The organism is Enterobacter sp. 2VL (assembly GCF_005503595.1).
Taxonomy (GTDB): Bacteria; Pseudomonadota; Gammaproteobacteria; order Enterobacterales; family Enterobacteriaceae; genus Enterobacter; species Enterobacter cancerogenus.
In genome coordinates this window covers 115,343-171,157 of record NZ_SCNE01000005.1, presented here as the reverse complement: position 1 = coordinate 171,157, position 55,815 = coordinate 115,343, and the positions used below count along the sequence as shown (strand labels likewise).

The following is a 55,815-nucleotide window of genomic DNA, read 5'->3' as shown; positions in this document are numbered from 1 at the left end:
ATCAGGCCCAGGATTACGACATGGCAGTAACTTTTTCGGACGTATGCGCCGTGGTGCCGGCCGCGGGTTTTGGCCGGCGCATGCAGACAGAATGTCCCAAGCAGTATCTCTCAATTGGCGATAAAACGATCCTTGAGCACGCCGTGGCGGCGCTGCTGGCGCACCCGCGTGTGACCCACGTCGTTATCGCAATCAGCCCGGGCGATGTGCGTTTTGCACAGCTGCCGCTGGCAAATCATCCGCAGATTACGGTTGTTGATGGCGGTGCCGAACGCGCCGATTCCGTGCTGGCTGGCATTCAGGCCGCCAGAAACGCGCAGTGGGTGCTGGTGCATGATGCTGCGCGCCCGTGTCTGCACCCGGACGACCTGGCGCGCCTGCTGACACTTAGCGAAACCAGCCGCGTCGGTGGCATTCTGGCCGCCCCGGTGCGCGACACCATGAAGCGTGCCGAACCGGGCAAGCAGGCTATCGCCCATACCGTTGAACGCGTCGATTTATGGCACGCGTTAACGCCGCAGTTTTTCCCCCGTGAATTACTCCATGACTGCCTGACGCGGGCGCTCAAAGAAGGTGCGACCATTACGGACGAAGCCTCTGCGCTGGAGTATTGCGGTTTCCACCCTGAGCTTATCGAAGGCCGCGCTGATAATATCAAAGTCACGCGCCCGGAAGATTTACGGCTCGCGGAATTTTATCTTACCCGTTCGACCCCTCAGGAGAAGGCATAATGCGAATTGGACACGGTTTTGATGTACACGCCTATGGCGGAGAAGGCCCAATTATCATTGGCGGCGTACGCATTCCTTATGAAAAAGGTCTGCTGGCGCACTCTGATGGCGACGTCGCGCTCCATGCCCTGACGGACGCGCTGCTCGGTGCCGCTGCGCTTGGCGATATCGGCAAACTGTTCCCGGACACCGATCCGGCATTTAAAGGGGCGGACAGCCGCGAGCTGCTGCGCGAAGCCTGGCGTCGCATCCAGGCCAGGGGGTTTACCCTCGGCAACGTTGACGTAACCATTATCGCCCAGGCCCCTAAAATGCTGCCGCATATTCCACAGATGCGCGTGTTTATCGCCGAAGATCTCGGCTGCCACATGGATGATGTCAACGTCAAAGCGACCACCACCGAGAAGCTCGGCTTTACCGGTCGCGGCGAAGGCATTGCCTGTGAAGCGGTGGCGCTGCTGGTGAAGGCGGCAAAATGACCGACTTCGATAACCTGACCTGGCTGCACGGAAAACCCGAGGGTCACGGCCTGCTGAAAGCCAGTCCGGAAGATTTTGTGGTGGTGGAAGACCTCGGTTTTGAGCCGGACGGCGAGGGTGAGCATATTCTGGTTCGCATCCTGAAAAACGGCTGCAACACCCGTTTCGTCGCCGATGCGCTGGCAAAATTCCTGAAAATTCACGCCCGTGAAGTGAGCTTCGCCGGGCAGAAAGACAAACATGCCGTTACTGAACAGTGGATCTGCGCCCGCGTGCCGGGCAATGCCATGCCCGATTTAAGCCAATTTGAGCTTGAAGGCTGTAAAGTGCTGGAGTACGCCCGCCACAAGCGCAAGCTGCGGCTGGGCGCGCTGAAAGGCAATGCGTTCACGGTGATTTTACGCGAAGTCACGAACCGCGATGACGTGGAAACACGGCTGAACGCCATCCGCGAGCAGGGCGTGCCGAACTACTTTGGCGCACAGCGCTTTGGCATTGGCGGCAGCAACCTGCAGGGCGCACTGCGCTGGGCGCAAAGCGATGCGCCGGTTCGCGACAGGAATAAACGCAGTTTTTGGTTGTCTGCGGCCCGCAGTGCGTTGTTTAATCAGATGGTGAGCGAGCGGTTGAAAAAACCGGACGCGAATCAAGTTGTTGTCGGCGATGCGCTACAATTAGCGGGGCGCGGGAGCTGGTTTGTGGCAACGGCTGAAGAGCTGGCCGATGTCCAGGCGCGCGTGGACGCCAAAACGCTGATGATTACCGCAGCCTTGCCCGGCAAGGGTGACTGGGGAACGCAGGAGGGCGCGCTGGCCGCAGAACAGGCTGCCGTCGCGGATGCGCCGGAATTACAATCCTTGCTGGTGCGGGAAAAGGTCGAGGCAGCACGCCGTGCGATGCTGCTCTATCCGCAACAGCTGAGCTGGAACTGGTGGGATGACGTAACCGTTGAGTTGCGCTTCTGGCTGCCGGCAGGCAGTTTTGCCACCAGTGTTGTCAGGGAACTTATCAACACGTCGGGTGATTATGCGAATATTGCTGAGTAACGATGACGGGATCCATGCGCCAGGTATTCAGACGCTGGCGAAACACCTCCGCGAGTTTGCGGATGTGCAGGTCGTGGCTCCCGATCGTAACCGCAGTGGCGCGTCTAACTCTTTAACGCTGGAATCGTCGCTTCGGACGTTTACCTTTGATAACGGCGACATTGCCGTGCAGATGGGCACGCCGACCGACTGCGTCTTTCTGGGGGTGAACGCGCTGATGCGCCCGCGTCCGGATATCGTGGTATCGGGTATCAATGCCGGGCCTAATCTCGGCGATGACGTTATCTACTCCGGTACCGTGGCGGCAGCAATGGAAGGGCGTCACCTGGGGTTCCCGGCGCTGGCGGTGTCGCTGAATGGCTATACCCATTACGACACGGCGGCGGCGGTGACCTGCTCCATTCTTCGCGCACTTGGTCGCGAACCGCTGCGCACCGGGCGCATCCTCAACATCAATGTCCCTGATTTGCCGCTCGACGAGATCAAAGGCATCCGCGTGACGCGCTGCGGCAGCCGTCATCCGGCCGATAAGGTGATCCCGCAGGAAGATCCGCGCGGGAACACGCTGTACTGGATTGGACCGCCTGGCGACAAGTGCGACGCGGGACCCGATACCGACTTCGCGGCCGTTGATGAAGGGTATGTTTCCGTTACCCCTTTGCACGTAGATTTAACCGCTTACAGCGCGCATGATGTGGTATCGGACTGGCTGGATCGGGTCGGAGTGAACGCGCAATGGTAAGCAAACGTGTACAAACTCTTCTGGAACAGTTACGCGCTCAGGGGATCGCGGACGAGCATGTGCTTGAGGCGCTTGCTCAGGTTCCCCGTGAGAAGTTTGTCGATGAGGCGTTTGAACATAAAGCCTGGGAAAACGTGGCGTTGCCTATCGGACAAGGCCAGACGATTTCACAGCCCTACATGGTGGCCCGCATGACGGAACTTCTGGAGTTGACGCCAGAATCACGTGTGCTGGAGATTGGCACCGGGTCGGGATATCAAACGGCCATTCTGGCGCACCTTGTGCACCATGTTTGCTCCGTTGAGCGCATTAAAGGGTTGCAGTGGCAGGCGCGTCGTCGCCTGAAACAACTTGATTTACATAATGTTTCGACACGACACGGTGATGGCTGGCAGGGTTGGAAGGCTCGCGCCCCGTTCGACGCCATTATCGTTACGGCAGCACCGCCTGAAATTCCCGCCGCGCTTCTGTCGCAGCTGGATGAAGGCGGCATTCTTGTCTTGCCCGTCGGGGACGAACATCAGCTTTTAAAGCGCGTTCGTCGACGCGGCGGCGAGTTTATTATCGATACCGTGGAAGCCGTGCGCTTCGTGCCTCTTGTGAAAGGGGAGCTGGCCTGAGACTCGGAAATTTCCAGGTTTATTAAGGCAAATACAGCGTATGGTGTGGCGCGAAAGGTTCGTGCCGTCACGGTTATTTTTCGTCACTAAAAGTCATTACATTCCTGGGGGATAAATGAGCGCGGGAAGCCCTAAATTCACCATCAGCCGTGTTGCGGCATTATCACTGGTTTCGCTCTGGCTGGCGGGCTGTTCAAATTCAAATAATCCACCTGCACCTGTTTCCTCCGTGGGCGGCAGCAGCGGCTCGGGCAACACGTCCAGCGGAATGTTGATCACGCCACCGCCTAAGATGGGCAATACGGCGGCGCAGCAAACACCACAAATTCAGCCTGTTCAGGCGCCTGTTACGCAGCCAACGCAGATTCAGCCAGCACAACAGCCTGTGCAGACCGAAAATGGCCGCATAGTGTATAACCGCAAGTATGGGAACATTCCGAAAGGAAGCTATACCGGTGGCAGCACCTACACCGTTAAGCGCGGCGATACGCTGTTCTATATTGCCTGGATCACCGGGAACGATTTCCGCGATCTGGCGCAGCGCAATAACGTCCAGGCCCCGTATGGACTGGAAGTGGGCCAAACGCTGCAGGTCGGCAATGCGACCGGCACGCCGCTGACGCCAGGTAATACCGTTTCGGCCGCAGACGTAACGGCGCAAAATAACAGCGTAAAACCTGCACAAAAAACCAGCACGGTAGTTGCTTCGCAACCGGTAATTACGTATTCTGAGGACTCAGGTGATCAGAGTGCTAACAAAATGTTGCCGAATAATAAAGGTACTGCGACGGTTGTCACAGCACCGGTGACGGCACCTGTGGTTAGCTCTACCGAACCGACTGCCAGCAGTATGACGTCCAGTTCGCCTATCTCAGCATGGCGCTGGCCGACTGATGGCAAGATTATTGAGAACTTTGCCACCTCTGAAGGGGGTAACAAAGGGATCGATATCGCAGGAAGTAAGGGACAGGCTATCATCGCGACCGCAGACGGACGCGTTGTGTATGCCGGTAACGCGCTGCGCGGTTACGGTAATCTTATTATCATAAAACATAACGATGATTATCTGAGTGCCTACGCCCATAACGACACTATGCTGGTCCGGGAACAACAAGAAGTTAAGGCGGGGCAAAAAATCGCTACCATGGGTAGCACCGGAACCAGTTCTACACGCTTGCATTTTGAAATTCGTTACAAGGGGAAATCCGTAAACCCGCTGCAGTATTTGCCGCAGCGATAAATTGACGAGGCAAGCCAGTCAGGGTGTCTCGTCCAGGGATCACGGGTAGGAGCCACCTTATGAGTCAGAATACGCTGAAAGTTCATGATTTAAATGAAGATGCGGAATTTGATGAGAACGGAGCAGAGGCTTTTGACGAAAAAGCCTTAGTAGAAGAGGAACCCAGTGATAACGATTTAGCTGAAGAAGAGCTGTTATCGCAGGGTGCCACACAGCGTGTGCTGGACGCGACTCAGCTTTACCTTGGGGAGATTGGTTATTCCCCTCTGTTAACGGCCGAAGAAGAAGTCTATTTCGCACGTCGTGCTTTGCGTGGTGATGTTGCCTCGCGCCGTCGCATGATTGAAAGTAACTTGCGTCTGGTCGTGAAAATTGCTCGCCGTTATGGCAATCGTGGTCTGGCTTTGCTTGACCTGATTGAAGAGGGCAACTTAGGTCTCATCCGCGCAGTTGAGAAGTTTGACCCGGAACGCGGGTTCCGTTTCTCAACCTACGCTACCTGGTGGATTCGTCAGACCATCGAACGGGCTATTATGAACCAAACCCGTACGATTCGACTGCCGATCCACATCGTCAAAGAGTTGAACGTCTATCTGCGTACTGCGCGCGAGTTGTCCCATAAACTGGACCACGAGCCGAGCGCTGAAGAGATTGCCGAACAACTGGATAAACCGGTTGATGACGTAAGCCGTATGCTGCGTCTCAACGAGCGCATTACCTCCGTTGACACCCCGCTGGGTGGCGACTCCGAGAAAGCGCTGCTGGACATCCTGGCCGATGAAAAAGACAACGGCCCGGAAGACACCACGCAGGACGATGACATGAAACAGAGCATCGTCAAATGGCTGTTCGAACTGAACGCCAAACAGCGTGAAGTACTGGCACGTCGTTTCGGTTTACTGGGGTATGAAGCTGCAACACTGGAAGACGTCGGCCGCGAAATTGGCCTGACCCGTGAACGTGTTCGTCAGATTCAGGTAGAAGGTCTGCGTCGCCTGCGTGAAATCCTGCAGGGGCAAGGTCTGAATATCGAAGCGCTGTTCCGCGAATAAGCACCCTTTCGTCAAAAAAGGCCCGTCGTGAGACGGGCCTTTTTCTTTTGCGCTACGCCTGTGCGGTTTCGTGCAGCAGCCGCCAGCTCACTGTATTTCCTTCCTGATTAAGCACCGCGGTTGACCCGCGCACGTTGACGGGGCAATCCGGGCGGGTTTGCGTCTCCCGGTAGTGCAGCACCGCGCCACCGTCCCACTGCTCAACCGTGGTGAGCCTGTCGATCCTTATTTTCAAACCGGGGCGGCTACCGCGCTGGTTTTCCAGGAAGCTGACCAGCGCCGCATGATCCAGATAAGTGCCACCCGGGGGAATCATCATAAAGTCCGGACGAAAGCGGGCGAGCAGGGCGTTAATGTCGCCTTCACCCTCTCCCAGCCACTGTTCGAGCGCCACGTGAAGATCAATAACTTCGGTTTCGTAGGGGGTCATACGTTCTCCTGTTGAAGCTGCCTCAGCACCTTCGCATTGTTAAGACGAATAACGGCCAGCAGGGGCAGTAACGTTACGCCTGCGGCAAAAAGAAAGATACCGTGCCACGCCGTAAGCGGCGGCAGGTAGCGCTGCGCCAGGCTAAGCAGCGCGGCTAACACCAGCGCCCCCAGAAAAAAGCTCAGCTGACGATTAAGGTTCCACAGCGCACTGGCGTCCGGCATCGCATCATGCGGGATTGTCAAAAACGCGCTGCTTTGCGCCGTGCTGCTGCACAGGCTACCGCCCGCGCCCATCAGGGTAAACGCCAGCACCGGCAGCGCGAACGGAGTATCTGGCCCGATACCGATAAGAAGCCCCATCCCGATAGCCTGCAAAAGACAGCCGAGCACGATGAGCGGCCGTGGGCCGGTACGGTTGAAGTAGCGCCCCGTTGCCGTGATGGCCACAAAAGAGGCCAGTGACCAGGGAAGCATCAGCGCCCCGGTTTCGGCAGGCGTCAGCCTGGCGATGCTTTGCAGGTAAAACATGCCTATCACGTTCACGCCGATGAACGTGCCGGGAACGCACAGGTAGACCAGCATGGAGAAGCGCAGCAGCGGATCCTTCAGCAGCGGGAGGTGAAGTAACCGCCTTGTCAGGGTCTGCTGCGGCTTTTCGTTGCGAAGCCACAGCCCGGCCAGGACAAAGGCGAGTGCGGCAACGGGCAGGGTAGCGAAAAAAATCCATCGCCAGCCGAGCGTCTGAACCAGCACGCCGCCCAGCGCGGGCGAGCATGCCGGTGCCAGCAGGGCCACCAGCATGACCGCCGAGGAGAGCCTGGCACGTTCGTGCGGCTTAAACTGCTGCCACGCCAGCGCCTGCCCAACCGGTATCAGCAATCCGCCGCCAAGCCCCTGAATTACACGCCAGGCGATCAGGCTGTCGAGCGTCGACGCCAGGCCCGCGGCGGCAGATGCGGCGCTAAACACAAAAAGCGAAAGCAGGATCAGGCGTTTGGGCCCCAGCAGGCGCGCCAGCATTGCGCTGAACGGGATGACCAGCGTCAGCCCGGCAATGTAGCCATTACTGACCCACGCAAGCGCGGAGGGCGTGGCGTGTAGCGCCTGGCCCATCGCCGGAAAGGCCACGCTGGCGATGAACATGTTAATCAGGTCGAGAAAAAAGCCGAGCAGAAACACAGCGGCGACCCTGGTGCGATACGTCATGGGAACTCCTCCAGTGAGGGCGTATCGTAGCGGTCGGTGCGACGCAGATAAACGCGACAAAGCGCGATATACTGTCAAAAATATTTTGACAGTGAAAAGGCTCAGCATGTTGAATTTGCAGCGCACGGCGATGTTTGTGGCGGTGGTCGAGAGCGGAAGCTTCACTGCTGCCGCTGACGCCCTGGGGCTAACGAAAGCGGTTGTCAGTTTTAATATTCGCCAGCTTGAAGATGAGCTGGCCGTCACGCTGTTGCTGCGTTCCACCCGTAGTCTGCGCCTGACCGAAGCCGGGGAGCTGTTCTATCAGCGAAGCCTGGCGTTGCTTAAAAATGCGGAGAGTCTCGCGGATGATGTGCGCGCCAACCATGCCGGGCTGACGGGGGAACTGCGCATTACCAGCACCCCGGAATATGGGGCGAAAGTGGTGGTGCCCCTGCTGGCCGAATTTAGCCTCCTGCACCCGGAGCTCCGTGTGCGGCTGGTGTCATCCTCGCTGCACAGGGATCTTATTTCAGAACGTTTTGATGTCGCCATCCGGCTCGGGACGCTAGCAGATTCGCGCTATCACGCCGCGCTGATTTCGCAATTTGCCATCCTGCCCGTGGCGTCGCCGGCGTGGCTGCACGCCCATCCCGTGGATTCGCCAGAGGCACTGGCGCAGGCCGAATGGATCATTCATGAACGTCTCGCTTCACCGCTGCGCTGGCAGCTGCGTAAAGCGGACGGTGAAAGTGTTGTGCTGGAGATAAAAAAAGCCCCGCGCTTATACGCCGACAGCGCGCAGGCGCTGATGGCCTTTGCCCTGGCCGGCAGCGGTGTGGCGCTGTTGCCCGCGTGGCTGGTACAAAACGCGCTCGATACCGGGCAACTGGTCCCGGTGTTGCCGGAATACACTTTTGCGCAGCAGGGCATCTATGCTGTCTATCCTGATGCCCAGCATGTTTCGGCGAAGGTGCGCACGTTTATTGATTTTATGCGCGCCCGGGTGAACTAGTTGTGCATCATTTTTTTGATCAGCGCCGAGAATTGCTCCCGTTCTTCCCTGCTGAGGCGGCCTAAAAACGCCTCATCCACATCATTCCCGACGGGCTGACAGCGCGCGAGCAGCGCCTCGCCTTCCGGCGTTAAAAAGACAAAGCGGCGACGCTTGTCGGCAGGATCGTGCTCGCGTTTTACCAGACCCCGGGACTCCATGCGGCTCAGCATCTCCGCCAGCGTCGCTTTGGTGCTCACGGCCACTTCGGTTAAGGCCACCTGCTCAATCCCCGGATGCTCGGCAATCGAACGCAACACCGCATACTGTGGCTTGGTCAGTTCCGGGAGGGCATGCTGCCACTGGGCGGTATGCTGCTGAAAAAGCTGACGTAACAGGTGAAACGCCTCTTGTCTTAGGTCCATGAACACTCCGACGAAAAAATTCTCCCCCTATGATAGCCCTGTTTGCCCGCGATTTTAACGCGTCATTTTTTAGCAATTAATGTGATCGTGTGCGAACGATCTTGCCAGAAAGCCAATCCGGGAGTAGCGTAAGCATTATGTTCGTATGCGAACAAATGGTTGCGAGGTGATAAATGAGACTGATTGTTGGGATGACGGGGGCGACGGGTGCTCCACTGGGCGTGGCGCTGCTCAAGGCGCTGCGTGAGATGCCGCACGTAGAGACGCATCTGGTGATGTCGAAGTGGGCGAAGACGACGATAGAGCTGGAAACCCCCTATACCGCGCAGGACGTCGCCGCACTGGCAGACGTCGTGCACAGCCCGGCGGATCAAGCCGCCACCATCTCCTCAGGCTCGTTTCGTACCGACGGCATGATCGTCATCCCGTGCAGCATGAAAACACTGGCCGGGATCCGCGCGGGCTACGCCGAAGGGCTGGTCGGACGCGCGGCAGACGTGGTGCTGAAAGAGGGGCGCAAGCTGGTGCTGGTCCCGCGCGAGACGCCGCTCAGCACTATCCACCTTGAGAACATGCTCGCGCTTTCCCGCATGGGCGTCGCAATGGTCCCGCCCATGCCGGCGTATTACAACCACCCGCAGACCGCTGATGACATCACCCAGCATATTGTGACCCGCGTGCTTGACCAGTTTGGTCTGGAGCACAAAAAGGCCCGCCGCTGGAACGGTCTGCAGGAGGCGAAACACGTTTCACAGGAGAATAAAAATGGCATTTGATGATTTGAGAAGCTTCCTGCAGGCGCTCGATGAGCAAGGGCAACTGCTGAAAATAGAGGAAGAGGTTAACGCCGAACCGGATCTGGCGGCGGCCGCCAACGCCACCGGGCGCATCGGGGACGGCGCGCCCGCGCTGTGGTTCGATAACATTCGTGGCTTTACCGATGCCCGCGTGGCGATGAACACCATCGGCTCGTGGCAGAACCACGCCATTTCGCTGGGGCTTCCCCCCAACACGCCGGTGAAAAAGCAGATCGACGAATTTATCCGTCGCTGGGATAACTTCCCGGTTGCACCGGAGCGCCGCGCCAGCCCGCCCTGGGCCGAGAACACGGTGGACGGTAAAGACATTAACCTGTTCGATATTCTGCCGCTGTTTCGTCTGAACGACGGCGACGGGGGATTCTACCTGGATAAAGCCTGCGTGGTGTCACGCGATCCCCTCGACCCGGACCACTTCGGTAAACAGAACGTCGGCATTTATCGCATGGAAGTGAAGGGCAAGCGCAAGCTGGGGCTGCAGCCGGTGCCGATGCACGATATCGCGCTGCATCTGCATAAGGCGGAGGAGCGCGGCGAAGATCTGCCGATTGCGATCACCCTCGGCAACGATCCGATCATCACCCTGATGGGCGCCACGCCGCTGAAGTACGATCAGTCCGAGTACGAAATGGCGGGCGCACTGCGCGAAAGCCCGTACCCGATCGCCACCGCACCGCTGACCGGCTTTGACGTGCCGTGGGGCTCTGAAGTGATCCTCGAAGGGGTCATTGAAGGCCGCAAGCGCGAAATCGAAGGACCGTTCGGGGAGTTCACCGGCCACTACTCCGGTGGCCGCAATATGACGGTAGTGCGCATTGATAAAGTCTCTTACCGCACCAAACCGATTTTCGAATCTCTTTACCTCGGCATGCCGTGGACAGAGATTGACTATCTGATGGGCCCGGCGACCTGTGTGCCGCTCTATCAGCAACTCAAGGCGGAGTTCCCGGAAGTGCAGGCGGTGAACGCCATGTACACCCACGGCCTGCTGGCGATTATCTCTACCAAAAAACGCTACGGCGGCTTTGCCCGCGCGGTCGGATTACGCGCCATGACCACGCCGCACGGCCTCGGCTACGTGAAGATGGTCATTATGGTCGATGAAGACGTCGATCCGTTTAACCTGCCGCAGGTGATGTGGGCGCTGTCATCCAAGGTCAATCCGGCGGGCGATCTGGTGCAACTGCCGAATATGTCGGTGCTTGAACTCGACCCTGGCTCCAGCCCGGCGGGGATCACCGACAAGCTGATTATTGATGCCACCACCCCCGTCGCGCCGGATAACCGCGGCCACTATAGCCAGCCGGTACGGGATCTGCCTGAAACCAAAGCCTGGGCTGAGAAACTGACCGCGATGCTGGCCGCGCGCCAATAAGGAGGAAATGATGATTTGTCCACGTTGTGCCGATGAGCATATCGAAGTGATGGCGACATCGCCGGTGAAAGATGTCTGGACCGTTTACCAGTGCCAGCACTGCCTGTATACCTGGCGCGATACCGAACCCCTGCGCCGCACCAGTCGCGAGCATTATCCCGAAGCGTTCCGTATGACGCAGAAGGATATTGACGACGCGCCGCAGGTGCCGACGATCCCGCCGTTGTTGTAAAAATAAGCCCGGAGGCGTAACCGCTTACCGGGCTTGTAGGTTTTGTAGGCCGGGTAAGGCGAAGCCGCCACCCGGCAATAAAAACCGAGAACTAAACCAGATTCTTCAACCGATAAATCCACTCCAGCGCCTGGCGTGGCGTCAGGGAATCCGGATCGAGGTTCTCCAGCGCTTCAACAGCCGGAGAGGTCTCTTCCGCAGGCACCAACAGCGACATCTGCGTGCCATCAATCTGCGTTGCCGCAGCATTCGGTGACAGGCTTTCCAGCTCACGCAGCTTCTGACGCGCGCGCTTAATCACCTCTTTTGGCACACCTGCCAACGCCGCAACCGCCAGACCGTAGCTCTTGCTTGCTGCGCCATCCTGCACTGAGTGCATAAACGCAATGGTGTCCCCGTGCTCCAGCGCATCAAGGTGGACGTTTGCTACGCCTTCCATCTTTTCCGGCAACTGCGTCAGCTCGAAGTAGTGGGTGGCAAACAGCGTCATCGCCTTGATTTTATTCGCCAGACTTTCGGCACACGCCCACGCCAGCGACAGTCCGTCATAGGTGGAGGTTCCGCGCCCAACTTCATCCATCAGCACCAGGCTATGTTCCGTCGCGTTATGCAGAATGTTGGCGGTTTCGGTCATCTCCACCATGAAGGTTGAACGACCGCTTGCCAGATCGTCCGCCGCGCCCACGCGGGTAAAGATGCGGTCTATTGGGCCAATCTCGACGTGCTGCGCCGGGACATAGCTGCCAATGTAGGCGAGCAGCGCAATCAGTGCCGTCTGGCGCATATAGGTGCTTTTACCGCCCATGTTCGGACCGGTAATGATCAGCATTCTTCTCTGCGGCGACAGGTTCAGCGGGTTAGCGATGAACGGTTCGTTCAGCACCTGCTCCACCACCGGGTGGCGGCCTTCGGTAATGCGAATGCCCGGTTTGTCGATGAAGGTCGGGCAGGTGTAGTTCAGCGTTTCCGCACGCTCTGCCAGGTTAACCAGTACATCCAGCTCTGCCAGCGCGCCCGCGCTGAGCTGCAGGTCGCCGAGATGCGGCATGAGCATGTCGAACAGTTCGTCATACAGCTGCTTTTCCAGCGCCAGCGCTTTGCCTTTCGAGGTGAGAACTTTATCTTCGTACTCTTTCAGCTCAGGAATAATGTAGCGCTCGGCGTTTTTCAACGTCTGGCGACGTACATAGTGGATAGGGGCCAGGTGGCTCTGCCCACGGCTGATCTGAATGAAGTAGCCGTGTACCGCGTTGTAGCCGACCTTCAGGGTATCAAGGCCCAGGCGTTCGCGCTCGCGGATCTCCAGCTTGTCGAGATAGTCCGTTGCACCGTCAGCCAGCGCGCGCCATTCGTCCAGCTCCTCGTTGTAGCCCGGCGCAATGACCCCGCCGTCGCGCACCAGAACCGGCGGCGCATCGATAATGGCGCGCTCAAGCAGCTCGCGCAGCTCGGTAAATTCGCCCATCGTTTCACGGAGTTTCTGAACGGGTGCACTGTCAATGTCGCTTAACTGAGCACGCAGTTCCGGTAACTGCTGGAAAGCATGGCGCATACGCGCAAGATCGCGGGGGCGGGCGGTACGCAATGCCAGACGGGCAAGGATACGCTCAAGATCGCCCACCTGGCGCAGGACGGGCTGAAGCTCGGTGTAGCGATCCTGCAACGCGGCAATCGTCTGCTGGCGGCAGACAAGCGTATGGGTATCGCGAATGGGCATATGCAGCCAGCGTTTCAGCATACGGCTGCCCATCGGCGTCACCGTATTGTCCAGCACCGAGGCGAGGGTGTTGTCGACGCCGCCCGCCAGGTTCTGGGTGATCTCAAGGTTACGGCGCGTTGCCGCGTCCATGATGATACTGTCCTGCTGGCGTTCCATCGTAATCGAACGGATGTGCGGCAGGGCGGTACGCTGGGTGTCTTTGACGTACTGCAGCAGACAGCCTGCGGCGCACAGGCCGCGCGGTGCATTCTCAACGCCAAAGCCAATCAGGTCGCGGGTGCCAAACTGCAGATTCAGCTGCTGGCGCGCGGTATCAATTTCGAATTCCCACAGCGGGCGGCGGCGTAAGCCGCGACGACCTTCAATCAGCGAGGTCTCTGCAAAGTCTTCGGCGTACAGCAACTCCGCAGGGTTTGTGCGCTGCAGCTCGGCCGCCATGGTTTCACGGTCGGCGGGCTCGCTCAGGCGGAAACGACCGGAACTGATGTCCAGCGTCGCGTAGCCAAACCCTTTGCCATCCTGCCAGAGGGCCGCCAGCAGGTTATCCTGGCGCTCCTGGAGCAGGGCTTCGTCACTGATGGTGCCCGGCGTGACGATGCGCACAACCTTGCGCTCAACCGGGCCTTTCGAGGTGGCCGGATCGCCAATTTGCTCGCAGATCGCGACGGATTCACCCTGGTTCACCAGCTTCGCAAGGTAGTTTTCCACGGCATGGTGCGGGATACCCGCCATCGGAATCGGCTCGCCTGCCGATGCGCCACGTTTGGTCAGCGAAATGTCGAGCAACTGCGATGCACGTTTGGCATCGTCATAAAACAGCTCGTAGAAATCGCCCATACGGTAAAACAGCAGGATTTCCGGATGCTGCGCTTTCAGCTTCAGATACTGCTGCATCATCGGCGTATGTGCGTCGAAATTGTCGATTGTGCTCATGGAGTTATGATATCCATTTCTTTGATAATAATGGTCTTTACGCGGCTCGTTGGCCGTAGGTTTCCTCTATTGTCGCATGAAAAAATGGCGCGGCGCAGAAAAAAGTCGCGACTTTACGAGGCGCCTTCCTGCATCAGTTCGATGATGATTTTCCCGTGCGCCACGCCCACCCGAACCTGCGAATGGGTGGTAAATCCGGCTTTTTCCAGCCAGTCGCCTTTAAGGCTGAGGGCGGCATGGACGCTATAGCGCGTCGGGATTTTAGTTCGGCGATCCTCGTGGCGCTTTCTGAAATAGCCCACTTTTAAATGGCGATAGGGTTGGGTGATGACGATCTCTGGCATACGGCCTCCGAAAAAGTTGGGCAACGGGCGTTCTCATTGCCTGTATAAAATACCAGTGTTTGACCCGTCTGGCCGCTTTAATACTGGAAGGCGTCTTCAGAAAATAAAATGCAACGACTGAAAAACGACGCGCAAAGAGGTATTATGGATGCACTTTATATGAGGTCATTGTCCATGTCCGGTAAACGTATCGCACGAGAGAAAGAGACGATCGCCAAAATGATCGCGTTGTTTGAGAAGCAGTGCCCGCAGGCTTCTCAGGAAGAGGGGCACTATCAGGCGCTCAGGGCGTATGCCGATAAGCGTCTGGACAAGTGTGTTTTTGGGGAAGACAAGCCCGCCTGTAAACAGTGTCCGGTACACTGCTACCAGCCTGCAAAGCGTGAAGAGATGAAGCAGATAATGCGCTGGGCCGGCCCGCGCATGTTATGGCGTCACCCCATCCTGACCGTTCGTCATCTGATTGATGATCGTCGTCCGGTGCCGGAATTACCGGAAAAGTATCGCCCGAAAAAGTGAGTCGTTCAGCGTCTTAGCGGCCGGCAAATCACGTTCAGGGCCAGTGCGCTGCATAACGGGAAGAGGGCCAGCAGCAGCCAGGGGTAAATCGCCTGGGGTGAGGGCACCAGCGCGCGATCCAGCAGACTGCCAAACAACAAATTTCCTGCCAGTACCGCAATGCCTCCGGCAGTGGAGAGTGCGCCGTAGTGCGCCCCCAACGTGGACTCCTCAGCAAACCGCGGAATGAGATCTTTAGCCGAGGGTACCAGCAGCATCTGTCCCAGCGTCAGCAGCGTAACCAGTGAGACTGACGGCAGTAGCCGCCACCAGCCCTCCGGCGGTTCAGTCGCCGCAAACATCGCCACGCTCGCAAAGGCGGCAGACAGCAGCAAAAAGCCTACCGGCAGGATCCTCACCGCGCCCACGCGGCGGGCGAAGCGTGCCAGCGGCAGCTGTAGAGTAATGATCAACACGGAGGCGAGCATAAAAAGCGGGCCGAGATCTTTCTCGTTACCGCCAGACCGCTGGATTTCCACCGGCAGCGCCAGATAAAGCTGGTTGTAGCTTAACAGCCACGAGCTATAGGCAATGATAAAGGCGACGAAACGAGGCTGGCGGAACGTTGTCCACCAGGGCTGTATTTTCAGCGTTTGTGAACGGTGATCAGAAGCAGGGAGGCAGAAGTAGAGCACCACTAACGCAACAATAAACACCCCGGCACCTGCCAGCGCCACCTGGCGGAAGCCAAGCCCCGTCAGCAGGGCACCAGCAACCGGGCCCAGTACCGCGCCGAGTTCCCCGCATACCGCAAACAGCGCAAACCACTCCGCCCGGCTCCGTTTCCCTTTCGCCTCACTGTGCGTGCCCGCTTTTGCCAGCAACGCCTCAATAGAAGGGGAGAATAATGCGCCGCCGACGCCCGTCAGGCAGGCTCCCAGAATGATTGGCCACAGAGTTCCCCCGAAGGCCAGCAGCAGATAACCCGAAACACGCACAATACAGCCGCTCAGGATGACCACTTTCGCGCCAAACCGGTCTGAGAGTGCGCCCCCAACGATAAACATCCCCTGCTGTGAGAAGGTGCGCAGACCCAGAATCAGCCCGATAAGCCCGCCGGAAAGCAGCATGTCGTCGCGCAGGAATATCGCAAGGAAGGGAACAACGGCGTAAAAGCCAATGTTAAAAACAAACTGGCTACCCAGTAAAACGGGCGGCCAGAGCGTGGTGACAGGGCGAAGGGGCATTGTGGTTTACTCGCCCCTACACGATAAAGTGAATGTGCTTTTTGCCATGGAACGGCGATATCTCAATTTTGGTTTTGACTCTGAAGACATCCCAGAGCAACGACTCGGATAAAATGTCCTGCGGGGTTCCCGTCGCCACAATTTGCCCTTTCTGCATCACAATCAGCGAGTCACAGAACATTGAGGCGTGGTTGAGATCGTGGATGGCGACAATACTGGTCACGGGTAATTCGCTGATTAAATGCATCAGCTGTATCTGATGATGAATGTCCAGGTGGTTGGTGGGTTCATCCAGCAGGATTTCCGTCGGGGTCTGGGCCAGCGCACGGGCGATGTGAACGCGCTGACGCTCTCCGCCGGACAGGCTCAGCCAGCCCTGGTCGCTTTTGTCCAGCATATCCACACGTTGCAGGGCCGCGGTGACGGTGTCGTCATCCTGCTTGCTCCAGTTAGAAAAAGGGGAGTGGTGCGGAATACGCCCGAGCTTTACCACGTCGCACACGCGCATGTTGGCGTCGGTCATCCCGTGCTGCTCAACGAATGCGACCCGGCGGGCGAGTTGCTTTTTGGCGATGCGGGAAATGTCCTGTCCGTCCAGGGTCACGCTGCCCGCATCCGGGCGACGCAGTCCCGCCAGAATACGCAACAGAGACGACTTTCCGCAGCCGTTTGGGCCCAGCAGCCCAACGGTTTCCCCCCGGGAAACCTTCAGTGACACGTCATTGACGATAGCTTTTTTACCGACCTTCCAGGTGATATTTTCAGCGCAGATACTCATCACTTATTCCTTGAACGGTAGATAATCACGGCAAAGAAAGGCACACCGACCAGGGCGGTCACTACGCCGACGGGCAGGCTTTGCGGCGCAATCAGCATGCGCGAGGCAATGTCTGCCAGCACCATCAGGATCGCCCCGGCCAGCGCGCTGGCAATCAGCAGGGTGCGATGCAGCGGCCCGAACAGGAAACGCATGACGTGCGGAACCACCAGCCCTACAAAGCCGATAGAGCCCGCCATGCTGACGATCGTCGCGGTGATCAGTGCGGTCGTGATAAATAACGCCAGGCGCACCCAGGGAACGGCAATACCCAGCGATGCGGCTGCGTCGTCACCGAACGTAAAGGCATCCAGCGCCCGGGAATAGTAGAGGCAAACGGCTAACCCTGTCAGGACGACAACCAGCACCAGCTGGAATTCAGGCCAGCGTACGCCGCTGAAACTGCCCAGCAGCCAGAACATCACATCCCGCGCCTGCTGTGCGCTGGCAGACGTACTGATGGTGTAGGCGGTAATGGCGTTGAACAGCTGAGAGGCTGCCACGCCTGCCAAAATGGTGCGTTCATTGCCGCCGCGCGCGCCGTTCGTCAGAAAGGCGACAAATGCAAACGCGGCGAATGCCCCCGCGAAGGCGCCCGCTGAGAGCGAAACGGCCCCGGTCCCCACTCCCAGCACCACGACGGAAACCGCGCCCGTTGACGCGCCGGCAGAGATGCCCAGCACGTAGGGCTCCGCCAGGGCGTTCTTCAGCAGGCTCTGCAATACGGCACCGCAAATGGCTAACCCCGCACCACAGCAGGCTGCGACCAGCGCACGGCTCAGGCGGAAGTCCCAGATTACGCTCTCATAGATGCGGTTGAGCGGAACCTCGGTGAGCCCCATTCTGTTGCTGATGGCGTAAAACACGTTATTCAGCGGGATGGACAGCTCACCGACGCTGACGCCGAGGGCGATCACCAGAAACAACACTACAACGGCAAGCAGAGCAGACGTGGTCAGGAACAGGCCCTGGCGGGCCTGAAGTACAGCGGCTGTCATCAGTTCAGCCCCAGTTTTCTGAGCTGCTCACCCACCTGTTCAGCACCGTAAATCGTACGGATCGTCGGGTTCATCGCCTGGCCGTCCATCACCACGATATGGCCTTTTTTGACGGCATCAAGCTGGCTGACGGCAGGATCGGTTTTCAGGAATTTGATTTTTTCTTCCGCGTTATCCAGCGCCCAGCGGTTGCGATCCAGGCTGGAAACCACAATCACATCCGGATTAGCGGCAATAATGCTTTCCCAGCCCACGGTGGGCCATTCGGTTTCAGAGGTGATGGCGTTGTGCCCGCCCAGCACGTTAGCAATAAAACCGGAGGCGCTGTTTTTACCGCCGACATAGGCATCAGCCGAAGGAGAGGAGCTTGAGAACCAGAAAACAAAGGAGAGGTCTTTTTTGTTTTTACCAAACTCCTGGCGCAGGTCAGCTTCACGTTTTTTGAAATCGGCAATCACCGCCTGGCCGCGATCTTCCACGTTAAAGATTTTGGCAAAATCCTCAATCTCTTTATAGAGATAGGTCATGTCCCACAGCTTCTGGCGGCTGCCGTACATATCACCTGCGGCTTTTTTGGTGGCGCACATGCCCGGTGACACGTAGCTGTTCACACCGACCGTGGCCAAATCTTCACGTTTCGCCACCTTACTTTCAGGCCCAAGTAACAGGGGAAGCTGCGCAGGCACAAAATCAGGGTTTTGCGAAAGGATGGATTCAAGGGTCGGGATTTCTACCGTCAGGGTTTTGATTTTTGCGTTCTGTTTAGCCAGCTGCGGCAACACTTTGGTTGGCCAGAAGGCGCTGGCCTTCACCTTATCTTCCAGGCCGAGCAGGAGCAAAATTTCGACGGTATTCTGACCCAGGGCCACCACGCGTTCCGGCGCTTTGGTGAAGGTCTCTTTATAACCACAGTTTTCAATGGTCAGAGGATATGTGGTTGCCAGAGCAGAACTGACCGACGCAAACGCCAGGCCCAACGCGCAGATGACCTTTTTCATTAAACGCTACCCTTCATTAATATTATTTTTTGATGCAAATGAAACTCATTATTAAGGCGGAATTTTATACAGAGGAAAGGATTTTGTGTCAATGAGGGACAATTGCGCAGGGTGACGAAAGGCGGTGTCAGAGTAACACCGCCTGAGTGCGGACTTACATCAGGTTCTCTTTATCAATCCCGAGGCGCTTCATGCGCGACAGCAGGGTGGTGCGTTTTAACCCTAAACGCTGGGCTGCACCTTTCGGCCCGGCGACCACACCGTTGGTCTCTTTCAGCACGCGCAGAATAAGGTGGTATTCATCTTCTCCCTCTTTCGCCATCTCGGCTGCGCTCACAGTCGTTTCAGGCAGAGAAACCTCCGGCAGGGAGAGTTGCAGCACGTTGCCGCGCGTGAGCAGCACCGCTCGCTCAATGACGTTTTCCAGTTCGCGGACGTTACCCGGCCACTCCATCGCCGAGAGCGTGCGGAGCGTCTCTGCCGGAATGCTGTCGATGTTGCGCCCCATCCGCCGCGCAATTTTGGCGGTAAAGGCTTTCACCAGCAGAGGGATATCTTCCGGGCGTTCGCGCAGCGGGGGCAGGCAGATCGGGAAGACGTTCAGGCGATAGTAGAGATCGCTTCTGAATTCGCGGTCGGCGACCATTTTTTTAAGATCCCGGTTGGTGGCGGCAATCAGCCGCACGTCCGTCTGGATAAGCTTGTTGCTGCCGAGGCGCTCAAACTCCTGCTCCTGCAACACACGCAGCAGCTTAGGCTGCAATTCCAGCGGCATATCGCCCACTTCGTCGAGGAACAGCGAGCTTTTATCTGCCAGCTCAAACCGGCCCAGCCGCTGGCTGCTGGCCCCGGTAAAGGCGCCGCGCTCATGACCGAAGAGGTCACTTTCCAGCAGACCCGCAGGCATGGCAGCGCAGTTCATCTTCACCATCCGGCGGCTGTTGCGGTTGCTTAAGTTGTGGATCGCCCGGGCGATCAGCTCTTTCCCGGTACCCGTCTCGCCCAGAATCAGCACCGTGCTGTCGCTCTGCGCCACCATCTCAACCTGCTTGAGGATGCTGTACATCGCATCACTGCGGCCAATGATTTCGCCAAACTCGCTGTCCACGTTATTGAGCTGCTCGGTCAGGGCAAGGTTCTCATCCACCAGCCGCTCCTTCAGGCGGTGGATCTCCTGATAGGCGAGGGCGTTATCCAGGGCAATGGAGATACGTTCGGCAATCTGGCGCAGCAGCTTGAGGTTGGCGGTGGTAAATACGCCCTCATCGCACTGCGCCAGCTTCAGCACGCCAAGCATGGTATTGCCCGACATCAACGGCAGCAGGCACAGCGTCTGGATTTTATTGCCCCAGGTGTTAAACAGCATCCGCTCGTAGGGGGCCAGCACGTCACGCTCGTGCAGGTTGAGCAGCAGGATCTCTTTACTTTTGAACACCCGCTCGGACAGGGTGCCCGCTTCGTCCACTTCGCTCTGCTCGTGCGCCGGGTTGGCCTCATCCAGATAGTGCGTGGAGTAAATGTTGAGTTTTCCCTTACGATTGCCCCGAAGCGCAATGCTGATGGCGTCGATTTTGAAGTAATGATGGATCTCTTTTGAGACCTCGCTGACCAGCTCGTCCATGTCCAGGCGCGACAGCACGGCGTTGGTGATCGCCACCAGAATACGGAAGTTGTCGCGCTCGCGGCTCAGCAGATCGTAATCCACATTATTGTTGACGCGGCTCTGGATCTGCTCCGCCACCACGCCGACAATCTGGGTAAAGGTGTGCAGACGCTCATATTCCGCCTCGCTCCACGGCTGGTCGGTAGTGCGCAGAAACTCGCAGCCGCCAAAAATATGGCCTTCCACCGCCAGAGGGAGCATGCAGTAATGGCCGAAAGGCTGATAGATATTGCTATCCGCCAGCATCGGCCAGGCCTGGCGGAACTCTTCAGCGCTGCAGTGCAGGATTTCAGGACGGGAAAGAATACGCCGCACCGGGCCGTGGGCGAGGTAGGTTTCATCCTCATATTCAAAGACTTTGCCGTTATCACGCGTTGAGTAGTAGCTCGCCCGCTGGGTCCCGCTGTGCCAGAGCACGATAGCGGCGCTGTCCGCAAGCGCTGATTGCCTGACCAGCCGCGTCAGGGTATCGCTCAGCGAGCCTAAATCGGGCTGCTGTAAAAGAGTGCGTGTGATGTCAAACAGGCCCTGCTGTCCAAGATCGCTCATCGGTGTATACGGCATTATTGCTTTCCAATAGAAACTGGCAAAAAAGAGAACGTCAGCGCTGACCGCTTATGGCGCGGTTCTAGCAAATTCGGGGTAACGGTTCGGCGTGCGGCAGATCCAGCGTGCGCTTCACGCCGTAAAGCCCGGTCAAACGCACCCCTTTGCGTTCAACCACTTCACCAATAATGGCGGCCTCTTTCCCTAACGGATGGGCGCGCAGTTCTGCCAGTACCGCGTCGGCAGCCTGGCGTTCAACGCCAATCGCCAGCTTGCCTTCATTGGCAAAGTTTAGCGGATCGAGCCCCAGCAGCTCGCAAAGCCCGCGCACGGCAGGCTTAACGGGCAGGCTGCGCTCGTTCAGTTCAATTCCACAGCCGCAGCGTGCGGCGAACTCGTGCATCACGGCATTAACGCCGCCCCGGGTGGCGTCGCGCAGGGCTTTCACCCCAGGTAGGGTGCGCAGCCTCTGGATAAGGGGCGTCAGCACCGCGCAGTCGCTGCGAAGCTCACCGTCCAGCCCCAGACCTTCGCGCAGGTTAAGGATAGTCGCCCCGTGGCAGCCCAGCGTGCCGGTGACTAACAGCACGTCGCCCACGGCAAGCTGCTGTGCGCCCCAGTGAATATCCGCCGGGATCGCCCCCATTCCTGCCGTATTGATGAACAGTTTATCCGCCGCGCCGCGCTGCACGACCTTGGTATCGCCAGTGACGATAGCGATCCCCGCCTCGCGCGCGGTCTGCGCCATGCTGGCGACAACCGTTTTGAGCGTCTCCATCGGCAGCCCCTCTTCGAGGATAAACCCGCAGGAGAGGTAGCGTGGCACCGCGCCACTGACGGCCACATCATTGGCGGTACCGCAAACAGCCAGTTTGCCGATATCTCCGCCGGGGAAGAACAGCGGATCGATGACATAGCTGTCGGTGGAGAACGCCAGCCTGTCGCCCTGGGCGGTAAGCGTGGAGAGCGCAATGCGCGCCTGATCCTCCTGCTCGGCCAGCCAGGGGTTGTTAAAGGCGTCCATAAACAGCTGATTGATGAGCTGCTGCATCGCCTGTCCGCCGCTGCCGTGCGCCATTTCCACGGTCTTCATGCTTCACTCTCCTGATTGCGATACTGATACCACGCGGCGCAGGCCCCTTCGGAAGAGACCATCAGCGCACCGAATGCGGTTTGCGGGTTACAGGTGCTGCCAAATAACGGGCACTGATGAGGTTTGCATTTGCCGGTGAGCACCTCGCCGCAGCGGGCATCAGGATCGTCGCACACCTGCTGTGGCTGCGGGCGGAAATGCGCCTCGGCATCGAAGGAACGATACGGCGGCGTCAGGTGTACGCCGGATTCAGCAATCAGCCCCAGCCCGCGCCATTCACTGTTGCCTTCCACCCTGAACACCTCGCGAATGGCCAGCTGCGCATGCACATTCCCCTCGTCCGGCACCACGCGGCGATACTGATTTTCGACGACGCTCAGAGCCGCTATTTTCTGCTCAACCAGCATGGTCACGCCTTGTAGTAGATCAAGTGGTTCGAAACCAGCTACCACTAATGGGCGATGGTACTCCCCGGCGATAAAACCATACGCCTCAGTACCGATCACCATGCTGACATGGCCCGGCGCGAGAAAAGCATCAATACCGTTGTCCGGCTCTTCAAGCAGGCTGCGAAGGGTGGGAATAAGCGTTATGTGCTGACAGAAAACGTAAAAATTGCCGATGTTGCGGGCTTTCACCTGCTGGAGTGTGATGGCCGTTGCGGGCATAGTGGTTTCAAAACCCAGCCCAAAAAAAACCACTTTTCGCGTCGGATTGTCGGCCGCCAGCTTCAGCGCATCCATTGGTGAGTAAACGATGCGGATATCCGCGCCGCGCGCTCTGGCCTGCAGCAGCGAGCCATTTTTGCCCGGCACGCGCATCGCATCGCCGAAGGTGCAGAAGATCACCTCCGGATGGCGGGCAATCTCAAGGCAGCTGTCGATACGCCCCATCGGCAACACGCACACCGGGCAGCCGGGGCCGTGAATGAATTCGATGTTTTCCGGCAGCAGTTGGTCAAGGCCAAACTTAAAGATAGCGTGGGTGTGTCCACCGCAGACTTCCATGATGCGTAACGGTTTTTCGGCGGTGTACTCAAGTAATAATGCGCGGGATTGCAGATGGTCAATCAGCTGCATCACCTGTTCAGGGGCACGGTATTCATCAACGTAGCGCATAGATTACCGTTCCTCGCCGTACAGCAGTGCGCCCACATCCGGCTCCACGTCAAACATGTTTTGCAGCGCGTCGAGCGTATCCCGGGCCTCCGCTTCGTTAATGACGCTCATCGCAAAGCCAACGTGAACCAGCACCCACTGACCAAGCCGTGATGCGCCGGTGTCATCGGTGCTGCCCACCAGCGTCAGGTCGACATCGCGCAGAATACCGCACACGTCCACTTTGGCCTGATTGCCGTCAATGGCGTGAATTTGTCCGGGTACGCCTATGCACATCGTTCACGCTCCAGCCAGTTCAGCCAGTGTTCCATGCCCTCGCCGCGCGTGGCGGAGACCAGCAGGATCTCAATATCCGGATTCACTTCCCGGGCACAGGCCAGGCATTTCTCCACGTCGAAGTTGAGGTAAGGCAGTAAATCCACTTTGTTTAGCAGCATCAGCGAGGCGGCGGCAAACATATGCGGATATTTCAGCGGTTTGTCCTCCCCTTCGGTGACGGAGAGCACGGCCACCTTATGCCGCTCGCCCAGGTCGAAGCTCGCCGGACAGACCAGGTTTCCGACATTCTCGATAAACAGAATGCCGTTATCCGCCAGCGGCAGACGCGGCGCGGCGTCTGCAATCATCTGCGCATCAAGGTGGCAGCCTTTACCGGTATTAACCTGAATGGCGGGCGTGCCGGTTTCACGAATGCGCGCCGCGTCATTCACCGTCTGCTGATCGCCCTCTATTACCGCACAGGATACGCGCGCATTCAGGCGTTTAAGGGTTTCGGTAAGCAGCGTGGTTTTGCCGGAGCCGGGGCTGGAGACCAGATTCAGCACCAGCTGGTTACGCGCATCAAAGCGGGCGCGGTTGCAGGCTGCGAGCTTGTTATTTTTGTCGAGCACGTTGATCTCCACCTCCAGCATCTGGCGCTGGCTGATGCCCGGAGCATGGGTGCCGGCTGCGCCGTGTCCGTAGTGCAAATCGCCCTCAACGGACCGTTTCGGCGTGAAGGTGACCCCGGTGAATGCCGCCGCCGGGCGCGGCGCAGGGGAAAAGGGGGCTGAGCGAAACGCGGAGTGGGGACGGTGTTCATCCCCTTCAATATACAGGTTGCCTTCAGCGCAACCGCAGGTACTGCACATACGTTACTCCTTCTCAATTTCGAGGCGTTGGATCTGCATGCCGTCATCCGCCACGATGCGCAGCCCCGCACACTGGCAGAGCGGGCAGCGCTGAACCTTTGATGACAGCAGGGTGACGTACTGCTGGCACTGGTCGCACCAGCACTCCGCCTGCTGCTCCTCAATGTGAAGTTCGCAGCCTTCCGCCAGCGTGCCGCGACACACCAGCTCAAAGCAGAAGGTGAGGGCACTGGTTTCGACGCAGGAAAATGCGCCGACTTTCAGCCAGACGCCCGTCACGCGTTTGGCGTGGTTGTGTACTGCCTGCTGTTCGATAAGTTCCAGAGCCCGCTGGCAGAGGGTGATTTCGTGCATGACGCCTCCTCAATGAATTGACCCTGTAATGCAATAACAGTGCCAGCTTGATTTCCCTTAAGGGGTGACGATGTCAACGCTGTCGAAATGACACGTCGACACCGACGATGTGACAGGGCAGTCCAGATTAAAGCCTATGTAAATCAATACATTAAAAACTGGCATGGAATCTGCTTAATAGCCGAAATCTTCACTAACCGGATGCGTTTTATGACTATTTGGGAAATCAGCGAAAAAGCCGATTACATCGCACGGCGTCATCAGCAGCTGCAGGAGCAATGGCACCAGTACTGCAACTCTCTGATTCAGGGCATTACCCTGTCGAAAGCCCGTCTTCACCACGCCATGAGCTGTGCGGCGCAGGGGGATATGCGCTTTGTCCTCTTCGGCCATTTCACGATTTTCGTCACCCTGGCGAACACCTTTAACAGCCACACCATTGAGTACTACGTCGAAACAAAAGCGGGCGAAAAACAACGGATTGCACAGGCGCAGCTGATGTCCGACGGCATGATCGATGGTCACGTCTCCAACCGCGATCGCCAGCAGGTGCTGGAGCACTATCTGGAAAAAATCGAGCCGGTATACAACGGCCTGTACGCAGCGGTTGAACATGACCTGCCGGTCAACCTGAAACAGCTGGTGGCGGCAACGACGCCAACGCACGTTGCCTGATCCCCGAGTGTCGAGAAGTGTCGAGAAGACATCTTTTCGTCAAAAATGACCATCACCAGAGGATTGCCCGGTGAACCGTTTTGTAATTGCTGACTCGACGGTCTGTATTGGCTGTCGAACCTGTGAAGCGGCGTGTTCGGAAACGCACCGCCTGCATGGGCTGCAGTCCATGCCGCGCCTGCGCGTCATGCGTAATGAAAAAGAGTCTGCCCCGCAGCTCTGCCACCACTGTGAAGATGCCCCGTGCGCGGGCGTCTGCCCGGTCAACGCCATTACCCGCGTTGAGGGGGCCGTGCAGCTGAACGAAAGCCTGTGCGTGAGCTGCAAGCTGTGCGGCATCGCCTGCCCGTTCGGCGCGATTGAGTTTTCCGGCAGTCGCCCGCTGCATATCCCGGCGAATGCCAACTCGCCCAAAGCGCCGCCTGCGCCTCCCGCGCCGGCACGCGTAAGCACGCTGCTGGACTGGGTGCCCGGCGTGCGCGCCGTCGCGGTGAAGTGCGACCTGTGCAGCTTTGATGAGCAAGGCCCGGCCTGCGTACGCACCTGCCCGACCAACGCGCTGATTCTGGTCAACATCCGCGACATCGCCCGCACCAGCAGGCGTAAACGCGAGCTGACCATTAACACCGACGTGGGCGATCTTTCTCTGCTGCAGGCATTTAATGAGGGGGCACAATGAACGCCGTGACGATGATGAACACCGGCGTAGCAGTCTTTGCTGCTGCGGCCATACTGGCGACGATCTTCTCCTTCTCTACAGCGTTCAGCGGCTGGATTGCCGGTATCGGCGGGGCCGTTGGCAGCGTGCTGACGCTGGGCGCGGGCGGCGTGGTGCTGCTCGGCGGCGGGCGCATTCACACGGTGATGCCGTTTGTCCATCACGCGGTGCAGGTCACGCCGCTGAACGCGATCTGGCTTATCACGTTCGGCCTGTGCGGGCTGTTTATCAGCGTGTTTAATATTGACTGGCACCGCCATCCGAACGCCAGCGCCAACGGGCTGCTGGTGAATCTGCTGATGGCGACGGCGGTCTGTGCGGTTACCGCCAGTAACCTTGCGGCGCTGGTGATGATGGCGGAAATCATGGCCCTGTGCGGCGTGTTCCTGACGGGCTGCACCGCCTCCGGCAAGCTGTGGTTCGCGCTGGGCCGCCTCGGTACGCTGCTGCTGGCGCTGGCCTGCTGGCTGGTGTGGCAGCGTTTCGGCACGCTGGACTTCGCTGCGCTCGACGGCCAGACGTTGGGCAACGACGTCTGGCTGCTGGGCGTGGTGGGCTTTGGTCTGCTGGCGGGCATTATCCCGCTGCACGGTTGGGTGCCGCAGGCGCATGCCAACGCCTCTGCGCCCGCTGCCGCGCTGTTCTCGACGGTGGTGATGAAAGTTGGTCTGTTCGGCATTCTGACGCTGACGCTGACGAGCGGCCAACCGCCGCTGTGGTGGGGCGTGGTGCTGCTGTTAGCCGGGATGATCACCGCGTTCGTCGGCGGGCTTTACGCGCTGATGGAGCACAACATTCAGCGTCTGCTGGCGTACCACACCCTGGAGAACATCGGCATTATCCTGCTCGGCCTTGGCGCGGGCGTCACCGGGCTGGCGCTCAGCCAACCGGCGCTGATTGCCGCCGGGTTTATCGGCGGGCTCTACCATCTTATCAACCACAGCCTGTTTAAAAGCACCCTGTTCCTCGGGGCGGGCAGCGTCTGGTTCCGCACCGGTCATCGCGATATCGAAAAGCTCGGTGGGATCGGTAAAAAAATGCCGGTCATTTCGCTCGCCATGCTGGTGGGGCTGATGGCGATGGCCGCGCTGCCGCCGCTGAACGGATTTGCCGGAGAGTGGGTGATTTATCAGTCCTTCTTCGCGCTCGGTCAGAGCGAGGCGTTTATCGCACGGTTGCTGGGGCCGCTGCTGGCCGTTGGGCTGGCGATCACCGGCGCGCTGGCGGTGATGTGTATGGCGAAAGTCTACGGCGTCACCTTCCTCGGTGCGCCGCGCACGTGTGAAGCGGAAACCGCCCGCGCTGCGCCCGTGCTGATGACGATAAGCGTCGTTGCCCTCGCGCTGTGCTGTATTGCGGGCGGGGTCGCTGCCCCGTGGCTGATCCCGCTGCTGGGAAGCGTTATTCCGCTGCCGCTTGCGACGGCGCACACCGGGGTTTCCCAACCGATGATCGCGCTGCTGCTGATTGCCTCTCCGCTGCTGCCGTTTGTGCTGATGCTGTTCTTCAGGCGTGACCGCCTTGGTTCCCGCGCGCGCGGCGCAGCCTGGGCCTGCGGCTATGAGCATGAGCAGTCGATGGTGATCACCGCGCATGGTTTTGCCATGCCGGTGAAAGAGAACTTTTCCGCCGTGCTGAAGCTGCGCCACTGGCTAAACCCGGCAGGACGAGTGCCTGGCTGGCAGAGCGCCGCCGCGCCTGCGCTGTTCCGCCGACTGGCGGTTATCGAGCTGGCGGTGCTGGTAGTGATTGTGATTTCACGAGGAGCCTGACATGAGTCTGTTTCTGGCAATACTTCAGGCGCTGGTGTTATTCGCCGTCGCGCCTTTGCTCTCCGGGATAAGCCGTGTGGCGCGCGCCCGGATGCACAACCGTCGCGGGCCTGGCGTGCTGCAGGAGTACCGCGATCTGTTCAAACTGCTTGCGCGTCAAAGCGTGGCCCCGGACGCCGCAGGCTGGGTGTTCCGCCTGACGCCCTTTGTGATGGTGGGCGTGATGCTGACCATCGCGACCGCGCTGCCGGTGGTGACCGTGGGGTCGCCGCTGCCGGCGCTGGGCGATCTGATCACCCTGATCTACCTCTTTGCCATCGCGCGCTTTTTCTTCGCGATTGCGGGTCTCGACACCGGTAGCCCGTTTACCGGTATCGGTGCCAGCCGTGAAGCCATGCTCGGCGTACTGGTGGAGCCGATCCTGCTGCTCGGGCTGTGGGTCGCCGCGCAGGTCGCCGGATCAACCCACCTCAGCTTAATCACCGATACCGTTTATCACTGGCCGGTTGCCCGCACCATTCCGCTGGTCCTGGCGCTCTGCGCCTGCGCGTTCGCCACCTTTATTGAGATGGGCAAACTGCCTTTTGACCTCGCGGAAGCGGAGCAGGAGCTGCAGGAGGGGCCGCTCACCGAATACAGCGGCTACGGCTTTGCGGTACTGAAGTGGGGCATCAGCCTTAAGCAACTGGTGGTGCTGCAGATGTTCGTTGGCGTCTTCTTCCCGTGGGGGCAGATGACGCATTTCACCGCTGGCGGCCTGGTGCTGGCCGTGGTGATTGCGGCGTTCAAACTGCTGGTTGGCGTGCTGGTGATTGCCCTGTTTGAAAACAGCATGGCGCGCCTGCGCTTTGCGGCGACGTCGCGTATCACGTGGGCCGGTTTTGGTTTTGCATTTTTAGCTTTCGTCTCCTTGCTGGTGGCGTGATTTAAGAGAGTATTTATGTCTGAAGAAAAGAAAGGTCAACAGTATCTCGCCGCGTTGCATCAGGCTTTTCCCGGCGTGGTGCTGGAGGAGTCCTGGCAGACCAAAGACCAGATTACCGTCACCGTGAAGGTGAATTATCTGCCGGAAGTGGTGGAGTTTCTCTATTACCAGCAGGGCGGCTGGCTCTCGGTACTGTTCGGTAACGACGAGCGCCAGCTGTGCGGCAACTACGCGGTGTACTACGTGATGTCGATGGAGCAGGGGGAGAAGTGCTGGCTCACCGTGCGCGTCGAGGTTGATCCGAACAAGCCGGAGTACCCGTCGGTCACGCCGCGCGTGCCTGCCGCCGTCTGGGGCGAGCGCGAAGTGCGTGATATGTACGGTCTGGTGCCGGTGGGGCTGCCTGACGAGCGCCGTCTGGTGCTGCCGGACGACTGGCCGGACGAACTCTATCCGCTGCGCAAAGACAGCATGGACTACCGCCAGCGCCCCGCGCCGACCACTGACAGCGAGACCTACGAGTTTATCAACGAGCTGGGCAGTAAAAAGAACAACGTGGTGCCGATCGGCCCTCTGCACGTGACCTCTGACGAACCCGGCCATTTCCGCCTGTTTGTTGACGGCGAGAACATTATCGACGCCGACTACCGCCTGTTCTACGTCCATCGCGGCATGGAAAAACTGGCGGAAACCCGCATGGGCTACAACGAAGTGACGTTCCTCTCCGACCGCGTGTGCGGCATCTGCGGCTTCGCCCACAGCACCGCCTACACCACCTCGGTGGAGAACGGGATGGGGATCGTGGTGCCGGAGCGCGCGCAGATGATCCGCGCCATCCTGCTGGAGGTGGAGCGTCTGCACTCGCACCTGCTGAACCTTGGCCTGGCCTGCCACTTTGTCGGTTTCGACTCCGGGTTCATGCAGTTCTTCCGCGTGCGTGAAGCGTCGATGAAGATGGCTGAAATTCTCACCGGGGCGCGTAAAACCTACGGCCTGAACCTGATCGGTGGGATCCGCCGCGACCTGCTGAAAGATGACATGATCCAGACCCGGCAACTGGCACAGCAGATGCGTCGCGACGTGCAGGAGCTGGTGGATATGCTGCTCAGCACGCCAAACATCGAGCAGCGCACCGTTGGCATTGGTCGTCTTGATCCGCAAATTGCCCGTGACTTCAGCAACGTCGGCCCGATGGTGCGCGCCAGCGGCCACGCCCGCGACACCCGCGCCGACCACCCGTTTGTTGGTTATGGCCTGCTGCCGATGGAGGTGCACAGCGAGCAGGGCTGCGACGTTATCTCCCGTCTCAAAGTGCGTATCAACGAGGTATTCACCGCGCTGAACATGATCGACTTCGGTCTCGATAACCTGCCGGGCGGCCCGCTGATGGTGGAAGGCTTCACCTATATTCCAAACCGCTTTGCCCTCGGCTTTGCCGAAGCCCCGCGCGGGGACGATATCCACTGGAGCATGACCGGCGACAACCAGAAGCTATACCGCTGGCGCTGCCGTGCGGCGACCTACGCCAACTGGCCAACCCTGCGCTACATGCTGCGCGGGAATACGGTCTCCGACGCGCCGCTGATCATTGGCAGCCTTGATCCGTGCTACTCCTGCACCGACCGCATGACCGTGGTGGACGTGCGCAAGAAGAAAAGCCAGGTGGTGCCGTACAAAGAGCTTGAGCGCTACAGCATCGAGCGTAAGAACTCGCCGCTGAAATAAGGACTCGTCATGTTTACCTTTATCAAAAAAGTGATCAAAACCGGCACGCAGACCAGCCGCTATCCGCTGGAGCCGCTGCCGGTCGACAAAAACTTTCGCGGCAAGCCGGAGCATAACCCGCAGCAGTGCATCGGCTGCGCGGCCTGCGTCAATGCCTGCCCGTCGAATGCACTGACGGTGGAAACCGACCTGAAAAGCGGCGAGCTGGCCTGGCAGTTCAACCTGGGACGCTGCATCTTCTGCGGCCGCTGCGAGGAGGTCTGCCCGACGGCGGCCATTCGTCTTTCCCAGGAGTACGAACTGGCGGTGTGGAAAAAAGAGGACTTCCTGCAGCAGTCGCGCTTTGCGCTGTGCAACTGCCGCGTCTGCAAGCGTCCGTTTGCCGTACAAAAAGAGATCGACTACGCCATTGCGTTGCTGAAACACAATGGCGATGTCCGCGCGGAACACCACCGCGAAGGCTTTGAAACCTGCCCGGAATGTAAGCGTCAGAAATGCCTGCTGCCGTCTGACCGCATCGATTTAACCCGTCACATGAGAGAGGCCAGCTGATGGAAAATTTACTCGGCCCGCGCGACGACAAAGGCATTCCGGTGCCGATGACGGTGGACGAATCCATCGCCAGCATGAAGGCGTCGCTGCTGAAAAAAATCAAACGTTCGGCCTACGTCTACCGCGTGGACTGCGGCGGCTGCAACGGCTGCGAGATTGAGATCTTCGCCACGCTGTCGCCGCTGTTTGACGCTGAACGCTTCGGGATAAAAGTGGTGCCGTCTCCGCGCCATGCGGACATCCTGCTGTTTACCGGGGCCGTCACCCGCGCAATGCGATCCCCTGCGCTGCGCGCCTGGCAGTCCGCGCCGGATCCCAAAATCTGCATCTCCTACGGGGCCTGCGGCAACAGCGGAGGCATCTTCCACGACCTGTACTGCGTCTGGGGCGGGACCGATAAAATTGTACCGGTGGATGTCTATATTCCAGGCTGCCCGCCGACGCCTGCCGCCACGCTGTACGGCTTTGCGATGGCGCTCGGCCTGCTGGAGCAGAAAATCCACGCCCGCGAACCCGGCGAGCGTGATAGCCAGCCTGCGACCATTTTGCATCCGGATATGGTGCAGCCGCTGCGCGTGAAGGTTGACCGCACCGCGCGCAGGCTGGCGGGGTATCGCTATGGCCGCCAGATTGCCGATGACTATCTGCGTCTGCTGGGGCAGGGCGACCATCAGGTTGCGCGCTGGCTGGAGGCGGAAAACGATCCACGTCTTAATGAGATCGTGGCGAACCTGAACCAGATCGTTGATGAGGCGCGTATCCGATGAGTGAAACGGTGGTGTTCAGCCAACTGAGCCGTAAGTTTATTGATGAGAACGACGCCACGCCGGATGCGGCGCAGCAGGTGGTCTATTACAGCCTGGCGATTGGGCACCACCTTGGCGTCATCGACTGCCTGGAGGCAGCGCTGAGCTGCCCGTGGGCGGAGTATCTGGCGTGGATAGGCACGCTGGAGGAGGGCAGCGCGGCGCGGCGTAAAATGGAGGGGGTGCCGAAGTACGGCGAGATCGTCATCGACGCCAACCACATTGCGATGCTCGCCAACGCCTTTGACGCCGCGCTGCGCCAGCAAACCCCGGCGCAGCAGGCATGGAGCAAAACGCTGCTTAGCATGCTGCACGACATTCATCAGGAGAGCGCCATCTACCTGATGGTGAGGAGATTACGTGACTGACGTTTTACTGTGTGTGGGCAACAGCATGATGGGCGACGACGGTGCCGGCCCGCTGCTGGCAGAGATGTGTGCCGCAAACCCGCAGGGCAACTGGGTGGTGATTGACGGCGGCAGCGCCCCGGAAAACGACGTGGTTGCCATTCGCGAACTGCGCCCTGAAAAGCTGTTAATCGTCGATGCTACCGATATGGGGCTTAACCCCGGCGAGATCCGCCTGATTGACCCGGACGACATCGCCGGAATGTTTATGATGACCACCCACAATATGCCGCTGAACTATCTGGTCGATCAGATTAAAGACGACGTGGGCGAGGTGCTGTTTTTAGGTATTCAGCCGGACATCGTTGGGTTTTATTACCCGATGACGCCACCGGTGAAAGCGGCGGTGGAGGATGTTTACTCCCGCCTTGCGGAGTGGGTGGGGGATGGGGGTTTTGCTCCACTCTGAGCAGTGCCGGGTGACGACTTCGCCTTACCCGGCCTACAAAACCCATCTCCCTCTCCCTGTGGGAGAGGACCGGGGTGAGGGCAACAGGCTACGCCAGATCCCCCCCGTTGCTCGCAATCACCTTCTTATACCACCCGAACGATTTCTTGCGCGTCCGCTCCAGCGTGCCGTTACCGGCATCATCGCGATCCACGTAGACAAACCCGTAGCGCTTGCTCATCTCGCCCGTCGAGGCGGCCACCAGGTCGATACAGCCCCAGGTGGTGTACCCCATCAGCGGCACACCGTCCTCGATCGCGTCGCCCATCGCGCGGATGTGCTCGCGCAGGTAGCTGATGCGGTAGTCGTCGTTGATCTCGCCGTTGGCGTCGATTTCGTCCTTCGCGCCGAGGCCGTTTTCCACCAGGAACAGCGGCTTCTGATAGCGGTCGTACATCATGTTCATGGTGATGCGCAGGCCCAGCGGGTCAATCCCCCAACCCCACTCGCTCACCTCAATGTGCGGGTTACGTAACGACTTCACGATGTTCGCCGCATTGGTATTGTTCGCGTTCATGTCCGCCGACGCACAGCGAGAGGCGTAATAGCTGAACGAGACAAAATCAACGGTGTTTGTCAGCAGTTCGTCGTCGCCGGGGTCTTTAACAATCACCACCCCTTTCTCGCGGAACACCCGGGCAGAGTAGGCTGGATAGCGGCCGCGCGCCTGCACGTCGATAAAGAACAGGTTCTCGCGATCTTTCTCCAGCGCCATCCACACGTCTTCCGGCTTGCAGGAGTAAGGGTAGAAATTACCGCCCGCCAGCATACAGCCGACCTGATTTTCAGGGTTAACCTCGTGGGCGATTTTGGTCGCCAGCGCGCTCGCCACCAGCTCGTGATGCGCGGCCTGGTATTTCACCTGGTCCTCGTTCTCACCCTCCTCGAACACCAGCCCCGCGCCGGAGAACGGGCTGTGTAGCATGATGTTGATTTCGTTGAAGGTCAGCCAGTATTTCACCAGGCCGTTAAACGCTTCGAAGCAGGTCCGCGCGTAGCGGGCGAAGAAATCAACCATCCTGCGGTTGCGCCACGAGCCGTATTCGGTGACCAGATGCATCGGCACGTCGAAGTGGCACAGGGTCACCAGCGGCTCGATGTTGTACTTTTTGCACTCCTCGAATACCGCGCGGTAGAAGGCGATGCCCTCCTGGTTCGGCAGCGGCTCGTCACCGTTCGGATAGAGGCGGCTCCAGGCAATTGAGGTGCGGAACACCGTGAAGCCCATCTCCGCCATCAGGGCGATGTCCTCTTTATAGCGGTGGTAAAAATCAATCGCCTCGTGGCTCGGGTAAAACTCGTCGTCGCGCAATGAAAAACGTTTTTCCTTCCCGAGTTTAACCGCCAGACGGTTCGCACCGTGGGGAATCATATCGACCGTGGTCAGCCCTTTGCCGCCCTCGCGGTACGCACCTTCACTCTGGTTGGCGGCAAGCGCGCCGCCCCATAAAAATCCTTGTGGAAAAACCGACATTTCTACCTCGCTATACATTTATGCTCGTGCTGCGTTGGCCTGAACCGGGGCGGTTTGCAGGGCGCGTGCCTTTTCGGCGTCGTCTTCAACCGGGATATCTTCAAAACCTAATATCAGGGTCAGAACAAACGACAGCACTACCGCCAGCCCCATCACGCCGAATACCCAGACGATGGTCATCGGGTTCGCCGGGTCGAAGAACTGGACGCTGGTAAACAGCCCCGGCGCAGCCATCGAGTGGCTGGCAAGGCCTGCCACACCGGCCACCGCGCCACAGATAAAGCCGCTGATCAGGCTCGCAATCAGCGGACGCTTCAGCCGCACCGCTACGCCGTACAGGGCCGGCTCAGAGATCCCCGCCATGATGGCAGAGGCCGCGGCCGCCAGCGCCGTCTGGCGCAGCTCCGGGTTTTTAGTTTTCCACGCCACTGCCAGCGACGAGCCGCCAAGCGACAGGTTGGCGCCGATTTCTGACGGCATCACCATCCCTTCTTTGCCCGTTTCGGCAATGGTCTGGATGATGGTTGGCGTAAACACGCGGTGCATACCGGTCATCACCAGCAGCGGCCACAGCGCGCCCATGATGGCGACCGACAGCCAGCCCAGATAGCCGTGAATGGTGTACACCAGCGCGGAGATGGCGCTGCCGATCCAGATCCCCAGCGGTCCAATCAGCACAATGGCGAGCGGGGCGGCAATCAGCACGATCAGCATCGGCTTCAGGAAGTTTTTTGTCACCGCCGGCGTGATGCGATCCACCCAGCGTTCGATATACGACAGGCACCAGGTCATGACCAGCGCCGGGATCACGGTGTAGGTATATTTCACCGCCGTGACCGGAATTAAGGCAAATTCTACATGCTCGCCCTGCGCCGCTTTCGCCATCAGCTCGATAAAGCTCGGGTGTACCAGCACGCCCGCAATAGCGATGGCGAGCGACATATTGGTTTTGAATTTCACCGCCGCCGAAGCCGCAACCATCAGCGGCAGGAAGAAGAACGCCCCGTCGCCGATGACGGTCAGGATGGTCAGGGTCGGCGCGCCTTTCTCCAGCACGCCGGTCATCTCGAGGATCATCGCCAGCAGCTTGACCATCGAGCCGCCGATGATCGCCGGGATCAGCGGCGACATGGTGCCGATCAGCGCATCAAGGATCCCTGCGCCTATCCGCCGCAAGGTCATTTTTTGCGGACCTTCCGGCACGGCAGGCTGGAGGTCGGTGGGTAACAGGCTGACCACTTCGCGGTAGGCCTGAGAAACGGTGTTGCCAATAATCACCTGGCACTGGTTATCGCTGCGCACCACGCCGAGCACGCCGCTGATGCTTTTCAGACGCGCGGCGTCGGTAAGGCTTTCGTCTTTCAGAACAAAGCGCAGACGCGTCATACAGTGGGTGACGGCGACGATGTTATCTTTACCGCCGAGCGCGCTGATCACGTCGTTTGCCAGCGCGGCATAGTTTTTGGCCATCGGATGTGTTCCTGTTATCGTTGTGAGTCGTGTAGGAAACCGGTTTCACATAATCATCATGAGTTTTTCCTGATGAAACAAGATCGCTTTTTGTCCATTTTTTCGTTTCGTGACGACGATCACCCGACGCGGAAAAAAGCGTGATGCTGCCGCTGCGACAATTTTTATGCGGTGCAGTACACTGCGAACCATCAGATTGAGAGGGAAGAACACGATGACCACGATGCTGGAAGTGGCGAAACGGGCAGGCGTTTCGAAAGCGACGGTTTCCAGGGTGCTGTCGGGCAATGGCTACGTCAGCCAGGAGACCAAAGACCGGGTGTTTCAGGCCATCGATGAGAGCGGCTATCGCCCGAATTTGCTGGCGCGCAACCTGGCGACCAGGCGCACCCAGACGCTGGGGCTGGTGGTGACCAACACCCTGTATCACGGCGTCTACTTTAGCGAACTGCTGTTCCACGCCGCGCGCATGACCGAAGAGAAAGGACGGCAGCTGATCCTGGCGGACGGCAAGCACAGCGCCGAAGAGGAGCGCGAGGCGATCCAGTATCTGCTGGATATGCGCTGCGACGCGGTGATTATCTATCCGCGTTTTCTCAGCGTGGAGGAGATGGACGAGATCGTTGAGAAATGCGAGCAGCCGATTATGGTGCTGAACCGCCGTCTGCGCAAAAACAGCAGCCACAGTGTCTGGTCCGATCATAAATCCTCCTCTCAGGAGGCGGTGTCGCAGCTGATTGCGAAAGGGCACCGGGAGATTGCGTTTATCACCGGCTCGCTGGATTCCCCGACCGGGGTTGAGCGTCTGTCAGGTTACAAAGCCGCGCTGGCGCAGCACGGCATTGCCCTGCGCGAAGAACTGATAGCAGAAGGGAAGTGGACTCCGGCAAGCGGTTCGGCGGCCGTCGCCGGGCTGTTATCCCGCGGCGAGCGTTTTACGGCGCTGGTGGCGAGCAATGACGATATGGCGATAGGTGCCCTGAAACAGCTTCATGACAGCGGAATCGCCGCGCCGGAGGCGGTGTCGGTGATTGGGTTCGACGATGTTGCCATTGCGCCATACACCGTGCCGTCGCTCTCCAGCGTGCGTATTCCGGTGACGGAGATGATCAAAGAGACCATCAGTCGCTTAATCTTCATGCTGGATAGCGGTGAGTTCACCTCTCAGCAAACCTTCTCCGGCGAGCTGATCCTGCGCGACTCCGTCACTGACGGTCCGCATCGCTGACGTCGACAGCCGTCATCGTCAGAAGTGACGATGACGGTGCCGCTTTCGTTGTTCATTTATATATAAATCAACAGGTTAATAATTGGCACGGTTTGTGAATAGCTTCGCGCATGACTGATATGCTGGAGTAGTAGATGAACCGTTTTATGATGGCCGATGCCAGTAAGTGCATTGGTTGCCGAACCTGTGAAGTCGCCTGCGTGGTGTCCCACCAGGCGGATCAGGATTGTGCCTCCCTGACCCCGGAATCTTTCCTGCCGCGCATTCACGTTATCAAAGGCGTGGATATCTCAACGGCGGCGATCTGCCGCCAGTGCGAAGACGCGCCGTGCGCCAACGTCTGCCCTAACGGGGCAATCAAACGCGAAAAAGGATTTGTACACGTGATGCAGGAGCGCTGTATCGGGTGCAAAACCTGCGTGGTGGCCTGTCCGTATGGCGCGATGGAGGTGGTCGTTCGCCCGGTGGTGCGCAACAGCGGCGCGGGGCTGAGCGTGCGAGCGGAGAAGGCCGAAGCCAATAAATGCGACCTTTGCTATCACCGCGAAGCCGGCCCGGCCTGCATGGAAGCCTGCCCGACGCATGCGCTGGTCTGCGTGGATCGCGACAAACTCGAACAGATGAGCGCGGAAAAACGCCGTCGGGCAGCGTTCGACACGTCGTCATCTCTGCTGTTTTAAGCCGCGATGAGCAGTAACGGTGTGCAGCTGCGCATACGCGGCAGGGTGCAGGGCGTCGGTTTTCGTCCCTTCGTCTGGCAGCTGGCGAACCAGCTTCAGCTTAGGGGCGATGTCTGCAATGACGCACAGGGCGTGCTGGTGCGCCTCGCGGGTGATGGGGGGGCCTTTACCGCGAGGCTGCATCAGGACTGCCCACCCCTGGCACGCATTGACCACGTTGATACGCAGCCCTTTACCTGGACGCGCGTGCCGGACGATTTTTCCATTCGCCACAGCGCGGGCGGGACCATGGACACCCAGATTGTTCCGGATGCCGCCACCTGCCCGGCGTGTCTGGCCGAAATGCGCGACCCTGCCGGGCGCCGCTACCGCTATCCCTTTATCAACTGCACCCACTGCGGCCCGCGTTTCACCATTATCCGCGCGATGCCGTATGACCGTCCGGCCACGGCAATGGCGCACTTCCCGCTGTGCACGCCCTGTGAAACGGAGTACCGCGACCCCGCCGACCGGCGTTTTCATGCCCAGCCGGTGGCGTGCCCGGACTGTGGCCCCTGGCTGGAATGGCGTGCGGGAGATAAAACCGCCGTGCGTGAAGCGGCCCTGAGCGCCGCGGTTGAGATGCTGAAAAACGGCGGCATCGTCGCCATCAAAGGGCTGGGCGGTTTTCACCTTGCCTGCGATGCGCGCCATCCGCAGGCGATAGCCACACTGCGTTTGCGTAAGCGCCGTCCGGCGAAGCCGCTCGCGGTGATGCTCCCGCAGGCGGATGGCCTGCCGGATTCAATCCAAACGCTGCTGCACTCTCCTGCTGCGCCCATCGTGTTAGTGCCGGCATCGTGGCTTCCTGACCTGCCTGACGGGATTGCTCCCGGCCTTTCGACGATTGGCGTCATGCTCCCGGCGAACCCGCTGCAGCATCTGCTGATGATGGACTGCCAGCGTCCGCTGGTGATGACCTCCGGCAACCTCAGCGGCAGGCCGCCAGCCATGACCAACCAGCAGGCGCTGGACGATCTGAGTGACATCGCGGACGGGTTCCTGCTGCACAACCGCGACATCCTCCAGCGGATGGATGACTCCGTGCTGGATCAGGACGGCGTGATGCTGCGCCGCGCGCGCGGTTTTGTGCCGGATGCCATCACGTTACCCGCAGGGTTTTGTAATATCCCCTCCATGCTGTGCACCGGTGCGGAGCTGAAAAACACGTTTTGTCTGGTGCGCGGCAGCCAGGCGGTTGTGAGCCAGCACTTTGGCGATCTCAGCGAGGAGGGCGTGGAGGCGCAGTGGCGCGCGTCGCTTGACGTGATGCAGCGGATCTACGCCTTCCAGGCGGAACGCGTGGTCTGTGATGCACATCCGGGGTACCACGCCCACGCGTGGGCCAAAGAGCAGGCGTTGCCGCTCGAGACGGTGCTGCACCACCACGCGCACGCGGCGGCCTGCATGGCCGAGCACGGCTGGCCGCTGGACGGCGGGGATGTGATTGCCCTGACGCTGGACGGCATTGGCATGGGCGAGAACGGCGCGCTGTGGGGCGGGGAATGCCTGCGGGTGAACTATCTCGAATGCGAACATCTGGGCGGCCTGCCCGCCGTGGCGCTGCCGGGCGGGGATCTGGCTGCCGTCCAGCCGTGGCGCAATTTGCTTGCCCACTGCCTGGCTTTTGTTCCGGCGTGGCAACGCTATCCGGAAACGCAGGCCATGCAGCGGCAAAACTGGCCGCTGCTTTCTGCCGCCATTACGCGCGGGATCAACGCGCCGCGGGCCTCATCCTGTGGACGGCTGTTCGACGCGGTGGCCTGCGCGCTGGGCATTGCCGCTGAAAACCAGCGCTACGAAGGGGAAGCCGCCTGCGGGCTGGAAGCGCTGGCGTCGCAGTGTGCGGGTGTGGCGCATCCGGTTACCCTGTCGGTGGAAAACCTCTCTCTCTTCTGGCAGCAGTGGCTCAACTGGCAGGCTGAACCCTGCGAGCGGGCATGGGCCTTCCATGACGCCCTGGCAAAAGGGCTGGCGGAACTTGCCGTGCGCCATGCCCGGCGTCTGTCGCTTTCAACGGTGTGCTGCAGCGGCGGCGTGTTCCATAACCGTCTGTTGCGCGCGCGGCTTAGTCATTATCTCGCCGACTACCACCTTCTTTTTCCTCGTCAGCTGCCCGCAGGTGACGGGGCTATCTCCTTCGGGCAGGCGGTTGTCGCCGCCGCCCGGTCATGTTCACAAAGGACTCAAAATGTTACGACTCTTACGCAATGAACCTCGCGCGGCGTTACTGCTGCTGGCTCTGGTAATGGCAAATCTGCTTGCCTGGGGATGGGCATGGTCAACCTTCAGCGCCAGCCCGGCACTGATGGCCGCAAGCCTGCTGGCCTGGTGCTACGGACTGCGACACGCGGTGGATGCCGACCATATTGCGGCTATCGATACCGTCACGCGTAAGATGATGCAGCAGGGCAAACGCCCGTCAGGCGTGGGGGCGTGGTTTTCGCTGGGGCACTCTACCATCGTGGTGCTGGCGTCCATTGCAATCGCGGCAACCGCCACGGCCTTCCAGAAAAACATGGCCTGGTTCCACGAGACGGGCGGGATGATTGGCACCGCCGTGTCGGCCACGTTCCTGCTGGCAATGGCACTGGTGAATATGGTGATTTTACGCGGCGTCTGGCGCAGTTTTCAGGCGCTGAAAAAAGGGCGTTCGGCCAGCGGCGATCTTGCGCTGCCAGCGCAGGGCGGGGTGATGAACTGGCTGTTTGGCGCGACGTTCCGCCTGGTCAACAAAAGCTGGCAGATGTACCTGGTCGGCTTCCTGTTCGGACTGGGTTTTGACACCGCCACCGAGATTGGCGTGCTGGGCATCTCCGCGGCCAGCGCCTCAAAGGGGATGTCGGTGTGGGCGATCATGATCTTCCCGGCACTGTTCGCCAGCGGCATGGCGCTGATCGACACGCTTGATAATCTGTTAATGGTGGGCGCTTACGGCTGGGCGTTTAATAAACCACAGCGCAAGCTCTACTACAACATGACCATCACCGGGACATCCGTGGTAGTGGCGCTGTTCATCGGTGGGCTGGAAGCGCTGGGCCTGCTGATGGATAAATTCGCACTCAGCGGCGGCGTGTGGGAGCTGATTGGCGCGGTCAACGACAACCTCGGCAACGCCGGATTTGTCGTCGTTGGGCTGTTTGCCGCCTGCTGGCTGATCTCGATGGTTAACTACCGCTGGCGCGGCTACGATGCGCTGGTCGTCCGCTCCTGAACCTGCGACGGAGGCTCGCCTGGGTAACCTCGGGCCAGCCTCCGGCTGTTAAAAATAACAGCTTTACGAAAAGAGTGATGCCCGGGAAATAAAAAATAATGCATGACAAATGAATTTAAATTATATTTTTACGGCGAATTATTATTTAAATATACCATGCATTCTTAAATGAGATATTCCGCATTTTACACCATTAAAAAGGGTGCCATGGCCTTTGCTACTTACCCTGGTGGCAGGTTTCAGCAGGATATGCAGCCGCGCAGTGCGGGCTTCCGGGCTAAGATAAAATCAGTAAAATAAAACGGGTCGGTGTTTTTTAGTGATTTCGTATTTCAGTATTGATGGAATAAATAATAAAAGGACTGATAGCGGTGATTTATCTGATTTGTATTTATTTTATGAATAGATTGCGTAAAAAAAAGCCCCAGGACATCGGGGCTGCGGATAATAAAATCCCAAGGTTAAGTAAGCGTGGTAAAAGGCTAAGGGTTAAGCGGGCAGCGATTTCAGCAGAGCGAAAGCCTCCTTCATCCGATCTTCACTGACCACGAAGGCGCGCAGATTGCCCTCATCGTCAGCACCGCGTGCCACCATCCCCTGAGACTCAAGGGTGATATGCCAGTTAAGATCCCGGCGCTGGGTTTCACCGGCAAGGTGCAGCGGCAGCTCGGGTGTTTTCACCTTCACCAGCATCGCGGGTAATTTCAGGGGCGTACTGCCCCCAAGCAGATTTTTCGCCAGATACATCGCGCTAAGCTGTATCGGCTGCAGGAACGGCAGAACCTGGCCATTGATCTCCGCGCAATCGCCCAGCGCATAGATGTCGGGCTGCGTGGTGCGCAGGTAGCTGTCTACCTTCACGCCGCGGTGGGTCTCGGCTCCGGCACGGTGAGCCAGCGCCGTTTCCGGACGCAGCCCGGTAGCAGCGATAACGACGTCTACCTCTACGCTGCGATTGCCGTCGAGCGTAGCGCGCACGCCGCTCTCGGTTTTGGTCAGACTGTGCAGCTGCGATTTCAGCAGCAGGTGCACACCCATATCGGTCAGACGATGCTGTAAGCGACTGCTTACTTCCGCAGGCATCAGCGCCGACAGGATGCTCGCCGCGTGGTCCACTAAGGTGACGGCTTTACCCGCCCGGCAGAAGTCCATCGCCAGCTCGGTGCCAATCAGGCCGCCGCCAACAATCATCACGCGCTGCGCATCGCGAAGCCTCGTTTCGCTGGCCTGGTACTCCTGCTGGCTGTTCAGGGTGAGCATCAGCTCGCGGCCTTCAACCGGTGGAACAAAGGCAGAAGCGCCGGTAGCAAGCACTAACTTATCGTACTGCCAGCTCTGGTCTTTCGCTTTCACGACGTGGGCGGCAGCGTCGATATCGGTTACCCAGGTGTAGGGAAACAGGCGCAGGTTAAACTGTTCCGCGAACTCCCCCGCCGACTGGCGGGTGAGGTCTTCGGCACGCTGATTCTGGCTAATGACGTGGCTTAAATCAGGCTTGTTGTACTCGTCCATGCTGTCGGCGGCGATCACCGTCAACGGCACGCTGGCATCCTGTTTACGAATGTTTTTCACCAGCTGGCGGGCGGCAAAGCCCGAGCCGATGATGACGATCCCGTTGCTCATTTTGCCTCCGTAGCCAGTTCGTCAAAGACGTCTTTACCAAGGGAACATTCCGGGCAGAGGAAGTTGTCCGGTACGTCACTCCACGGCGTGCCCGGGGCGACATCCTGCAGTGGCTCGCCCAGTTCCGGGTCGTAAATCCACTGGCAGACGCTGCACTGCATGCGCGGGCCGAGATCGGCAGAAGCGGCGGCACAGCTGCTGGCGGGCTGTGGTTCGGCCGGTTTTGCTACGGCTTCAGGCAGTGGAGCGAGCGCCCACTGACGTGCGATATCGCGACCGTGCTGGCGGCAGATTTCCAGCGCGTCGATGTCTGGGCGCCATTTGGCCTTGAGGCTCATGGACATTTCAAAACCGGCATCCTGCAGGCGGGTTGAGAGACGGTCAACCGCGCCGCCGCTCCAGCCGTGGGAGCCAAAGGCGCTGGCGCGTTTATTGCGGAAGCGCAGGCCGGTCATCTCTTCTACCAGACCCGCAATTTTTGGCATCATCACGTTGTTCATGGTGGAGGTGCCCACCAGCACGCCTTTGGAGCGGAAGGTATTGGTCAGAATCTCGTTTTTATCGCTGCGGGCGACGTTGAAGATTTTCACCGCTACGTTCGGGTCAACTTCGTTGATACCCTGCGCGATTGCATCCGCCATCATGCGGGTGTTGTTGGACATGGTGTCGTAGAAGATAGTGATGCGATCTTCCTGATAATCTGCCGCCCATTTCAGATACAGCTCGACAATCTGGGTTGGATTTTCACGCCATACCACGCCGTGAGAGGTGGCAATCATATCCACCGGCAGGTTAAAGCCGAGGATCTCAGTGATTTTTGGCGTTACCAGACGGCTGAACGGCGTAAGGATGTTGGCGTAGTAGCGCTGGCACTGCTCGAACAGCTCGGTCTGATCCACTTCGTCGTTGAACAGACGCTCATCGCAGTAGTGCTGGCCGAAGGCGTCGTTACTGAACAGCACCGCGTCGCCGGTCATGTAGGTCATCATGCTGTCAGGCCAGTGCAGCATAGGCGTTTCCACGAAGATCAGCTGTTTGCCGTTACCGATATCCAGGGAGTCACCGGTTTTCACGGTGTGGAAATTCCACTCCGGATGGTGATGATGGCCGTTAATGGAGTCAATCGCGTTGGTGGTGCAGTAGATTGGCGTGTTCGGGATATAGGACATCAACTCGGTCAGCGCGCCGGCGTGATCTTCTTCCGCATGGTTAATAATGATGTAGTCGATGTCATTCAGGTCGATTTCGCTGCGCAGGTTCTGCACGAACTCACGGCTGAATTTGTGATCGACGGTATCAATCAGGACGTTTTTGCCTTCACGAATGAGATAGCTGTTATAGCTGCTGCCGCGCAGCGTTTTGTATTCAGTTCCGTGGAAATCACGAACTTCCCAGTCACGTTGGCCAACCCAATGAATGTTATTTTTAACCAGAATAGACATAGCAACCTCAGTTTAATGCGACGTTTTTAAATAAGATGGTTTAGCTATATCAAGTTGCGTGCCAACTTTTTAACTTATTGATTGTATATGGTTTTATTTTTCATCCTCCCTAATGGGTAGTCATAATGACTATGATAAATACTGTCAATATGACAATATGTATTGTCAAAATGACAGCGAGGTCAACATGAGCTTTTCTGTAGATGTACTGGCGAAGATAGCCATTGAACTGCAAACCGGGATTGGGCATCAGGACCGTTTTCAGCGGCTGATTTCCACGCTGCGCCACGTGCTGGAGTGCGATGCATCGGCGCTGCTGCGCTACGAGGGGCGGCAGTTTATCCCCCTGGCGATCGACGGGCTGGCGCAGGACGTGCTGGGGCGTCGCTTTACCCTTGAAGGCCACCCGCGCCTGGAAACTATCGCCAGGGCGGGGGACGTGGTGCGCTTTCCGGCAGACAGCGATCTGCCCGATCCCTATGACGGGTTGATCCCCGGACAGGAGAGCCTGAAGGTGCACGCCTGCATTGGCCTGCCGCTGTTTGCCGGGCAAAACCTCATCGGCGCGCTGACGCTTGACGGCATGTCGCCGGATCAGTTCGACACGTTCAGCGACGAGGAGCTGCGGCTGATTGCCGCGCTGGCCGCCGGCGCGCTCAACAATGCGCTGCTGATTGAGCAACTGGAGAGCCAGAACATTCTTCCCGGCAGCCCGGCAGCGTTTGAGCAGGTGGCTCACACCGAGATGATTGGCCTGTCGCCGGGCATGGCGCAGCTTAAAAAAGAGATCGACATCGTGGCGGCCTCCGATTTGAACGTGCTGATTTTTGGTGAAACCGGCACCGGGAAGGAGCTGGTGGCGAAGTCGATTCACGAGGCCTCGCCGCGTGCGGTTAACCCGCTGGTCTACCTTAACTGCGCGGCGCTGCCGGAGAGCGTGGCGGAAAGCGAGCTGTTTGGTCACGTCAAAGGGGCGTTTACCGGGGCCATCAGCAACCGCAGCGGCAAGTTTGAAATGGCGGATAACGGCACGCTGTTCCTCGACGAAATTGGTGAGCTGTCGCTGTCGCTGCAGGCGAAGCTGCTGCGCGTGCTGCAGTATGGCGATATTCAGCGCGTCGGGGACGATCGCAGCCTGCGCGTCGACGTGCGCGTGCTGGCCGCCACTAACCGCGATCTGCGTGAAGCCGTGCTGGCCGGACAGTTCCGTGCCGACCTGTTTCACCGACTGAGCGTTTTCCCGCTCTCCGTGCCGCCGCTGCGCGAGCGTGGTGAAGATGTGGTGCTGCTGGCGGGCTATTTCTGCGAGCAGTGTCGTCTGAAGATGGGGCTTTCCCGCGTAGTGTTAAGCCCGGGCGCGCGCAGACATCTGCTGAGCTACGACTGGCCGGGTAACGTGCGCGAGCTGGAACATGCCATTCACCGTGCGGTGGTGCTGGCGCGGGCCACGCGGTCAGGGGATGAGGTGGTGATCCACGCCCGTCATTTTGCCCTGCACGATGAAGCCGTGCAGACCGTGACGCAGGTTGTCCCAGAGATTGCTACCCAGAATCTGCGTGAGGCGACGGAGGCGTTTCAGCGACAGACTATCGCCCGTGCGCTGGTGCAGAATAATCGCAGCTGGGCCGCGTGCGCGCGTGCGCTGGAGACGGACGTCGCCAACCTGCACCGGCTGGCGAAGCGTCTTGGGCTTAAATAATACCGGCCTGATAGAAATCCTGCAGGTTGATGGCCCCGCACAGCCTGCCGCTGTCATCCACCACCGGTGCGGCGGTAATTTTACGCTTCATCAGCACCTCTTTAGCCTCAATGGCGCGGCTTTCGGCGTTGAGCGTTAAGCCGCCTGTGGTCATGGCGTCTGACACCTGCGATTCCAGCTTACCGCCGCCAACCAGCCAGCGGCGCAGGTCGCCGTCGGTAAAGACGCCTTTGACGAAGCCGCCGTCATCACACACGGCAACCAGCCCCAGCCCGGTACGGCTCAGCTCCAGCATTGCGTCCATCACGCTGGTATCAAGCGTGACCTGCGGCGTGGCCTCGTCGGTGCGCATCAGGTGGTGCACTTTATTGAGCAGACGCGCGCCCAGCGCCCCCGCCGGATGCGAGCGGGCAAAATCTTCTTCGTTAAACCCGCGCGCCTGCATCACCGCCATGGCCAGCGCATCGCCCATCATCAGCGTATTGACGGTGCTGGAGGTGGGGGCAAGGTGCATCGGGCAGGCTTCGCGTTCAACGGAGATATCCAGCGTGGCTTTGGCTGCCAGCGCCAGCGGCGAGCGGGGTTTGCCGGTCATCGCCAGCAGCGCTACCGATTTTTCCTGCAGGCGAGGGATGATGAGATCCAGCTCTTTGGCTGAACCGGAGTAGGAGATGAACAGCATCACGTCGCGGCTTTCAATCATCCCCAGATCGCCATGCAGCGCTTCAGCCGGATGGACGAAAAAGGCGGGCGTGCCGGTGCTGGCAAGCGTTGCGGCAATCTTTTTGCCGATATGGCCGGATTTACCAATCCCTGCCACAATCACTTTTCCTTCACACTGAATAAGGGTGTTGGCCGCGCGGACAAAATCCTCGCCCAGACGTTCCGGCAGGCGGCTTGCTTCCTGCAACTCCAGCAGCAGGGTCTGGCGGCCTGCATTTAACAGAAAATCACTCATCGCTCTCTCCGGTTTCGATCGTTTCCATTCCCTTCGCGGCGGAAGGAGGGCGCTATAGTAATCCATTCTCCTTTCGGCGATCGTGGTCAATGTCGAAAGATTTTGCTTACGGCCACAGAACCGCTTCCTTGAGGAGTTGGGGATGCTTTACCATACTGGGTTCTTATCGAACTCGTTAAATGGATGTCCCATGTTCAAGCGTCGTTATGCAGCGCTGCTGCCTGCACTTATTTTGCTGTCCGCCTGTAGTAGCAAACCAAAGACCGAAGCTGTTCAGCAGACGGCTGGCGCGCCGTCCGGGGGCTTCTTGCTGGAGCCGCAGCACAATATGATGCAGATGGGTGGCGATTTTGCGAACAACCCGGCTGCGGAAGCTTTCATCGACAAAATGGTGAGCAAGCACGGCTTTGACCGCCAGCAGCTGCACGAGATTTTGTCTCAGGCGAAACGTCTGGACTACGTGCTGCGTCTGATGGACAGGCAGGCCCCGACGGCACAGGTTCCAACCGGGCCGAACGGTGCGTGGCTGCGCTACCGCAAACAGTTTATTACCCCGGACAACGTGCAAAACGGCGTGGCGTTCTGGAACCAGTATGAAGATGCGCTCAACCGCGCGTGGCAGGTTTACGGCGTTCCGCCTGAAATCATCGTCGGGATTATCGGCGTGGAAACCCGCTGGGGCCGCGTGATGGGCAAAACCCGCATCCTCGACGCGCTGGCAACGCTCTCCTTTAACTACCCGCGCCGCGCCGAATACTTCTCGTCCGAACTGGAAACCTTCCTGTTGATGGCGCGTAACGAGCAGGACGATCCGCTGGATCTGAAAGGCTCGTTTGCCGGTGCAATGGGCTACGGCCAGTTTATGCCGTCTTCCTATAAGCAATATGCCGTCGATTTCAACGGGGATGGTCACATCAACCTGTGGGATCCGGTAGATGCTATCGGCAGCGTGGCAAACTACTTCAAAGCGCACGGCTGGACGCCGGGCGGCCAGGTGGCGGTGCAGGCCAACGGCCAGGCGTTTGGCCTGGAAAATGGCTTCAAAACCCAGTACAGCCCTGCGCAGTTGATTGCGGCAGGCTTAACGCCGACCCAGCCGCTGGGTGACGCCCAGCAGGTGAGCCTGCTGCGCCTGGATGTCGGTACGGGTTATCAGTACTGGTACGGTCTGCCTAACTTCTACACCATCACCCGCTATAACCACAGCACGCATTATGCGATGGCCGTGTGGCAGCTGGGGCTGGCGGTTTCCCAGGCACGCGTGCCGGCGGCGTCACCGTTTAGCCAGTAAGTTACCTTATACCCCCTCTCCCGTTGGGAGAGGGGAGCCGTGCGCCCCGTTCTTCTTAGAAACATTTCGCCACACTCCCTTTACCCTTCCTTCATTTACATCATTGTCATCTTTTATTATTGTTATGTTATAACATTTAAAGTGGTGTAAAGATGTCGACTTCCTTTTTATCGCTCTCCGCTCAGGCGCGGCTTCTGCTGGCCCTGGTGCTGATGATCTTTCTCGGTCTCGCCGTGCGCTGGGCGGTGGCGCTGCCATGATCGTGATGAACGAACTTATTGCGGGCTATGACCGCCAGCCCGTCACGCGGGCGTTATCGGGGGCTATTGAGCGCGGCAGCCTGACTGCCATCGTCGGTGCGAACGGCTGCGGGAAATCCACGCTGCTCAAAACGCTCGCGGGTTTTCTTCCGCCGGTAAGCGGCAGCTTTCGCTGGCAGGGAAAACGCCCGGTGATTGGCTGGCTGGCGCAGCGGCACGCGCTGGAGGCGCAATTTCCGCTGACCGTGCAGGATGTGGTGGGGATGGGCTGCTGGCCACGCGTCTCACTTTTTTCCGGGTTTAGCCCTGACGCGCGTCTGCGAATTGCGGGGGCGCTTGAGCGAGTGGGGCTGGCGTCAATGGCGCTGTCGACCATCGATGCGCTCTCCGGAGGCCAGTTTCAGCGCATGCTATTTGCGCGCGTGTTAGTGCAGCAGGCGCCGCTGGTGATGCTCGATGAACCTTTTACCGGTGTCGATGAAGCGACCAGTAACGTCCTGATGGAGATCATGCTGGAGATGTACATGCAGGGGCAGACGCTGCTGGCGGTGTTACACGACAGTGAGCGCGTGTCGCGGCACTTCCCACAAACGTTGCGGCTGGATCACGATATTCCCTGCTGGACCACGGAACGGGTGAGGGTGGCATGATCTGGCACATCTTCTTTCAGCCCTTTATCGAATACGGCTTTATGCGCCGCGCGCTGGTGGTTTGCCTGGCGCTCTCCGTCAGCACGACGGCGCTGGGCGTCTTTTTGCAGCTGCGTCAGATGAGCCTGATGGGCGATGCGCTCTCCCATGCCATTTTGCCCGGCGTGGCGGTGGGGTATCTGCTTAGCGGAATGTCGCTGCTGGCGATGAGCGTGGGCGGTTTCGTGGCGGGCATTACCGTCGCGCTGGTGGCGGGCGTGGTCAGCCGCCGCACGCCGCTCAAAGAGGACGCCAGCTTCGCCGGGTTCTACCTCGGATCGCTTGCCCTCGGCGTGACTCTGGTCTCGCTGCGCGGATCGAACGTAGACCTGCTGCATCTTCTCTTCGGTTCTATTCTCGCGGTGGACAATGACGCCGCGCTGTTCGTCGCGGGCGTGTGTATGGTCACCCTTATTACGCTGGCGATTTTCTATCGTGGGCTGGTTACCGAGGCGTTTGATACCGCGTGGCTGCAGGTGAATGCCCGCTGGCTGCCCGGACTGCTGCACGGCCTGTTTCTCGCCCTGCTGGTGCTCAACCTGGTGGCCGGTTTTCAGGTGCTCGGCACGCTGATGGCCGTTGGGCTGATGATGCTCCCGGCGGTTGCGGCGCGCTGCTGGGCCCGCACGCTACCGGGGCTGCTGGCGGTGGCGGGTATCAGCGGTATCGGCTGTGCGTGGCTGGGATTAAGCCTCTCCTGGGCCGCAAGCTTACCTGCCGGGCCGTCCATTGTGCTGACCGCCAGCGCGCTGTTTTTTATCTCGATTTTATTGGGTTCGCGCAGCAGGCTGGCTGGCAGCCTGCGTGCGCTTTTTCAACGCAAGGGGAAATGATGAAACGTACAGGGTTAGCTATTGCGCTCGCGCTAGGAATGATGTCGCCGGGGTTGATGGCGAAAACGCTTAATGTGGTGACCAGCTTTTCCATCCTGGGTGATATTACGCAGGAAGTGGGGGGTGAACATGTGAAGGTGACTACGCTGGTGGGGCCGGATGGCGATCCGCACACCTTTGAACCGTCGCCGAAAGACAGTGCGGCGTTAAGCAAGGCGGACGTGGTGGTGGTTAACGGATTAGGGCTTGAGGGCTGGCTTGACCGTCTGGTGAAAGCCTCCGGCTTTAAAGGCCAGCTGGTGGTGGCCTCGGCGGGGGTGAAAACGCACACGCTGGAAGAAGACGGCAAAACCGTGACCGATCCCCATGCCTGGAACAGCGCGGCGAACGGGGCGCTGTATGCGCAAAATATACTGTCGGCGCTGGTGAAAGCTGACCCGGACGACAAAGCCGCGCTGGAGGCTACCGGGAAGCCGTACATCGCCCAACTGACCCAACTGGACGGCTGGGCCAAAACGCGCTTTAGCCAGATCCCGCAGGCAAAACGCAACGTACTGACCAGCCATGACGCTTTCGGCTATTTCAGCCGCGCCTACGGTGTCACCTTTATGGCGCCGCAGGGGCTGTCGTCGGAGAGCGAAGCCAGCGCGGCGCAGGTGGCTGAGATCATCAACCAGATTAAAGCCGACGGCGTTAAAACCTGGTTTATGGAAAACCAGCTCGACCCGCGTCTGGTGAAGCAAATTGCCAGCGCAACAGGAGCCGAGCCTGGCGGTGAACTCTACCCGGAAGCCTTGTCGGCAAAAGGCGGCGTGGCGGATACCTACGTCAGGGCGTTCCGCCACAACGTGGATACCCTCGCCGACAGCATGAAGTAATGTTCTTTCAAGCCGATGCGCCCGCGTCGGCTTTTTTCTGAAGCTCCCTCGTAAAACCTGAAGCGCATCCCCATATTTAACGAGAAAGTGCTATCTTGTGCTGCACGTTTTTCCGAAGCCTGGAGCGAAAATGACTGACCATGAATTGATGCAGCTTAGTGAAGTGGTAGGGCTGGCATTGAAGCAGCGCGGGGCGACCATCACCACCGCCGAGTCCTGTACCGGTGGCTGGGTCGCCAAAGTGATTACTGATATTGCGGGCAGTTCCGCCTGGTTTGAACGCGGCTTTGTGACCTACAGTAATGAAGCTAAAGCCCAGATGATCGGCGTGCGTGAAGCCACGCTTGAACAGCATGGCGCGGTCAGCGAACCGGTGGTCATTGAGATGGCGATTGGTGCCCTGAAAGAGGCGCGCGCAGACTATGCGATTTCGATTAGCGGCATCGCCGGGCCGGATGGCGGCAGCGACGTGAAGCCTGTTGGCACCGTGTGGTTTGGTTTCGCAACCTCGAAAGGCGAGGGGATAACGCGTCGGGAATGCTTCAGCGGCGATCGCGAAAGCGTGCGTCGTCAGGCGACGGAATATGCGTTAAAAACGCTCTGGCAACATTTTCTACAAAATACTTGATACTGTATGACTATACAGTATAATTGCACCAACAGAACAGAAATCCACGGTGAAGCGCAGTTGCTTCTCCCGGCATGACAGGAGTAATAATGGCTATCGACGAAAACAAACAGAAAGCGTTGGCGGCAGCACTGGGCCAGATCGAAAAGCAATTCGGTAAAGGCTCCATCATGCGCCTGGGTGAAGACCGTTCCATGGATGTGGAAACTATCTCCACCGGTTCGCTTTCTCTGGATATCGCACTGGGCGCGGGCGGTTTGCCGATGGGCCGTATCGTAGAAATCTACGGGCCGGAATCCTCAGGTAAAACCACGCTGACCCTGCAGGTCGTTGCGGCGGCACAGCGCGAAGGTAAAACCTGTGCGTTTATCGATGCCGAGCACGCGCTTGACCCCGTCTACGCACGTAAGCTGGGTGTTGATATCGACAACCTGCTGTGTTCTCAGCCGGACACCGGCGAGCAAGCGCTGGAAATTTGTGACGCGCTGGCACGTTCTGGTGCGGTTGACGTTATCGTGGTTGACTCCGTTGCCGCGCTGACGCCAAAAGCCGAAATCGAAGGTGAAATCGGTGACTCTCACATGGGCCTCGCGGCACGTATGATGAGCCAGGCGATGCGTAAGCTGGCAGGTAACCTGAAACAGTCCAACACGCTGCTGATCTTCATCAACCAGATCCGTATGAAAATCGGTGTGATGTTCGGTAACCCGGAAACCACCACTGGCGGTAACGCGCTGAAATTCTACGCGTCTGTGCGTCTGGATATCCGCCGTATTGGCGCGGTGAAAGACGGTGAGAACGTGGTGGGTAGTGAAACCCGCGTGAAGGTTGTGAAGAACAAAATCGCAGCACCGTTTAAACAGGCTGAATTCCAGATCCTCTACGGCGAAGGTATCAACTTCTACGGCGAGCTGGTTGACCTGGGCGTGAAAGAGAAGCTGATTGAGAAAGCGGGTGCCTGGTACAGCTACAACGGCGATAAAATCGGTCAGGGTAAAGCAAATGCCATTTCCTGGCTGAAAGATAACCCGGCCGCGGCGAAAGAGATCGAGAAAAAGGTGCGTGAGCTTCTGCTGAACAACCAGGACTCCAAACCGGATTTCGTGGTTAATGCCGCAGATGCTGAAGAAACCAACGAAGATTTCTAATTCTTCCGTGTAGAAAATGAAGGGCTGCGAATGCGGCCCTTTTTGCATTTCTGAATTAGCAGGTTTTTTTATGAGTGAACCGACATCTCGCCGCCCTGCCTATGCGCGCCTGCTGGATCGCGCGGTACGGATTCTGGCAGTGCGTGACCACAGCGAGCAGGAGTTACGGCGTAAACTGGCGGCACCCGTGATGAGTAAAAACGGGCCGGAAGAGATTGATGCCACGGCGGAAGACTACGACCGCGTGATCGCCTGGTGCTATGAGCAGAACTATCTCGATGACGACCGTTTCGCCTCCCGGTTTCTTGCCAGCCGTGGCCGGAAAGGTTACGGCCCTGCACGTATTCGCCAGGAGCTTAACCAGAAGGGTATCTCCCGGGAATCCATTGATAAAACCCTGCGAGAGTGCGATCTCGACTGGTGTGAGATGGCGCGAGAGCAGGCGATCCGGAAATACGGTGAACCGCTGCCGCGTGAATTTTCGGAAAAAGTCAAAATTCAGCGATTTTTACTCTACCGCGGCTTCCTGATGGAAGATATTCAGGATATCTGGCGCAATTTTGTCGATTGAACGCATGCGGGATTTTACTTCCCACTAAAGAAAACTTATCTTATTCCCACTTTTTCCAGTAGCTGGTCTGTCCAACTGTAAACAGATACAGACTTGCTGCGACATTTTGTTAGCTTGATTTCAGGATAATTATGAGCAAGAGCACCGCTGAGATCCGTCAGGCGTTTCTCGATTTTTTCCATAGTAAGGGACACCAGGTTGTTGCCAGCAGCTCCCTGGTACCAAATAACGACCCGACTCTGCTGTTTACCAACGCCGGGATGAACCAGTTCAAGGACGTATTCCTTGGTCTCGACAAGCGTAATTATTCCCGCGCGACAACCTCACAGCGTTGCGTGCGTGCGGGCGGTAAACATAATGACCTGGAAAACGTCGGTTACACCGCGCGTCACCACACCTTCTTCGAAATGCTGGGTAACTTCAGCTTCGGCGACTATTTCAAACACGATGCCATTCAATATGCATGGGAACTGCTGACCGGTGAAAACTGGTTCAACCTGCCAAAAGAGCGTCTGTGGGTTACCGTCTATGAAACGGACGATGAAGCGTTCGACATCTGGGAAAAAGAAGTCGGTATCCCGCGCGAACGCATTATCCGTATTGGTGATAACAAAGGCGCACCGTTTGCTTCAGACAACTTCTGGCAGATGGGTGACACCGGTCCTTGCGGCCCGTGCACCGAGATCTTCTACGATCACGGCGACCATATCTGGGGTGGCCCTCCGGGCAGCGCAGAAGAAGATGGCGATCGCTACATTGAGATCTGGAACATCGTCTTCATGCAGTTTAACCGTCAGGCCGACGGCACCATGGAGCCACTGCCGAAACCGTCCGTGGATACCGGCATGGGTCTGGAGCGTATTGCTGCGGTTCTGCAGCACGTTAACTCCAACTACGAAATTGACCTGTTCAGCACGCTGATTAAAGCCGTTGCCGAAGTGACGGGCGCAACCGATCTGAATAACAAATCGCTGCGCGTTATCGCTGACCATATCCGATCCTGCGCATTCCTGATTGCCGACGGCGTTATCCCGTCGAATGAAAACCGTGGCTACGTGCTGCGTCGTATCATTCGTCGCGCAATTCGTCACGGCAACATGCTGGGCGCGAAAGATACCTTCTTCTATAAGCTCGTTGGGCCACTGATTGGCGTGATGGGTTCTGCCGGCGACGAACTGAAACGCCAGCAGGCGCAGGTGGAGCAGGTTCTGAAAACCGAAGAAGAGCAGTTTGCCCGTACTCTGGAGCGCGGTCTGGCGCTGCTGGACGACGAACTGTCTAAGCTCAAGGGCGACACGCTGGATGGCGAAACCGCTTTCCGCCTGTACGACACCTACGGCTTCCCGGTTGACCTGACGGCGGACGTTTGCCGTGAGCGCAACATCAAAGTTGACGAAGCCGGCTTTGAAGCCGCGATGGAAGAGCAGCGTCGTCGCGCGCGTGAATCCAGCGGTTTTGGCGCAGACTACAACGCAATGATCCGAGTTGATAGCGCCTCTGAATTTAAAGGCTACGACGCGCTGGAACTGACCGGCAACGTCACTGCACTGTTTGTTGACGGTAAAGCCGTAGACAGCATCAGCGCGGGCCAGGAAGCCGTTGTCATCCTCGACAAAACGCCGTTCTATGCCGAATCCGGCGGTCAGGTTGGCGATAAAGGCGAACTGAAGGGCAACGGTTTCAGCTTCAGCGTGAGCGATACGCAGAAATACGGCCAGGCCATTGGTCACCAGGGCAAACTGGTTTCCGGTTCACTGAAAGTCGGTGAAGGCGTGCAGGCTAACGTCGATGAAGCTCGCCGTGCGCGCATCCGTCTGAACCACTCTGCAACACACCTGATGCACGCCGCGCTGCGCGAGGTGCTGGGTACGCACGTGGCACAGAAAGGGTCTCTGGTTAACGACAAAGTGCTGCGTTTCGACTTCTCGCATTTTGAAGCGATGAAACCGTCTGAAATCCGTGCGGTGGAAGATCTGGTGAACGCGCAGATCCGTCGTAACCTGCCAATCGAAACCAACATCATGGATCTCGAGGCCGCGAAGAACAAAGGGGCTATGGCGCTGTTTGGTGAGAAATATGACGAACGTGTTCGCGTGCTGAGCATGGGCGACTTCTCAACCGAGCTGTGCGGTGGGACTCACGCATCACGCACCGGTGATATCGGTCTGTTCCGCATCATGTCTGAGTCAGGCACGGCGGCAGGCGTTCGTCGTATCGAAGCGGTGACGGGTGAAGCCGCTATTGCCAGCCTGCACGCGCAGAGCGACCAGCTGCACGATATCGCGCAGCTGCTGAAAGGCGATAGCCAGAATCTGGGCGAGAAAGTGCGTGTTGCGCTGGATCGTACCCGCCAGCTGGAGAAAGAGCTGCAGCAGTTGAAAGAACAGGCGGCAGCACAGGAGAGCGCAAGCCTCTCCAGCAAAGCGGTAGACATTAAGGGCGTCAAACTGCTGGTCAGCGAGCTGGCTGGCGTTGAGCCTAAGATGCTGCGCACTATGGTCGACGACCTGAAGAACCAGTTAGGTTCGGCGGTAATCGTGCTGGCGACGGTGGCAGAAGGTAAGGTTTCTCTGATTGCGGGCGTCTCTAAGGATGTGACGGATCGTGTTAAAGCAGGGGAATTGATCGGTATGGTCGCTCAGCAGGTGGGCGGTAAAGGTGGCGGTCGTCCGGACATGGCGCAAGCCGGCGGTACTGATTCGGCGGCACTTCCTGCGGCATTAGCCAGTGTTGAAAGCTGGGTAAGCGCCAAACTGTAATAACAACAAAGCACAAACAGACGCCGTAGCGGTAACGTTATGGCGTCTTGTTCACTGCGCTATCGATAACGAT

General features: G+C 58.7%; 55 protein-coding genes (1 of these 55 running past the window's edge). 35 read left to right on the top strand and 20 right to left on the bottom strand.

What is annotated here, in order from left to right; translation table 11 throughout:
* The 8 genes from ftsB to rpoS all read left to right on the top strand — a co-directional run.
* A protein-coding gene (gene ftsB / locus FFS28_RS14020) for a cell division protein FtsB (RefSeq protein ID WP_003862095.1) crosses the window boundary here: on the top strand, nt 1 shows a 1-nt sliver of it. It extends 311 nt beyond the left edge of the window; only 1 of the gene's 312 nt is visible here; its start codon lies off the left edge, out of view; the stop codon is cut by the window's left edge — 1 of its three bases falls inside, at nt 1.
* Between the two features lie 19 nt (nt 2-20).
* Entirely contained in the window at nt 21-731 is a 711-nt protein-coding gene (gene ispD / locus FFS28_RS14015) for a 2-C-methyl-D-erythritol 4-phosphate cytidylyltransferase (RefSeq protein ID WP_137849854.1), read from the top strand.
* Nucleotides 731-1,210: a 2-C-methyl-D-erythritol 2,4-cyclodiphosphate synthase gene (ispF, locus tag FFS28_RS14010; RefSeq protein WP_137849853.1), complete on the top strand. Its 480-nt coding sequence runs from the start codon at nt 731-733 to the stop codon at nt 1,208-1,210. Before ispD ends, ispF begins: the two co-directional genes overlap by 1 nt.
* Complete coding sequence (gene truD / locus FFS28_RS14005) at nt 1,207-2,256, top strand: tRNA pseudouridine(13) synthase TruD (RefSeq protein WP_137849852.1); 1,050 nt, start codon at nt 1,207-1,209, stop codon at nt 2,254-2,256. The genes ispF and truD overlap by 4 nt, the downstream gene beginning before the upstream one ends.
* Nucleotides 2,237-2,998: a 5'/3'-nucleotidase SurE gene (surE, locus tag FFS28_RS14000; RefSeq protein ID WP_006178231.1), complete on the top strand. Its 762-nt coding sequence runs from the start codon at nt 2,237-2,239 to the stop codon at nt 2,996-2,998. Before truD ends, surE begins: the two co-directional genes overlap by 20 nt.
* Nucleotides 2,992-3,618 carry a protein-L-isoaspartate(D-aspartate) O-methyltransferase gene (locus tag FFS28_RS13995; protein ID WP_006178229.1) on the top strand — a complete coding sequence of 209 codons (627 nt, stop codon included), beginning with the start codon at nt 2,992-2,994 and terminating at the stop codon, nt 3,616-3,618. The genes surE and FFS28_RS13995 overlap by 7 nt, the downstream gene beginning before the upstream one ends.
* Before the next feature lie 115 nt (nt 3,619-3,733).
* Nucleotides 3,734-4,858, top strand: a complete 1,125-nt coding sequence (gene nlpD / locus FFS28_RS13990; RefSeq protein ID WP_137849851.1) for a murein hydrolase activator NlpD — start codon at nt 3,734-3,736, stop codon at nt 4,856-4,858.
* 59 nt (nt 4,859-4,917) lie between these two features.
* Nucleotides 4,918-5,910, top strand: coding sequence for an RNA polymerase sigma factor RpoS (gene rpoS, locus FFS28_RS13985; RefSeq protein ID WP_013098493.1), 993 nt, complete (start codon nt 4,918-4,920; stop codon nt 5,908-5,910).
* Nucleotides 5,911-5,962: 52 nt separating this feature from the next.
* On the opposite strand, the gene FFS28_RS13980 is transcribed toward rpoS, so the two are convergent.
* Both FFS28_RS13980 and FFS28_RS13975 read right to left on the bottom strand, forming a co-directional pair.
* Nucleotides 5,963-6,340 carry a DUF4440 domain-containing protein gene (locus tag FFS28_RS13980; RefSeq protein ID WP_137849850.1) on the bottom strand — a complete coding sequence of 126 codons (378 nt, stop codon included), beginning with the start codon at nt 6,338-6,340 and terminating at the stop codon, nt 5,963-5,965.
* Complete coding sequence (locus FFS28_RS13975; protein WP_137849849.1) at nt 6,337-7,548, bottom strand: MFS transporter; 1,212 nt, start codon at nt 7,546-7,548, stop codon at nt 6,337-6,339. Before FFS28_RS13975 ends, FFS28_RS13980 begins: the two co-directional genes overlap by 4 nt.
* A 106-nt stretch (nt 7,549-7,654) precedes the next feature.
* On the opposite strand from FFS28_RS13975, the gene FFS28_RS13970 reads away from it, so the two are divergent.
* Nucleotides 7,655-8,542, top strand: a complete 888-nt coding sequence (locus FFS28_RS13970) for a LysR family transcriptional regulator (RefSeq protein WP_137849848.1) — start codon at nt 7,655-7,657, stop codon at nt 8,540-8,542.
* Here FFS28_RS13970 and FFS28_RS13965 read toward each other — a convergent pair.
* The gene (locus tag FFS28_RS13965) at nt 8,539-8,946 is read right to left on the bottom strand and encodes a MarR family winged helix-turn-helix transcriptional regulator (protein ID WP_058608523.1); all 408 of its coding nucleotides are present in this window, start codon (nt 8,944-8,946) and stop codon (nt 8,539-8,541) included. The genes FFS28_RS13970 and FFS28_RS13965 overlap by 4 nt on opposite strands.
* A 173-nt stretch (nt 8,947-9,119) precedes the next feature.
* Here FFS28_RS13965 and FFS28_RS13960 point away from each other — a divergent pair, with 173 nt between their 5' ends.
* Genes FFS28_RS13960 through FFS28_RS13950 form a run of 3 tightly spaced genes read left to right on the top strand, consistent with a single transcriptional unit; the run spans nt 9,120 to nt 11,371 of the window.
* The gene (locus FFS28_RS13960) at nt 9,120-9,722 is read left to right on the top strand and encodes a non-oxidative hydroxyarylic acid decarboxylases subunit B (RefSeq protein WP_137849847.1); all 603 of its coding nucleotides are present in this window, start codon (nt 9,120-9,122) and stop codon (nt 9,720-9,722) included.
* Nucleotides 9,712-11,139 carry a non-oxidative hydroxyarylic acid decarboxylases subunit C gene (locus tag FFS28_RS13955; protein WP_137849846.1) on the top strand — a complete coding sequence of 476 codons (1,428 nt, stop codon included), beginning with the start codon at nt 9,712-9,714 and terminating at the stop codon, nt 11,137-11,139. The genes FFS28_RS13960 and FFS28_RS13955 overlap by 11 nt, the downstream gene beginning before the upstream one ends.
* A 10-nt stretch (nt 11,140-11,149) precedes the next feature.
* Nucleotides 11,150-11,371, top strand: a complete 222-nt coding sequence (locus tag FFS28_RS13950) for a non-oxidative hydroxyarylic acid decarboxylases subunit D (protein ID WP_014071539.1) — start codon at nt 11,150-11,152, stop codon at nt 11,369-11,371.
* A 91-nt stretch (nt 11,372-11,462) separates the two neighbouring features.
* On the opposite strand, the gene mutS is transcribed toward FFS28_RS13950, so the two are convergent.
* Entirely contained in the window at nt 11,463-14,024 is a 2,562-nt protein-coding gene (gene mutS, locus FFS28_RS13945; protein WP_137272767.1) for a DNA mismatch repair protein MutS, read from the bottom strand.
* A gap of 113 nt (nt 14,025-14,137) precedes the next feature.
* Nucleotides 14,138-14,368, bottom strand: a complete 231-nt coding sequence (locus FFS28_RS13940; RefSeq protein WP_006178214.1) for a SymE family type I addiction module toxin — start codon at nt 14,366-14,368, stop codon at nt 14,138-14,140.
* A 174-nt stretch (nt 14,369-14,542) separates the two neighbouring features.
* Between FFS28_RS13940 and FFS28_RS13935 the strand changes: the two genes are divergently transcribed.
* Nucleotides 14,543-14,887, top strand: coding sequence for a nitrous oxide-stimulated promoter family protein (locus FFS28_RS13935; protein WP_171007414.1), 345 nt, complete (start codon nt 14,543-14,545; stop codon nt 14,885-14,887).
* A 5-nt stretch (nt 14,888-14,892) separates the two neighbouring features.
* On the opposite strand, the gene FFS28_RS13930 is transcribed toward FFS28_RS13935, so the two are convergent.
* The 10 genes from FFS28_RS13930 to hypA form a co-directional block, all read right to left on the bottom strand.
* On the bottom strand, nt 14,893-16,113 hold the full coding sequence (locus FFS28_RS13930; RefSeq protein ID WP_137849845.1) for an MDR family MFS transporter: 1,221 nt from the start codon (nt 16,111-16,113) through the stop codon (nt 14,893-14,895).
* 16 nt (nt 16,114-16,129) lie between these two features.
* Nucleotides 16,130-16,891 (bottom strand): siderophore ABC transporter ATP-binding protein EitC, encoded by a 762-nt coding sequence (gene eitC / locus FFS28_RS13925; RefSeq protein ID WP_137849844.1) that lies wholly within the window; start codon nt 16,889-16,891, stop codon nt 16,130-16,132.
* Entirely contained in the window at nt 16,891-17,928 is a 1,038-nt protein-coding gene (locus tag FFS28_RS13920) for a FecCD family ABC transporter permease (protein ID WP_137849843.1), read from the bottom strand. The genes eitC and FFS28_RS13920 overlap by 1 nt, the downstream gene beginning before the upstream one ends.
* Entirely contained in the window at nt 17,928-18,926 is a 999-nt protein-coding gene (gene eitA, locus FFS28_RS13915) for a siderophore ABC transporter substrate-binding protein EitA (protein ID WP_006178205.1), read from the bottom strand. The genes FFS28_RS13920 and eitA overlap by 1 nt, the downstream gene beginning before the upstream one ends.
* A gap of 154 nt (nt 18,927-19,080) precedes the next feature.
* Complete coding sequence (flhA, locus tag FFS28_RS13910; RefSeq protein WP_042321802.1) at nt 19,081-21,153, bottom strand: formate hydrogenlyase transcriptional activator FlhA; 2,073 nt, start codon at nt 21,151-21,153, stop codon at nt 19,081-19,083.
* A 64-nt stretch (nt 21,154-21,217) separates the two neighbouring features.
* Entirely contained in the window at nt 21,218-22,228 is a 1,011-nt protein-coding gene (gene hypE, locus FFS28_RS13905) for a hydrogenase expression/formation protein HypE (RefSeq protein ID WP_137849842.1), read from the bottom strand.
* A complete protein-coding gene (hypD, locus tag FFS28_RS13900) occupies nt 22,225-23,346 on the bottom strand; it encodes a hydrogenase formation protein HypD (protein WP_137849841.1) in 1,122 nt (373 codons plus the stop codon). The genes hypE and hypD overlap by 4 nt, the downstream gene beginning before the upstream one ends.
* Before the next feature lie 3 nt (nt 23,347-23,349).
* Nucleotides 23,350-23,622: a HypC/HybG/HupF family hydrogenase formation chaperone gene (locus tag FFS28_RS13895; RefSeq protein WP_088208645.1), complete on the bottom strand. Its 273-nt coding sequence runs from the start codon at nt 23,620-23,622 to the stop codon at nt 23,350-23,352.
* The gene (gene hypB / locus FFS28_RS13890; RefSeq protein WP_137849840.1) at nt 23,613-24,476 is read right to left on the bottom strand and encodes a hydrogenase nickel incorporation protein HypB; all 864 of its coding nucleotides are present in this window, start codon (nt 24,474-24,476) and stop codon (nt 23,613-23,615) included. Before hypB ends, FFS28_RS13895 begins: the two co-directional genes overlap by 10 nt.
* Nucleotides 24,477-24,479: 3 nt before the next feature.
* Nucleotides 24,480-24,830: a hydrogenase maturation nickel metallochaperone HypA gene (hypA, locus tag FFS28_RS13885; RefSeq protein WP_137849839.1), complete on the bottom strand. Its 351-nt coding sequence runs from the start codon at nt 24,828-24,830 to the stop codon at nt 24,480-24,482.
* 210 nt (nt 24,831-25,040) lie between these two features.
* Here hypA and hycA point away from each other — a divergent pair, with 210 nt between their 5' ends.
* The 9 genes from hycA to hycI all read left to right on the top strand — a co-directional run bounded on the left by hycA (nt 25,041) and on the right by hycI (nt 32,819).
* Nucleotides 25,041-25,505, top strand: a complete 465-nt coding sequence (hycA, locus tag FFS28_RS13880; protein ID WP_088208686.1) for a formate hydrogenlyase regulator HycA — start codon at nt 25,041-25,043, stop codon at nt 25,503-25,505.
* A gap of 70 nt (nt 25,506-25,575) precedes the next feature.
* The gene (locus FFS28_RS13875) at nt 25,576-26,184 is read left to right on the top strand and encodes a 4Fe-4S dicluster domain-containing protein (protein WP_006178192.1); all 609 of its coding nucleotides are present in this window, start codon (nt 25,576-25,578) and stop codon (nt 26,182-26,184) included.
* Complete coding sequence (hycC, locus tag FFS28_RS13870) at nt 26,181-27,995, top strand: formate hydrogenlyase subunit 3 (RefSeq protein ID WP_137849838.1); 1,815 nt, start codon at nt 26,181-26,183, stop codon at nt 27,993-27,995. Before FFS28_RS13875 ends, hycC begins: the two co-directional genes overlap by 4 nt.
* A 1-nt stretch (nt 27,996) precedes the next feature.
* Entirely contained in the window at nt 27,997-28,920 is a 924-nt protein-coding gene (locus FFS28_RS13865; RefSeq protein WP_137849837.1) for a respiratory chain complex I subunit 1 family protein, read from the top strand.
* Nucleotides 28,921-28,935: 15 nt separating this feature from the next.
* The gene (gene hycE, locus FFS28_RS13860) at nt 28,936-30,645 is read left to right on the top strand and encodes a formate hydrogenlyase subunit HycE (protein WP_058608508.1); all 1,710 of its coding nucleotides are present in this window, start codon (nt 28,936-28,938) and stop codon (nt 30,643-30,645) included.
* A gap of 9 nt (nt 30,646-30,654) precedes the next feature.
* Nucleotides 30,655-31,197: a formate hydrogenlyase complex iron-sulfur subunit gene (locus FFS28_RS13855; protein ID WP_058608507.1), complete on the top strand. Its 543-nt coding sequence runs from the start codon at nt 30,655-30,657 to the stop codon at nt 31,195-31,197.
* Nucleotides 31,197-31,964, top strand: coding sequence for an NADH-quinone oxidoreductase subunit B family protein (locus tag FFS28_RS13850; protein ID WP_137849836.1), 768 nt, complete (start codon nt 31,197-31,199; stop codon nt 31,962-31,964). The genes FFS28_RS13855 and FFS28_RS13850 overlap by 1 nt, the downstream gene beginning before the upstream one ends.
* The gene (locus FFS28_RS13845; RefSeq protein ID WP_088208651.1) at nt 31,961-32,371 is read left to right on the top strand and encodes a formate hydrogenlyase maturation HycH family protein; all 411 of its coding nucleotides are present in this window, start codon (nt 31,961-31,963) and stop codon (nt 32,369-32,371) included. The genes FFS28_RS13850 and FFS28_RS13845 overlap by 4 nt, the downstream gene beginning before the upstream one ends.
* Complete coding sequence (gene hycI, locus FFS28_RS13840; RefSeq protein ID WP_101737076.1) at nt 32,364-32,819, top strand: hydrogenase maturation peptidase HycI; 456 nt, start codon at nt 32,364-32,366, stop codon at nt 32,817-32,819. The genes FFS28_RS13845 and hycI overlap by 8 nt, the downstream gene beginning before the upstream one ends.
* Before the next feature lie 88 nt (nt 32,820-32,907).
* On the opposite strand, the gene FFS28_RS13835 is transcribed toward hycI, so the two are convergent.
* Both FFS28_RS13835 and ascF read right to left on the bottom strand, forming a co-directional pair.
* Nucleotides 32,908-34,332, bottom strand: coding sequence for a 6-phospho-beta-glucosidase (locus FFS28_RS13835; protein WP_006178182.1), 1,425 nt, complete (start codon nt 34,330-34,332; stop codon nt 32,908-32,910).
* 18 nt (nt 34,333-34,350) lie between these two features.
* Nucleotides 34,351-35,802, bottom strand: coding sequence for a PTS cellobiose/arbutin/salicin transporter subunit IIBC (ascF, locus tag FFS28_RS13830; protein ID WP_088208654.1), 1,452 nt, complete (start codon nt 35,800-35,802; stop codon nt 34,351-34,353).
* A 214-nt stretch (nt 35,803-36,016) separates the two neighbouring features.
* On the opposite strand from ascF, the gene FFS28_RS13825 reads away from it, so the two are divergent.
* The 4 genes from FFS28_RS13825 to FFS28_RS13810 all read left to right on the top strand — a co-directional run bounded on the left by FFS28_RS13825 (nt 36,017) and on the right by FFS28_RS13810 (nt 40,963).
* Nucleotides 36,017-37,030 (top strand): LacI family DNA-binding transcriptional regulator, encoded by a 1,014-nt coding sequence (locus FFS28_RS13825; protein WP_137849835.1) that lies wholly within the window; start codon nt 36,017-36,019, stop codon nt 37,028-37,030.
* A 134-nt stretch (nt 37,031-37,164) separates the two neighbouring features.
* A complete protein-coding gene (hydN, locus tag FFS28_RS13820; protein WP_006178177.1) occupies nt 37,165-37,710 on the top strand; it encodes an electron transport protein HydN in 546 nt (181 codons plus the stop codon).
* Between the two features lie 6 nt (nt 37,711-37,716).
* Complete coding sequence (hypF, locus tag FFS28_RS13815; RefSeq protein ID WP_137849834.1) at nt 37,717-39,963, top strand: carbamoyltransferase HypF; 2,247 nt, start codon at nt 37,717-37,719, stop codon at nt 39,961-39,963.
* Complete coding sequence (locus FFS28_RS13810; protein ID WP_137849833.1) at nt 39,941-40,963, top strand: HoxN/HupN/NixA family nickel/cobalt transporter; 1,023 nt, start codon at nt 39,941-39,943, stop codon at nt 40,961-40,963. Before hypF ends, FFS28_RS13810 begins: the two co-directional genes overlap by 23 nt.
* A 489-nt stretch (nt 40,964-41,452) precedes the next feature.
* Here the strand turns inward: FFS28_RS13810 and norW are convergent, their stop codons facing one another.
* Together norW and norV are read right to left on the bottom strand one after the other, a co-directional pair.
* Nucleotides 41,453-42,586 carry an NADH:flavorubredoxin reductase NorW gene (norW, locus tag FFS28_RS13805; protein ID WP_137849832.1) on the bottom strand — a complete coding sequence of 378 codons (1,134 nt, stop codon included), beginning with the start codon at nt 42,584-42,586 and terminating at the stop codon, nt 41,453-41,455.
* Nucleotides 42,583-44,028, bottom strand: a complete 1,446-nt coding sequence (gene norV / locus FFS28_RS13800; RefSeq protein ID WP_137849831.1) for an anaerobic nitric oxide reductase flavorubredoxin — start codon at nt 44,026-44,028, stop codon at nt 42,583-42,585. Before norV ends, norW begins: the two co-directional genes overlap by 4 nt.
* A 187-nt stretch (nt 44,029-44,215) precedes the next feature.
* Here norV and norR point away from each other — a divergent pair, with 187 nt between their 5' ends.
* Complete coding sequence (gene norR, locus FFS28_RS13795) at nt 44,216-45,727, top strand: nitric oxide reductase transcriptional regulator NorR (protein WP_137849830.1); 1,512 nt, start codon at nt 44,216-44,218, stop codon at nt 45,725-45,727.
* Here norR and gutQ read toward each other — a convergent pair.
* Nucleotides 45,720-46,685 carry an arabinose-5-phosphate isomerase GutQ gene (gene gutQ, locus FFS28_RS13790; protein WP_006178167.1) on the bottom strand — a complete coding sequence of 322 codons (966 nt, stop codon included), beginning with the start codon at nt 46,683-46,685 and terminating at the stop codon, nt 45,720-45,722. The genes norR and gutQ overlap by 8 nt on opposite strands.
* Nucleotides 46,686-46,875: 190 nt before the next feature.
* Here gutQ and mltB point away from each other — a divergent pair, with 190 nt between their 5' ends.
* The 8 genes from mltB to alaS all read left to right on the top strand — a co-directional run bounded on the left by mltB (nt 46,876) and on the right by alaS (nt 55,742).
* Nucleotides 46,876-47,976 carry a lytic murein transglycosylase B gene (mltB, locus tag FFS28_RS13785; RefSeq protein WP_171007413.1) on the top strand — a complete coding sequence of 367 codons (1,101 nt, stop codon included), beginning with the start codon at nt 46,876-46,878 and terminating at the stop codon, nt 47,974-47,976.
* Nucleotides 47,977-48,232: 256 nt separating this feature from the next.
* Complete coding sequence (locus FFS28_RS13780) at nt 48,233-48,886, top strand: metal ABC transporter ATP-binding protein (RefSeq protein ID WP_137849828.1); 654 nt, start codon at nt 48,233-48,235, stop codon at nt 48,884-48,886.
* On the top strand, nt 48,883-49,758 hold the full coding sequence (locus tag FFS28_RS13775; RefSeq protein ID WP_058608499.1) for a metal ABC transporter permease: 876 nt from the start codon (nt 48,883-48,885) through the stop codon (nt 49,756-49,758). Before FFS28_RS13780 ends, FFS28_RS13775 begins: the two co-directional genes overlap by 4 nt.
* Entirely contained in the window at nt 49,758-50,636 is an 879-nt protein-coding gene (locus FFS28_RS13770) for a metal ABC transporter substrate-binding protein (protein WP_137849928.1), read from the top strand. The genes FFS28_RS13775 and FFS28_RS13770 overlap by 1 nt, the downstream gene beginning before the upstream one ends.
* A 130-nt stretch (nt 50,637-50,766) precedes the next feature.
* Entirely contained in the window at nt 50,767-51,264 is a 498-nt protein-coding gene (gene pncC / locus FFS28_RS13765) for a nicotinamide-nucleotide amidase (protein WP_006178162.1), read from the top strand.
* 89 nt (nt 51,265-51,353) lie between these two features.
* Entirely contained in the window at nt 51,354-52,412 is a 1,059-nt protein-coding gene (gene recA / locus FFS28_RS13760; RefSeq protein WP_137849827.1) for a recombinase RecA, read from the top strand.
* Between the two features lie 70 nt (nt 52,413-52,482).
* Nucleotides 52,483-52,983, top strand: coding sequence for a recombination regulator RecX (gene recX, locus FFS28_RS13755; protein WP_006178160.1), 501 nt, complete (start codon nt 52,483-52,485; stop codon nt 52,981-52,983).
* A 131-nt stretch (nt 52,984-53,114) separates the two neighbouring features.
* Nucleotides 53,115-55,742: an alanine--tRNA ligase gene (gene alaS, locus FFS28_RS13750; protein ID WP_137849826.1), complete on the top strand. Its 2,628-nt coding sequence runs from the start codon at nt 53,115-53,117 to the stop codon at nt 55,740-55,742.
* Nucleotides 55,743-55,815 lie beyond the last annotated feature (73 nt).

Excerpts from the sequence above, each read along its gene's own strand:
- ispD (WP_137849854.1), top strand. The coding sequence starts at position 21 with ATGGCAGTAACTTTTTCGGACGTATGCGCCGTGGTGCCGGCCGCGGGT.
- ispF (WP_137849853.1), top strand. The coding sequence starts at position 731 with ATGCGAATTGGACACGGTTTTGATGTACACGCCTATGGCGGAGAAGGC.
- truD (WP_137849852.1), top strand. The coding sequence starts at position 1,207 with ATGACCGACTTCGATAACCTGACCTGGCTGCACGGAAAACCCGAGGGT.
- surE (WP_006178231.1), top strand. The coding sequence starts at position 2,237 with ATGCGAATATTGCTGAGTAACGATGACGGGATCCATGCGCCAGGTATT.
- FFS28_RS13995 (WP_006178229.1), top strand. The coding sequence starts at position 2,992 with ATGGTAAGCAAACGTGTACAAACTCTTCTGGAACAGTTACGCGCTCAG.
- nlpD (WP_137849851.1), top strand. The coding sequence starts at position 3,734 with ATGAGCGCGGGAAGCCCTAAATTCACCATCAGCCGTGTTGCGGCATTA.
- rpoS (WP_013098493.1), top strand. The coding sequence starts at position 4,918 with ATGAGTCAGAATACGCTGAAAGTTCATGATTTAAATGAAGATGCGGAA.
- FFS28_RS13980 (WP_137849850.1), bottom strand. The coding sequence starts at position 6,340 with ATGACCCCCTACGAAACCGAAGTTATTGATCTTCACGTGGCGCTCGAA.
- FFS28_RS13975 (WP_137849849.1), bottom strand. The coding sequence starts at position 7,548 with ATGACGTATCGCACCAGGGTCGCCGCTGTGTTTCTGCTCGGCTTTTTT.
- FFS28_RS13970 (WP_137849848.1), top strand. The coding sequence starts at position 7,655 with ATGTTGAATTTGCAGCGCACGGCGATGTTTGTGGCGGTGGTCGAGAGC.
- FFS28_RS13965 (WP_058608523.1), bottom strand. The coding sequence starts at position 8,946 with ATGGACCTAAGACAAGAGGCGTTTCACCTGTTACGTCAGCTTTTTCAG.
- FFS28_RS13960 (WP_137849847.1), top strand. The coding sequence starts at position 9,120 with ATGAGACTGATTGTTGGGATGACGGGGGCGACGGGTGCTCCACTGGGC.
- FFS28_RS13955 (WP_137849846.1), top strand. The coding sequence starts at position 9,712 with ATGGCATTTGATGATTTGAGAAGCTTCCTGCAGGCGCTCGATGAGCAA.
- FFS28_RS13950 (WP_014071539.1), top strand. The coding sequence starts at position 11,150 with ATGATTTGTCCACGTTGTGCCGATGAGCATATCGAAGTGATGGCGACA.
- mutS (WP_137272767.1), bottom strand. The coding sequence starts at position 14,024 with ATGAGCACAATCGACAATTTCGACGCACATACGCCGATGATGCAGCAG.
- FFS28_RS13940 (WP_006178214.1), bottom strand. The coding sequence starts at position 14,368 with ATGCCAGAGATCGTCATCACCCAACCCTATCGCCATTTAAAAGTGGGC.
- FFS28_RS13935 (WP_171007414.1), top strand. The coding sequence starts at position 14,543 with ATGTCCGGTAAACGTATCGCACGAGAGAAAGAGACGATCGCCAAAATG.
- FFS28_RS13930 (WP_137849845.1), bottom strand. The coding sequence starts at position 16,113 with ATGCCCCTTCGCCCTGTCACCACGCTCTGGCCGCCCGTTTTACTGGGT.
- eitC (WP_137849844.1), bottom strand. The coding sequence starts at position 16,891 with ATGAGTATCTGCGCTGAAAATATCACCTGGAAGGTCGGTAAAAAAGCT.
- FFS28_RS13920 (WP_137849843.1), bottom strand. The coding sequence starts at position 17,928 with ATGACAGCCGCTGTACTTCAGGCCCGCCAGGGCCTGTTCCTGACCACG.
- eitA (WP_006178205.1), bottom strand. The coding sequence starts at position 18,926 with ATGAAAAAGGTCATCTGCGCGTTGGGCCTGGCGTTTGCGTCGGTCAGT.
- flhA (WP_042321802.1), bottom strand. The coding sequence starts at position 21,153 with ATGCCGTATACACCGATGAGCGATCTTGGACAGCAGGGCCTGTTTGAC.
- hypE (WP_137849842.1), bottom strand. The coding sequence starts at position 22,228 with ATGAAGACCGTGGAAATGGCGCACGGCAGCGGCGGACAGGCGATGCAG.
- hypD (WP_137849841.1), bottom strand. The coding sequence starts at position 23,346 with ATGCGCTACGTTGATGAATACCGTGCCCCTGAACAGGTGATGCAGCTG.
- FFS28_RS13895 (WP_088208645.1), bottom strand. The coding sequence starts at position 23,622 with ATGTGCATAGGCGTACCCGGACAAATTCACGCCATTGACGGCAATCAG.
- hypB (WP_137849840.1), bottom strand. The coding sequence starts at position 24,476 with ATGTGCAGTACCTGCGGTTGCGCTGAAGGCAACCTGTATATTGAAGGG.
- hypA (WP_137849839.1), bottom strand. The coding sequence starts at position 24,830 with ATGCACGAAATCACCCTCTGCCAGCGGGCTCTGGAACTTATCGAACAG.
- hycA (WP_088208686.1), top strand. The coding sequence starts at position 25,041 with ATGACTATTTGGGAAATCAGCGAAAAAGCCGATTACATCGCACGGCGT.
- hycC (WP_137849838.1), top strand. The coding sequence starts at position 26,181 with ATGAACGCCGTGACGATGATGAACACCGGCGTAGCAGTCTTTGCTGCT.
- FFS28_RS13865 (WP_137849837.1), top strand. The coding sequence starts at position 27,997 with ATGAGTCTGTTTCTGGCAATACTTCAGGCGCTGGTGTTATTCGCCGTC.
- hycE (WP_058608508.1), top strand. The coding sequence starts at position 28,936 with ATGTCTGAAGAAAAGAAAGGTCAACAGTATCTCGCCGCGTTGCATCAG.
- FFS28_RS13855 (WP_058608507.1), top strand. The coding sequence starts at position 30,655 with ATGTTTACCTTTATCAAAAAAGTGATCAAAACCGGCACGCAGACCAGC.
- FFS28_RS13850 (WP_137849836.1), top strand. The coding sequence starts at position 31,197 with ATGGAAAATTTACTCGGCCCGCGCGACGACAAAGGCATTCCGGTGCCG.
- FFS28_RS13845 (WP_088208651.1), top strand. The coding sequence starts at position 31,961 with ATGAGTGAAACGGTGGTGTTCAGCCAACTGAGCCGTAAGTTTATTGAT.
- FFS28_RS13835 (WP_006178182.1), bottom strand. The coding sequence starts at position 34,332 with ATGTCGGTTTTTCCACAAGGATTTTTATGGGGCGGCGCGCTTGCCGCC.
- ascF (WP_088208654.1), bottom strand. The coding sequence starts at position 35,802 with ATGGCCAAAAACTATGCCGCGCTGGCAAACGACGTGATCAGCGCGCTC.
- FFS28_RS13825 (WP_137849835.1), top strand. The coding sequence starts at position 36,017 with ATGACCACGATGCTGGAAGTGGCGAAACGGGCAGGCGTTTCGAAAGCG.
- hydN (WP_006178177.1), top strand. The coding sequence starts at position 37,165 with ATGAACCGTTTTATGATGGCCGATGCCAGTAAGTGCATTGGTTGCCGA.
- hypF (WP_137849834.1), top strand. The coding sequence starts at position 37,717 with ATGAGCAGTAACGGTGTGCAGCTGCGCATACGCGGCAGGGTGCAGGGC.
- FFS28_RS13810 (WP_137849833.1), top strand. The coding sequence starts at position 39,941 with ATGTTACGACTCTTACGCAATGAACCTCGCGCGGCGTTACTGCTGCTG.
- norW (WP_137849832.1), bottom strand. The coding sequence starts at position 42,586 with ATGAGCAACGGGATCGTCATCATCGGCTCGGGCTTTGCCGCCCGCCAG.
- norV (WP_137849831.1), bottom strand. The coding sequence starts at position 44,028 with ATGTCTATTCTGGTTAAAAATAACATTCATTGGGTTGGCCAACGTGAC.
- norR (WP_137849830.1), top strand. The coding sequence starts at position 44,216 with ATGAGCTTTTCTGTAGATGTACTGGCGAAGATAGCCATTGAACTGCAA.
- gutQ (WP_006178167.1), bottom strand. The coding sequence starts at position 46,685 with ATGAGTGATTTTCTGTTAAATGCAGGCCGCCAGACCCTGCTGCTGGAG.
- mltB (WP_171007413.1), top strand. The coding sequence starts at position 46,876 with ATGTTCAAGCGTCGTTATGCAGCGCTGCTGCCTGCACTTATTTTGCTG.
- FFS28_RS13780 (WP_137849828.1), top strand. The coding sequence starts at position 48,233 with ATGATCGTGATGAACGAACTTATTGCGGGCTATGACCGCCAGCCCGTC.
- FFS28_RS13775 (WP_058608499.1), top strand. The coding sequence starts at position 48,883 with ATGATCTGGCACATCTTCTTTCAGCCCTTTATCGAATACGGCTTTATG.
- FFS28_RS13770 (WP_137849928.1), top strand. The coding sequence starts at position 49,758 with ATGAAACGTACAGGGTTAGCTATTGCGCTCGCGCTAGGAATGATGTCG.
- pncC (WP_006178162.1), top strand. The coding sequence starts at position 50,767 with ATGACTGACCATGAATTGATGCAGCTTAGTGAAGTGGTAGGGCTGGCA.
- recA (WP_137849827.1), top strand. The coding sequence starts at position 51,354 with ATGGCTATCGACGAAAACAAACAGAAAGCGTTGGCGGCAGCACTGGGC.
- recX (WP_006178160.1), top strand. The coding sequence starts at position 52,483 with ATGAGTGAACCGACATCTCGCCGCCCTGCCTATGCGCGCCTGCTGGAT.
- alaS (WP_137849826.1), top strand. The coding sequence starts at position 53,115 with ATGAGCAAGAGCACCGCTGAGATCCGTCAGGCGTTTCTCGATTTTTTC.